Source organism: Pantoea sp. PNA 03-3, assembly GCF_003201175.1.
Taxonomy (GTDB): Bacteria; Pseudomonadota; Gammaproteobacteria; order Enterobacterales; family Enterobacteriaceae; genus Pantoea; species Pantoea stewartii.
Window position 1 is genome coordinate 1 of sequence record NZ_QICO01000006.1, and the last position, 57671, is coordinate 57671.

The 57671-nt window shown below is 56.0% G+C and carries 54 protein-coding genes, 2 tRNA genes and 1 rRNA gene (1 of these 57 running past the window's edge); 32 read left to right on the forward strand and 25 right to left on the reverse strand.

Annotation, left to right across the window (positions count from 1 at the left end; all coding sequences use genetic code 11):
• The first annotated feature begins 259 nt into the window (after positions 1–259).
• Positions 260–375 (forward strand): 5S ribosomal RNA (gene rrf / locus C7433_RS16195).
• A 237-nt stretch (positions 376–612) separates the two neighbouring features.
• Positions 613–689: transfer RNA gene (locus C7433_RS16200), tRNA-Asp, on the forward strand.
• Positions 690–1092: 403 nt separating this feature from the next.
• Here C7433_RS16200 and yafC read toward each other — a convergent pair.
• Complete coding sequence (gene yafC, locus C7433_RS16205; protein WP_110268558.1) at positions 1093–2025, reverse strand: DNA-binding transcriptional regulator YafC; 933 nt, start codon at positions 2023–2025, stop codon at positions 1093–1095.
• Positions 2026–2332: 307 nt separating this feature from the next.
• Here yafC and C7433_RS16210 point away from each other — a divergent pair, with 307 nt between their 5' ends.
• Positions 2333–3124, forward strand: coding sequence for an endonuclease/exonuclease/phosphatase family protein (locus C7433_RS16210; RefSeq protein WP_110268559.1), 792 nt, complete (start codon positions 2333–2335; stop codon positions 3122–3124).
• A gap of 100 nt (positions 3125–3224) precedes the next feature.
• Here the strand turns inward: C7433_RS16210 and mltD are convergent, their stop codons facing one another.
• Both mltD and gloB read right to left on the reverse strand, forming a co-directional pair.
• Complete coding sequence (mltD, locus tag C7433_RS16215) at positions 3225–4601, reverse strand: murein transglycosylase D (protein ID WP_058708229.1); 1377 nt, start codon at positions 4599–4601, stop codon at positions 3225–3227.
• A 71-nt stretch (positions 4602–4672) separates the two neighbouring features.
• Complete coding sequence (gene gloB / locus C7433_RS16220) at positions 4673–5428, reverse strand: hydroxyacylglutathione hydrolase (RefSeq protein ID WP_110268631.1); 756 nt, start codon at positions 5426–5428, stop codon at positions 4673–4675.
• 40 nt (positions 5429–5468) lie between these two features.
• On the opposite strand from gloB, the gene C7433_RS16225 reads away from it, so the two are divergent.
• Positions 5469–6203 (forward strand): class I SAM-dependent methyltransferase, encoded by a 735-nt coding sequence (locus C7433_RS16225; RefSeq protein ID WP_006118002.1) that lies wholly within the window; start codon positions 5469–5471, stop codon positions 6201–6203.
• Here C7433_RS16225 and rnhA read toward each other — a convergent pair.
• Positions 6188–6655, reverse strand: coding sequence for a ribonuclease HI (rnhA, locus tag C7433_RS16230; RefSeq protein ID WP_006118003.1), 468 nt, complete (start codon positions 6653–6655; stop codon positions 6188–6190). The genes C7433_RS16225 and rnhA overlap by 16 nt on opposite strands.
• A 53-nt stretch (positions 6656–6708) precedes the next feature.
• Here rnhA and dnaQ point away from each other — a divergent pair, with 53 nt between their 5' ends.
• A complete protein-coding gene (gene dnaQ, locus C7433_RS16235; RefSeq protein ID WP_006118004.1) occupies positions 6709–7440 on the forward strand; it encodes a DNA polymerase III subunit epsilon in 732 nt (243 codons plus the stop codon).
• Between the two features lie 134 nt (positions 7441–7574).
• Positions 7575–7651, forward strand: a tRNA-Asp gene (locus tag C7433_RS16240).
• A 222-nt stretch (positions 7652–7873) separates the two neighbouring features.
• On the opposite strand, the gene C7433_RS16245 is transcribed toward C7433_RS16240, so the two are convergent.
• Positions 7874–9373, reverse strand: coding sequence for an NCS1 family nucleobase:cation symporter-1 (locus C7433_RS16245; RefSeq protein ID WP_110268560.1), 1500 nt, complete (start codon positions 9371–9373; stop codon positions 7874–7876).
• 142 nt (positions 9374–9515) lie between these two features.
• On the opposite strand from C7433_RS16245, the gene C7433_RS16250 reads away from it, so the two are divergent.
• The 3 genes from C7433_RS16250 to puuE are packed head-to-tail and all read left to right on the forward strand — an operon-like array spanning position 9516 to position 11960.
• Positions 9516–10238 (forward strand): GntR family transcriptional regulator, encoded by a 723-nt coding sequence (locus C7433_RS16250; RefSeq protein ID WP_006118006.1) that lies wholly within the window; start codon positions 9516–9518, stop codon positions 10236–10238.
• Positions 10235–10966: an allantoin racemase gene (hpxA, locus tag C7433_RS16255; protein WP_033738498.1), complete on the forward strand. Its 732-nt coding sequence runs from the start codon at positions 10235–10237 to the stop codon at positions 10964–10966. Before C7433_RS16250 ends, hpxA begins: the two co-directional genes overlap by 4 nt.
• 34 nt (positions 10967–11000) lie before the next feature.
• Positions 11001–11960 carry an allantoinase PuuE gene (gene puuE, locus C7433_RS16260; RefSeq protein ID WP_033738501.1) on the forward strand — a complete coding sequence of 320 codons (960 nt, stop codon included), beginning with the start codon at positions 11001–11003 and terminating at the stop codon, positions 11958–11960.
• 84 nt (positions 11961–12044) lie between these two features.
• Here the strand turns inward: puuE and C7433_RS16265 are convergent, their stop codons facing one another.
• The 4 genes from C7433_RS16265 to C7433_RS16280 are packed head-to-tail and all read right to left on the reverse strand — an operon-like array spanning position 12045 to position 16082.
• The gene (locus tag C7433_RS16265) at positions 12045–12776 is read right to left on the reverse strand and encodes a class II aldolase and adducin N-terminal domain-containing protein (RefSeq protein WP_110268561.1); all 732 of its coding nucleotides are present in this window, start codon (positions 12774–12776) and stop codon (positions 12045–12047) included.
• A 43-nt stretch (positions 12777–12819) separates the two neighbouring features.
• Positions 12820–13635 (reverse strand): ABC transporter substrate-binding protein, encoded by an 816-nt coding sequence (locus C7433_RS16270; RefSeq protein ID WP_033738503.1) that lies wholly within the window; start codon positions 13633–13635, stop codon positions 12820–12822.
• A gap of 23 nt (positions 13636–13658) precedes the next feature.
• On the reverse strand, positions 13659–14531 hold the full coding sequence (locus tag C7433_RS16275; RefSeq protein ID WP_039338604.1) for a phytanoyl-CoA dioxygenase family protein: 873 nt from the start codon (positions 14529–14531) through the stop codon (positions 13659–13661).
• Positions 14532–14558: 27 nt separating this feature from the next.
• Positions 14559–16082, reverse strand: a complete 1524-nt coding sequence (locus C7433_RS16280; protein ID WP_033738506.1) for an amino acid ABC transporter permease/ATP-binding protein — start codon at positions 16080–16082, stop codon at positions 14559–14561.
• A 419-nt stretch (positions 16083–16501) separates the two neighbouring features.
• On the opposite strand from C7433_RS16280, the gene C7433_RS16290 reads away from it, so the two are divergent.
• From C7433_RS16290 to argE, 5 genes are all read left to right on the forward strand, one after another.
• Complete coding sequence (locus C7433_RS16290; protein WP_033738508.1) at positions 16502–17413, forward strand: LysR substrate-binding domain-containing protein; 912 nt, start codon at positions 16502–16504, stop codon at positions 17411–17413.
• A gap of 246 nt (positions 17414–17659) precedes the next feature.
• On the forward strand, positions 17660–18925 hold the full coding sequence (locus tag C7433_RS16295; RefSeq protein WP_110268563.1) for an NAD(P)/FAD-dependent oxidoreductase: 1266 nt from the start codon (positions 17660–17662) through the stop codon (positions 18923–18925).
• 17 nt (positions 18926–18942) lie between these two features.
• Complete coding sequence (locus tag C7433_RS16300; RefSeq protein WP_110268564.1) at positions 18943–19377, forward strand: RidA family protein; 435 nt, start codon at positions 18943–18945, stop codon at positions 19375–19377.
• Positions 19374–20048 carry a DUF1028 domain-containing protein gene (locus C7433_RS16305; RefSeq protein ID WP_110268565.1) on the forward strand — a complete coding sequence of 225 codons (675 nt, stop codon included), beginning with the start codon at positions 19374–19376 and terminating at the stop codon, positions 20046–20048. Before C7433_RS16300 ends, C7433_RS16305 begins: the two co-directional genes overlap by 4 nt.
• Complete coding sequence (gene argE, locus C7433_RS16310; RefSeq protein WP_110268566.1) at positions 20026–21237, forward strand: acetylornithine deacetylase; 1212 nt, start codon at positions 20026–20028, stop codon at positions 21235–21237. The genes C7433_RS16305 and argE overlap by 23 nt, the downstream gene beginning before the upstream one ends.
• 26 nt (positions 21238–21263) lie before the next feature.
• Here argE and C7433_RS16315 read toward each other — a convergent pair whose 3' ends face one another.
• On the reverse strand, positions 21264–22037 hold the full coding sequence (locus C7433_RS16315; protein WP_006118019.1) for a hypothetical protein: 774 nt from the start codon (positions 22035–22037) through the stop codon (positions 21264–21266).
• A gap of 98 nt (positions 22038–22135) precedes the next feature.
• On the opposite strand from C7433_RS16315, the gene C7433_RS16320 reads away from it, so the two are divergent.
• Positions 22136–23038 (forward strand): LysR substrate-binding domain-containing protein, encoded by a 903-nt coding sequence (locus tag C7433_RS16320; RefSeq protein ID WP_033738515.1) that lies wholly within the window; start codon positions 22136–22138, stop codon positions 23036–23038.
• Between the two features lie 90 nt (positions 23039–23128).
• Here C7433_RS16320 and hpxZ read toward each other — a convergent pair whose 3' ends face one another.
• Genes hpxZ through C7433_RS16340 form a run of 4 tightly spaced genes read right to left on the reverse strand, consistent with a single transcriptional unit; the run spans position 23129 to position 26687 of the window.
• Entirely contained in the window at positions 23129–23512 is a 384-nt protein-coding gene (gene hpxZ, locus C7433_RS16325) for an oxalurate catabolism protein HpxZ (RefSeq protein WP_006118021.1), read from the reverse strand.
• On the reverse strand, positions 23509–24909 hold the full coding sequence (locus C7433_RS16330; protein ID WP_110268567.1) for an AtzE family amidohydrolase: 1401 nt from the start codon (positions 24907–24909) through the stop codon (positions 23509–23511). Before C7433_RS16330 ends, hpxZ begins: the two co-directional genes overlap by 4 nt.
• Positions 24906–25088, reverse strand: a complete 183-nt coding sequence (gene hpxX / locus C7433_RS16335) for an oxalurate catabolism protein HpxX (RefSeq protein ID WP_033738521.1) — start codon at positions 25086–25088, stop codon at positions 24906–24908. The genes C7433_RS16330 and hpxX overlap by 4 nt, the downstream gene beginning before the upstream one ends.
• A gap of 12 nt (positions 25089–25100) precedes the next feature.
• Positions 25101–26687 carry a gamma-glutamyltransferase family protein gene (locus C7433_RS16340; protein ID WP_006118024.1) on the reverse strand — a complete coding sequence of 529 codons (1587 nt, stop codon included), beginning with the start codon at positions 26685–26687 and terminating at the stop codon, positions 25101–25103.
• Positions 26688–26844: 157 nt separating this feature from the next.
• Here C7433_RS16340 and hpxU point away from each other — a divergent pair, with 157 nt between their 5' ends.
• The 10 genes from hpxU (at position 26845) to katG (ending at position 36377) form a co-directional block, all read left to right on the forward strand.
• Positions 26845–27684, forward strand: coding sequence for a MurR/RpiR family transcriptional regulator HpxU (gene hpxU / locus C7433_RS16345; protein ID WP_033738523.1), 840 nt, complete (start codon positions 26845–26847; stop codon positions 27682–27684).
• 192 nt (positions 27685–27876) lie between these two features.
• Complete coding sequence (locus tag C7433_RS16350; RefSeq protein ID WP_006118026.1) at positions 27877–28662, forward strand: transporter substrate-binding domain-containing protein; 786 nt, start codon at positions 27877–27879, stop codon at positions 28660–28662.
• A gap of 10 nt (positions 28663–28672) precedes the next feature.
• Positions 28673–29338, forward strand: a complete 666-nt coding sequence (locus tag C7433_RS16355; RefSeq protein WP_006118027.1) for an amino acid ABC transporter permease — start codon at positions 28673–28675, stop codon at positions 29336–29338.
• Positions 29338–29994, forward strand: coding sequence for an amino acid ABC transporter permease (locus C7433_RS16360; RefSeq protein ID WP_033738775.1), 657 nt, complete (start codon positions 29338–29340; stop codon positions 29992–29994). Before C7433_RS16355 ends, C7433_RS16360 begins: the two co-directional genes overlap by 1 nt.
• Positions 29975–30706, forward strand: a complete 732-nt coding sequence (locus C7433_RS16365) for an amino acid ABC transporter ATP-binding protein (RefSeq protein WP_006118029.1) — start codon at positions 29975–29977, stop codon at positions 30704–30706. The genes C7433_RS16360 and C7433_RS16365 overlap by 20 nt, the downstream gene beginning before the upstream one ends.
• A gap of 21 nt (positions 30707–30727) precedes the next feature.
• A complete protein-coding gene (locus C7433_RS16370; RefSeq protein WP_006118030.1) occupies positions 30728–31963 on the forward strand; it encodes an alanine--glyoxylate aminotransferase family protein in 1236 nt (411 codons plus the stop codon).
• Positions 31960–33213, forward strand: a complete 1254-nt coding sequence (gene hpxK / locus C7433_RS16375; RefSeq protein ID WP_054688101.1) for an allantoate amidohydrolase — start codon at positions 31960–31962, stop codon at positions 33211–33213. The genes C7433_RS16370 and hpxK overlap by 4 nt, the downstream gene beginning before the upstream one ends.
• Before the next feature lies 1 nt (position 33214).
• Positions 33215–33709 (forward strand): 2-oxo-4-hydroxy-4-carboxy-5-ureidoimidazoline decarboxylase, encoded by a 495-nt coding sequence (uraD, locus tag C7433_RS16380; RefSeq protein ID WP_110268568.1) that lies wholly within the window; start codon positions 33215–33217, stop codon positions 33707–33709.
• Positions 33706–34041, forward strand: coding sequence for a hydroxyisourate hydrolase (gene uraH, locus C7433_RS16385; RefSeq protein ID WP_006118033.1), 336 nt, complete (start codon positions 33706–33708; stop codon positions 34039–34041). Before uraD ends, uraH begins: the two co-directional genes overlap by 4 nt.
• Before the next feature lie 137 nt (positions 34042–34178).
• Positions 34179–36377, forward strand: a complete 2199-nt coding sequence (gene katG / locus C7433_RS16390) for a catalase/peroxidase HPI (protein WP_033738531.1) — start codon at positions 34179–34181, stop codon at positions 36375–36377.
• A 34-nt stretch (positions 36378–36411) separates the two neighbouring features.
• Here katG and C7433_RS16395 read toward each other — a convergent pair whose 3' ends face one another.
• A complete protein-coding gene (locus C7433_RS16395) occupies positions 36412–37185 on the reverse strand; it encodes an amidohydrolase (RefSeq protein ID WP_033738533.1) in 774 nt (257 codons plus the stop codon).
• Complete coding sequence (locus C7433_RS16400; RefSeq protein WP_054688098.1) at positions 37173–38333, reverse strand: pyridoxal phosphate-dependent aminotransferase; 1161 nt, start codon at positions 38331–38333, stop codon at positions 37173–37175. The genes C7433_RS16395 and C7433_RS16400 overlap by 13 nt, the downstream gene beginning before the upstream one ends.
• Before the next feature lie 115 nt (positions 38334–38448).
• On the opposite strand from C7433_RS16400, the gene C7433_RS16405 reads away from it, so the two are divergent.
• The 3 genes from C7433_RS16405 to C7433_RS16415 are packed head-to-tail and all read left to right on the forward strand — an operon-like array spanning position 38449 to position 40287.
• Positions 38449–39063, forward strand: coding sequence for a methylthioribulose 1-phosphate dehydratase (locus tag C7433_RS16405; protein ID WP_006118037.1), 615 nt, complete (start codon positions 38449–38451; stop codon positions 39061–39063).
• Positions 39060–39743, forward strand: coding sequence for an acireductone synthase (mtnC, locus tag C7433_RS16410; RefSeq protein WP_006118038.1), 684 nt, complete (start codon positions 39060–39062; stop codon positions 39741–39743). The genes C7433_RS16405 and mtnC overlap by 4 nt, the downstream gene beginning before the upstream one ends.
• A gap of 1 nt (position 39744) precedes the next feature.
• Positions 39745–40287 (forward strand): acireductone dioxygenase, encoded by a 543-nt coding sequence (locus tag C7433_RS16415; protein ID WP_039338570.1) that lies wholly within the window; start codon positions 39745–39747, stop codon positions 40285–40287.
• A gap of 47 nt (positions 40288–40334) precedes the next feature.
• Here C7433_RS16415 and mtnA read toward each other — a convergent pair whose 3' ends face one another.
• Entirely contained in the window at positions 40335–41357 is a 1023-nt protein-coding gene (mtnA, locus tag C7433_RS16420; protein ID WP_058702741.1) for an S-methyl-5-thioribose-1-phosphate isomerase, read from the reverse strand.
• A 137-nt stretch (positions 41358–41494) separates the two neighbouring features.
• Between mtnA and mtnK the strand changes: the two genes are divergently transcribed.
• On the forward strand, positions 41495–42694 hold the full coding sequence (gene mtnK, locus C7433_RS16425) for an S-methyl-5-thioribose kinase (RefSeq protein WP_110268569.1): 1200 nt from the start codon (positions 41495–41497) through the stop codon (positions 42692–42694).
• Between the two features lie 30 nt (positions 42695–42724).
• On the opposite strand, the gene fadE is transcribed toward mtnK, so the two are convergent.
• Positions 42725–45172, reverse strand: a complete 2448-nt coding sequence (fadE, locus tag C7433_RS16430) for an acyl-CoA dehydrogenase FadE (protein ID WP_033738544.1) — start codon at positions 45170–45172, stop codon at positions 42725–42727.
• A 252-nt stretch (positions 45173–45424) separates the two neighbouring features.
• Between fadE and lpcA the strand changes: the two genes are divergently transcribed.
• Positions 45425–46003: a D-sedoheptulose 7-phosphate isomerase gene (lpcA, locus tag C7433_RS16435; protein WP_039338565.1), complete on the forward strand. Its 579-nt coding sequence runs from the start codon at positions 45425–45427 to the stop codon at positions 46001–46003.
• Between the two features lie 53 nt (positions 46004–46056).
• A complete protein-coding gene (locus C7433_RS16440; protein ID WP_006118044.1) occupies positions 46057–46830 on the forward strand; it encodes a class II glutamine amidotransferase in 774 nt (257 codons plus the stop codon).
• Here C7433_RS16440 and dpaA read toward each other — a convergent pair.
• The gene (gene dpaA / locus C7433_RS16445; protein ID WP_033738547.1) at positions 46795–47535 is read right to left on the reverse strand and encodes a peptidoglycan meso-diaminopimelic acid protein amidase; all 741 of its coding nucleotides are present in this window, start codon (positions 47533–47535) and stop codon (positions 46795–46797) included. The genes C7433_RS16440 and dpaA overlap by 36 nt on opposite strands.
• 246 nt (positions 47536–47781) lie before the next feature.
• Here dpaA and dinB point away from each other — a divergent pair, with 246 nt between their 5' ends.
• A complete protein-coding gene (gene dinB / locus C7433_RS16450) occupies positions 47782–48837 on the forward strand; it encodes a DNA polymerase IV (protein ID WP_006118046.1) in 1056 nt (351 codons plus the stop codon).
• 1394 nt (positions 48838–50231) lie between these two features.
• Here the strand turns inward: dinB and C7433_RS16460 are convergent.
• From C7433_RS16460 to pepD, 6 genes are all read right to left on the reverse strand, one after another.
• Entirely contained in the window at positions 50232–51299 is a 1068-nt protein-coding gene (locus tag C7433_RS16460; RefSeq protein ID WP_039338561.1) for a sugar ABC transporter substrate-binding protein, read from the reverse strand.
• Positions 51300–51328: 29 nt separating this feature from the next.
• Entirely contained in the window at positions 51329–52330 is a 1002-nt protein-coding gene (locus C7433_RS16465; protein ID WP_054634454.1) for an ABC transporter permease, read from the reverse strand.
• Positions 52327–53832: a sugar ABC transporter ATP-binding protein gene (locus tag C7433_RS16470; RefSeq protein ID WP_110268570.1), complete on the reverse strand. Its 1506-nt coding sequence runs from the start codon at positions 53830–53832 to the stop codon at positions 52327–52329. The genes C7433_RS16465 and C7433_RS16470 overlap by 4 nt, the downstream gene beginning before the upstream one ends.
• A 313-nt stretch (positions 53833–54145) precedes the next feature.
• Positions 54146–55117, reverse strand: coding sequence for a threonine/serine dehydratase (locus tag C7433_RS16475; RefSeq protein ID WP_110268571.1), 972 nt, complete (start codon positions 55115–55117; stop codon positions 54146–54148).
• 27 nt (positions 55118–55144) lie between these two features.
• Positions 55145–56137 carry an ornithine cyclodeaminase family protein gene (locus C7433_RS16480; RefSeq protein ID WP_110268572.1) on the reverse strand — a complete coding sequence of 331 codons (993 nt, stop codon included), beginning with the start codon at positions 56135–56137 and terminating at the stop codon, positions 55145–55147.
• A 264-nt stretch (positions 56138–56401) separates the two neighbouring features.
• Positions 56402–57671: the 3' portion of a beta-Ala-His dipeptidase gene (gene pepD / locus C7433_RS16485; RefSeq protein WP_033738557.1), read on the reverse strand. The gene runs 188 nt beyond the window's last position; the window shows 1270 of its 1458 coding nt (coding positions 189–1458); its start codon lies off the right edge, out of view; the stop codon is at positions 56402–56404.

The window sequence follows — 57671 nt, forward strand, 5'->3', positions numbered from 1 at the left end:
TACCGGTACTAATGACCCGTGAGGCTTAACCTTACAACGCCAGAGGCGTTTTGGGTTGAGAGACAGAAGAATTTTCAGCCTTGTTTACCGGATAAGAATATGGTTCTGTTCTGCGGACGTGAGTCCGAAGGATTTTGCGCTGAGGCAAGGCGGCAACCGAGACGATGTGAAGGAGCATACTGAAGTATGTGACTGAGCAGCGCGAGGGCGCCAACGCGGCATCAGCCCAAAAGACACAGGACAGGGCGGAAAGAATTTGCCTGGCGGCTGTAGCGCGGTGGTCCCACCTGACCCCATGCCGAACTCAGAAGTGAAACGCCGTAGCGCCGATGGTAGTGTGGGGTCTCCCCATGCGAGAGTAGGGAACTGCCAGGCATTAAATTAAAAAACCTGCACGTAACTTCGGGCAGTTCGCTACTCGACAGAGAGTAGGACAAAAGCGAATGCTTTTGAACGCTGCAACGCAGCGGCCCGAAGGGTGAATCACAGCGTGATTCATAAACTGCCAGGCATTAAATTAAGACCAGCACGCTGGTCATGACCTTACCGGTGACGCGGAAGGGCGAAACACCTGACAGCAGAACGTTTTTCTGCGATCAGTACAGAATCGGTGGAGCGGTAGTTCAGTTGGTTAGAATACCTGCCTGTCACGCAGGGGGTCGCGGGTTCGAGCCCCGTCCGTTCCGCCACTTAATTGGAAAGCCCTGACTTAACGGTCAGGGCTTTTTCCATTTCTACGGCAACCAGCCCAGGGCAATCACTTCACTGCTTATTGATCGCGCATTGGCGTGCTACTCAGTCCTTTCCTTAATATAAAAGACTTTACCTCCGCGCACTCTCCCGGCTGCATAATCTTCCTGCTGACATTCCGGTCTGTCCTCGACTAACGCTCAAAACAGGCGTATTGAAGGTCCGGCTTCACCTCACCCTCTTTGCACTACACTATCAGGCGGTCATTCTCACAACGCCGTATTCGCTTACGCCCTCCTGCGCTTTCAGGGACGCAGAACGGCTGCAAACGAGGCTGGATTTGCGCTGTAAACGTCATCAGAAGATGATGTTTAAACAGTCTGGCGAGGGGAATTACTGCTTTCAGGGGTGGGTGTACGGCTGTAACTGAGCCTGTATATGCCAGGGTTGCTCTACTACCCATTCGCTTAAAAAATCAATAAAGGCACGCACGCGCTGGCTTACGCCAAGATCGCTGTAATAGACAGCATTGAACGGCATCTCTACCGGTAAACGTTGATCGGCCAGGATCTCCACCAGACTTCCGTCAGCGATCTCTTTATGCACCATATAATCAGAAAGGCAGGCAATCCCATTACCGTCCAGACAAAGCTGCTTGATGGTTTCTCCGCTGTTAGAATCCAGTTCCGAACGGATGATGTAAAGTTCCCCATCGTCACAGGCGATTGGCCAGCGGTTAAGACGTGGCGCATCAATAAAACCGAGACACTGATGATTATCCAGATCGGCTGCGCACACAGGAATACCATATTTCTCCAGATACCCGGGAGAGGCAATAAAGCGGCGATAGCTGGTGAACAGCAGTCGTGCCCGCAGGCCTGAATCGGTAAGGCTGCCTGCCCGAATCGCCACATCGACTTTACGCTCGATGAGATTAATAAAGTTTTCAGATGAAATCAGTGAAAGGGCAATCTCGGGATAGCGCTCCCGAAAAGCTTTTATCATGGGCATCAGGAGATGCAGTATGACAGGAGTGGCGGCATCAATACGTAACAATCCCTTGGGCGCATGACGGCTCTCTATCAACGCGTCTTCTGCGGCCGTCATCACCTGAAGAAAATGCTGAACCTGCTGGAAATAACGTTCTCCTTCCTGCGTTAACGCAAGATTGCGTGTGGTGCGCGTCAGTAAAGCCAGTCCGAGTTTATTTTCCAGTTTTTTGATCGTGCGGCTGACGGCGGAATTGGCCATCTGCAAGGTGTCCGCCGCGCGGCTGAAGCTCCCGTTTTCAACCACGCTGACAAATACTTTGAGTTCTTCAGAAGATGCCTTCATTGTTTCCTTCACGTGAAATAGCGCCTGAGGCCATATACCGCTAATTAAAGCACAGCCTGCCGTTTACCCCCTTGGCGCGGATGGCTTTTTGGTAAAGCGGGCTAAAGAAGACGAAAGCGCCTTTCCGTCAGGCCGGTTATCTTTTTAGTGGAAGAAACGGTCTGCACAGGCCGGATTACGCCATTCGTGACGACAATAAAGTGGGAGGGCGGTCTCGAACAATCGTCGGCATCGATTGAAACTGCGTACTAAAATCCCTATAACAGATAAGTGACATGAATTTCTGAATGATTAGCCAGGCGGGACAGTGCGCAAAAAAACCTATGCGATGAGATATGTAGCCGGACAGCCAGCGGAAAGGATCTTTCCTCCGGGTGCCATGTTTCATCTCGGCCAGGCACTGCCACCGGGTGAGCCACTCCCCGCCGATCCCACTTTGAAAGTATTAGTATGGAATATCTTTAAGCAGCAGCGCGCTGACTGGATGTCCGTGCTGGAAGGGTTTGGTAAGGATGCCCATCTGGTTCTGCTTCAGGAAGCGCAGACGACGCCCGAGCTAATCCGCTTTGCGACCAGTAACTATCTGGCGGCCGATCAGGTCCCGGCTTTAGTGCTGCCTCAGCACCCCTCTGGCGTCATGACGTTAGCTTCTGCTCACCCTGTTTATTGTTGCCCCCTGCGCGAGCGAGAACCCCTGTTAAGGCTCTCAAAATCCGCCTTAGTCACGGCGTATCCGCTTCCCACGGGCGAGATGCTGATGGTGGTGAACATCCACGCGGTAAATTTTAGCCTGGGCGTGGATGTTTACAGCAAGCAGCTCGGCCCCATTGGCGAACAGATTATCCATCATCGCGGGCCTGTCATTATGGCGGGCGACTTCAACGCCTGGAGCCGCCAGCGCATTAACGCCCTCTATCGCTTTGCGCATCAGATGAAACTGGAAGAGGTGATGTTTACCGCCGACCACCGACGTAAAGCCTTTGGCAGACCTTTAGATTTCGTTTTTTATCGCGATATACACGTCAGTGAAGCCTCGGTTCTGGTGACGCAGGCATCCGACCATAACCCGCTTTTGGTTGAGTTCAGTACCATACGATAAAGGTGACATCAGGCAGGAAAGGGCAGAGAGAACGTGGTCACGGGCAGGATGTAGAATCAAACAAGAAAAAAGGCTGACAAATGTCAGCCTTTTCAACGTATCAGGTATCTGGTGTTGCGTTATTCTTAACGAACAACGTGAGCTCGTCACCAGGCTGAATATCTTTTGCGTTACTCACAACACTGTTCCAGCGCATCACGTCTTTGATGTTAACGCCGTGACGACGGGCGATACTGTCAAGAGAATCACCCTTACGAACGCGATAGGTGATGCTGTTGCTATTATCCGCCAGGCTCGTGCCATTCGAACCCACAGTCAGTAACTGACCGGGACGAATACTGGCACTGCGCAGGTTATTTTGCTGCTTCAGTGTGGCCACGCTGACGCCTAACTTATTCGCAATACCGGATAAGGTATCGCCGCTTCGCACTTTGTAGCCCCCCTCATTGCTGGCTTTCGCCAGTTGTGTGGGCTGCACGGCAGAGATATCACCGGAAGCCAGTGAATCACGCAGCTTTGCGACGTTAGACTTCGGCACCAGAATGTAATGTGGCCCATTAGGTGCTGTTGCGCCGCCTTTATAACCGGTATTGAAGCTCTTTAACTTGGTGAGCGACATCCCCGCCATTTCTGCGGCCTGCGTCAGTTTTATCTGCTGACCCACTTCAACGCGTGCCAGAGCACGGTTTTCGTCAGGCGTCGGCAGTTTGATACCGTAACGCTTGTTGTGCTTAAGCAACTCGCTCAAGGCCAACATTTTTGGTACATAAACCGTGGTTTCACGTGGAAGCGAAAGATGCCAGAAGTCGGTAGGCTTACCGCGCGCCTTGTTCTGTTTAATCGCTTTGAGTACCCGTCCTTCTCCGCTGTTGTAAGCCGCCACTGTCAAAAGCCAGTCACCACCAAACATCGTATTAAGACGCTGCATCATATCCAGTGCTACTTTCGTTGAGGCGACAACATCGCGACGACCATCGTAGTAACGGTTCTGTTTTAAACCATAGTTTCGACCCGTACTCCCAACGATCTGCCAGATGCCAGCGGCATTTGCAGATGACGTTGCGTGAGGATCAAAAGCGCTCTCCACTATGGGTAGCAGTACCAGTTCCATCGGCATATTACGTTTCTTAATCTGCTCGACTATCCAGTACATGTACGGCTCTGCCCGTAATGTTACATCGTGGAGATAGCTCTTATTTTTTAAAAACTTTAATTTCTGTTCGCGGATCCGGGCGTTTTCCGGAATCCCCATCTTCAACTCGTCACTAATGAAACGCCAGAGATCATTATCTTCTGCGAGGCCAGTTCCATCTTCCTGCCATCGCGGCGATAAAAGTCGATCACCGTATTTTCCATTTTCACTTTGACCAGCTGAAGACAGACTCTGGGCATGCTGTTCGGGGATATTGGCGTCATTCCGTGATGCCTGACATCCTACCAGCAAGACCGAGGCGAATAATATCGCTTTAGCCTTCATGTGTGTGTCAATAGTTCGCTTAAAAGACGAGCAACTATACGTGACGGTCCTTCACAACACAACCCGAAAAATCAAAAAGCGTCTTTCTTCTCGCGTAGAACAGCAAATGTTTGCCATACGGGCCCAACCCCAGCATCAACGTTTAAAGCGCGTTGTAAATCAGCATCTTGCGTTCGGAGAAATAAATTTATCACACGCTCATGGGCCAGTTTTGTAGGTAAAGTAATGCGGTTTTCGGCCCGTAAGTCCTTAATTTTATGGTATTCAGCCGTTATTTGCGGATCGTGGGGTAAAATTGCCGCAGCAAACTTCAAATTGGATAAAGTATATTCATGCGCACAGCACACTAATGTGTCTTCCGGGAGCGAATTAAGCTTTTGAAAGGATTGGTACATTTGCTCAGAGGTGCCTTCGAAAAGCCGTCCGCAACCACCTGAGAACATCGTATCTCCACAAAAAAGATAAGGTGCACTGTAATATGAGATATGTCCTAAAGTGTGCCCCGGCGTAGCGATGACCGCGAATGACAGGCCCAAAACTTCAACGTTATCTCCTTCACGCACGCATGTTTTTGCCCCTTTATCTGCCGTTTCCTGCGGACCGTAAACGGCAATCTCGGGAAAATGTTCACAGAGCGTTTTCACGCCACCGACATGATCGTTGTGATGATGCGTCAGCAAAATGGCGACAGGCTGCCAGCCATTGGCCTGAATTTTCTCCAGAACCGGCTGGGCTTCACCCGGGTCAACAATCAGGCATTTTCCTTCGTCATCTGTTAACGTCCAGATGTAGTTATCTTGCAGTGCAGGAATGCTGGTAAGATTCATAAATACCTCTCGCTGGTCGTTAAAAGGAAAATGGTAAAGCATGAAGCCCGCCAAGACACGCCAAATCCTGAACGCCCCACGCTCATGGCACGATATGCCATGGGGCATTTACTTTCGCGATGCCCTGACTCAGCAACTTCAGCCTTACCTCGGAAAGCTTTATGGCTTTCATATGCTTAAGCTTGGCAACCTCAGCGCAGAAATCAATACGGAACAGTGCGCGATTTCCCATCAGGTCAGCGTAGGTGTCGAAGGTGAAGGCTTACAGGTCCTGGCGCATCCCACCCAGCTCCCGTTCGAAGCCAAGTCTGTCGATGCCTGTTTACTGGCCCATACGTTATCCTGGAGTCAGGATCCCCACCGGGTATTGCGGGAAGTGGACCGGGTATTGATCGATGATGGCTGGATGATAATCAGCGGCTTCAATCCGTTCAGTCTGCTGGGTATCAGTAAAATAGTACCCGGAATACAGCGTAAAGCGCCCTGGAGCGGGCGCATGTTCAGCCAGATGCGATTACTGGACTGGCTGGGATTGCTGAATTATGAAGTGGTATTTCGTACGCGTTTTCAGGTGTTGCCCTGGCACCGGCAGGGCGGCAGAATGATCAGCGCTCACTTACCTGCTTTGGGGTGCCTGAATATCGTCGTTGCGCGTAAGCGCAGTTTCCCCCTCACGCCGACCAAGGCAAGGATGAGTCTGAGCAAAAGGCCCCTGCCGCAGCCTGTGAATGCGACACGGCAGTTCAGACACGTCAACGATCAGGATTCTGGTTGATAGCCGATATCATCAAAAGCCGGATGGTTTGCGGCATGGCGTGCCAGTTCATCGCAGCGTTCATTCTCCGGGTGGCCCGCATGGCCTTTAACCCACTCCCATTGAATCTGATGGGTGCTGAGCGCAGTATCAAGCCGTTGCCACAGATCGACGTTCTTAACCGGCTTCTTATCGGCTGTTTTCCAGCCGCGTTTTTTCCAGTTATGAATCCATTGCGTAATGCCCTGGCGCACATACTGACTGTCGGTACTCAATACCACGTCACAGGGTTGTTTCAGGGCTTCCAGCGAGACGATAGCCGCCATCAGTTCCATGCGATTATTGGTCGTCAGGCGGTAACCGGCGCTAAATGTTTTTTCATGTTGCCCATAACGCAAAATTGCGCCATAGCCCCCCGGGCCCGGGTTGCCGAGGCAGGAACCATCGGTATAAATTTCTACCTGTTTGCGCATCTCTGGTAGACTTCCTTCTGACAAAACGCCAAGTCTGACATAAAACGAGCCCTATGAGCACTGCAAATAACCGCCAAATCGTTCTCGATACTGAAACCACCGGTATGAATATGATCGGGGTGCATTATGAAGGTCACCGCATCATTGAGATCGGTGCCGTTGAAGTGGTGAACCGTCGCCTGACAGGGAACAACTTCCACATGTATCTCAAGCCCGATCGGCTGGTCGACCCGGAAGCGTTTGGCGTTCACGGTATTGCCGATGAGTTTCTGCTGGATAAACCGACCTTCAGTGAGATTGCCGATGAGTTTCTTGACTACATCCGTGGTGCAGAACTTGTTATTCATAATGCCTCGTTTGATATCGGCTTTATGGATTATGAGTTCAGCAAGCTTGAGCGCGGCATCGAAAAAACGGAAACCTTCTGCAAGATTACTGACAGCCTGGCGATGGCGCGCCGTATGTTCCCCGGTAAGCGCAACAGCCTCGACGCGCTGTGTTCACGTTATGAGATAGACAACAGTAAGCGTACGTTGCACGGCGCACTGCTCGATGCCGAGATCCTGGCCGAAGTCTTTTTAACCATGACGGGCGGACAAACGTCCTTGTCTTTCTCGTCGGAGGAGGATCGCTCGCGTCAGCAGCAGAGCGAAGGCATTCAGCGCATCGTTCGGCCCACATCAGGATTGCGCGTGGTCACCGCCAGTGATGAGGAAATCAGTCATCACGAATCACGGCTGGATCTGATCATGAAGAAGGGGGGCAGTTGCCTCTGGCGCGCCTGAGTCGCAAAGATTTGTGTGTAAAATCAACACCGGGGCGAAAATAGCAGCAAACGGAAGCGGGCAGGGGGAAAACCGTTGACGGCGAGTAATGATGTGATTAATATGCGCCTCGTTCCCGACGGGGAACAAAGCGCGGAGCGGTAGTTCAGTTGGTTAGAATACCTGCCTGTCACGCAGGGGGTCGCGGGTTCGAGCCCCGTCCGTTCCGCCAAATTTTGACGCCATGCTGGTTATCAGCATGGCGTTTTTGCTTTCTGGCTCTGGACGTTTCTCGTCTTCCTCTCAACAGCCGGTTTGCCCGTCACGTTCAGTGTTATCCCGTATTTTGATCTGATGCCCGTCGCACCCAATAAATGCCCCATAAAGGCAGGGTAAGAACGACGTTCCCGCAGCCAGTCCTCACAGAAACGGACTGACTGACAGTAAGCGTGAATCAGTCTTTCTGCATCGCGACGGCACCCGACGGGATTGTCGTATGTTTTTCTGCAACCTGTTTTTCCCGCGCCACCAGCCAGTAGCAGCTCGCCGCCAGCGCCACGCCGATAAACCAGCTAAAGTTGGCGACCTGATGCAGAGAAGGGATAAAGCTAATCACCAGACAAATAGCGACCGAGGGCAGCAGGGCGACAATGGCTTTCGGGTTAAATCCACCGCGATACCAGTAGCGCCCCTGCGGTGTGGCATCGAACAGATCGTCCACAGAAATACGGCCGCCTTTGATCAGGTAAAAATCGGCTAACAGAATGCCAAACAAAGGCCCGATAAACGAACCCAGTACGTCCAGCGTATAGTGAATCAGTTCAGGCGACTGGAACAAATTCCATGGCGTGAGCAGGACCGAACCCACCGCTGCAATCATCCCCCCGGTACGAAAACTGATTTTCTGAGGCGAGCAGTTAGAAAAATCGAAAGCAGGAGACACGAAGTTCGCCACGATGTTGATGCCAATCGTCGCGGTGATCATGGTCAGTAAGCCAATCGCCACGGCTAAATCGCTGCCAACCATGCTCACGGTTTCGATAGGATCGGTGATCATTTTACCAAACAAGGACTGCGTACCCGATACAATCACAACGGTCACGATGGAGAACAGCAGGAAATTGAACGGCAGTCCCCAGCGGTTACCCCGGCGAACCTCACTCATGCTTTTGCCGTAGCGAGAAAAGTCACCAAAGTTCAGCAGCGGGCCTGAGAAGTAAGACACGACCAGTGCCGTTGCCGTAATCATCTGCCAGGTTTGTTCACCGACGGACAGCGATTTGCTGGCCAGCGTAAACGAAATACCGTCGAATCCGGTTTTGTATACAATCCAGCCCGCCAGTGCCAGCATGACGACGTAAACGGCGGGACCAGCGATATCAATAAAGCGCTTAATCGCACTCATGCCGTGCCAGAACACCATCGCCTGCAGAACCCACATCACGCCAAAGCAGTACCAGCCCAGTTGCGATAAGCCAAGCCAGTGGCTGTGCGTCAGGCTTTCCAGCGACGGATAAAACTTCAGCAGCACCAGCATCAGCGCATTCGCCGCCAGCCAGGTCTGAATACCGTACCAGGCAAACGCAATCAGGCCGCGGATCACCGCCGGAATATTGGCGCCAAAGACACCGAATGCCTGGCGGCAAATGACCGCATAAGGCACGCCGGCCATCTGGCTGGGTTTAGCGACCAGGTTGGCGCAGAGCTGAACAATACAGATCCCTGCCAGCAAACACAGCAGCACCTGCCAGCTGGCCAGCCCTAATGTGAAGAAGCTTGCCGCGACCACGTAGCCGCCCATGCTGTGCACATCCGACATCCAGAAGGAAAAGATGTTGTACCACGACCAGTTTTGATGGCGGGTAGGCGCCAGGTCAGCATTACATAGCTTCGGACTGTATGCTTTTCCGGCTTCAGAGGCCGATGTGTTACCCACCGTTGAATGATTTGGCATGAAACCTGCTCCTCTCAAAGACATGAATAAAATAACCTTGTGAAATCACATTGCAGGATCCAGGCCAGATTTGTTTTTTGTATACAAAATTTATTTTTCACGTATACGATAAGTGATGCAATGATGTTTACCGGAGCGGGTGATGAAGAGTGAAACAGGCCAGAGAACGGCGGCCGAGCTGCATGATAAAGATGAACCTATCTATCAGGCGTTAATGAACGCCATTGTCGAACATCAACTGCCGCCCGGCAGCAAATTGCCGGAAGAAGCGCTTTCAGAGGTCTTTGGCGTGAGCCGCACGGGCATCCGTAAGGTCTTGCAGCGCCTTGCTGCGGTGCAAATGATCACGCTCACGCCCAAACGTGGTGCACATGTCGCCACACCGGGCGTGGAGGAAGCGCGGGATATTTTCCGCACCCGAAGCCTGCTTGAGTGCGGCAATCTTTCTGCGGTGCTGGAACATCTGCAGGCACCGCACCTGGCCGGGCTCACGGCCCTGGTTGAGCAGGAAAAAGAGGCGATTGCCCGGCATGACGGGCCGGCGGCGATTCGTCTGTCCGCGGCCTTTCATATCCAGTTGCAGGCGATTTCGGGCAATCAGGTATTAACGGATTTGGTGACGCAACTGGCCCAGCGATCGTCGCTGGTGATTGCCACCTGGGGCGCGCCCTGGCAGCGCGGTTGTCGCTGTGACGATCACGGCCAGTTACTCCAGCGACTCCGGGAAAAAGACCTGGTGTCACTGACCGCCTCGCTGCAGCACCATTTTGAACACATCGTTGCCAGCCTCCATTTTGAGCGCGGAGGCGAAACACTACCGGATTTTTCCCGACTGTTTGCCGGGCATAAAGGAGCCGTATCATGAGCCTGATTCAGGTTATCAATCCCAATACCAGTCAGGCGATGACCGAAACCATCGGTCAGGCGGCCCGCGCGGTGGCCGCACCTGGAACGGACATTATTGCCGTTTGCCCTTCGCAGGGCGTGCCGTCGATTGAAGGGCATTTTGATGAGGCGATAGCGGCGATCGGCGTGCTGGAACAGGTGAAGCTCGGCAAAGCGCAGGGCGTCAGTGGCCATGTGATTGCCTGTTTTGGCGATCCTGGCTTGCTGGCGGCACGCGAACTGGCCAGCGGGCCGGTCATCGGTATCGCGGAGGCGGCCATGCATACCGCCACATTGGTGGCAACGCGTTTTTCAATTGTCACGACGTTGCCCCGCACGCTGGTCATCGCACGCCATTTACTTCAGCAGTACGGTTTTACGCACCATTGTGCCGCTTTACATGCTATTGATTTACCCGTGCTGGCGCTGGAAGACGGCAGCGGCGTGGCGCAGGAGAAAGTGCGCCAGCGCTGTATCCAGGCAAAGCGGGAAGATGGCTGTGGCGCCATTGTTTTAGGCTGTGGGGGCATGGCAACGCTGGCCGCGTCGCTGACAAAAGAGCTGGAGATGCCGGTGATTGATGGCGTCAGCGCCGCCGTTAAGATGGTGGAATCGCTGGTGGCGCTGGGTTTTGGCACCAGTAAACAAGGCGATTTAGCTTATCCGCTACATAAACCGCTCTCAGGTGTCTTTCAGCACCTAAACTAAGCAGATGTTCCCGTTCAACGACAGGATGCAAGTGATGACTGAAAGCCAGGATAAAAAAACCTACAGCTTCAATAAGAATTACCCGCGTGACCTGATCGGTTACGGTGGAAAGCCTCCACATGCGCGCTGGCCAAAGAAAGCGCGCGTCGCGGTGCAGTTTGTACTCAACTATGAGGAAGGGGCAGAAAACAACGTTTTGCACGGCGACACGGGTTCAGAACAGTTCCTGTCTGACATCATTGGGGCGGCCAGTTATCCGGATCGGCATATGTCGATGGAATCCCTGTACGAGTATGGATCCCGCGCCGGTTTCTGGCGCATTCACAATGAGTTTCAGAAGCGCGGACTGCCCCTGACCGTGTTTGGCGTCGCGATGGCGTTGGCGCGCCACCCGGACATCGTGGACGCCATCAAACAGGCGCAGTATGACGTGGTCAGCCACGGCTGGCGCTGGATCCACTATCAGGGCATTGATGCTAAAACCGAACGTCAGCACATGCAGCAGGCGGTGGATGTGTTAACGGACCTGTTTGGCAAAGCGCCCACAGGCTGGTACACCGGACGCGACAGCCCCAATACGCGGCGGCTGGTGGTGGAACAGGGCGGCTTCAGTTATGACAGCGACTATTATGGGGATGATTTGCCATTCTGGACTCAGGTCACCTGTCAGGACGGTACGGTAAAACCCCATCTGATCATTCCTTACACGCTGGAATGCAACGATATGCGCTTTGCCTCGCCCCAGGGTTTCAATACCGCAGAGCAGTTCTTTACCTATCTGCGCGATACGTTCGACGTGCTGTATGAAGAAGGCGAAACCGCGCCCAAAATGATGTCGGTGGGGATGCACTGCCGCCTGTTAGGTCGCCCGGGAAAATTCCGCGCCTTGCAAAATTTCCTCGACCACATTCAGCAGCATAAAGATGTGTGGATTTGCACCCGGCAGCAGATTGCCGATCACTGGATAAAAACCTACCCCGCGCCAGAGGCGTAATCTCCCGGCGGCAAGCGCGTGACAGCAAAAGGATGTCGCCACGCGCTGCCCCGGTTTCCGGCATTGTCGTCCGCACGGCCCCGCTCAGTCACATAACGTGGGATCGGCCTCAATCATCAACTGCTTCATCTCTTCGAAATGCCGCAGAGAGAAGTCGGGGATGCCTTCCCAGTCACGGGCCGTTTTTTCCGCGACCTCGTCGCTCAGCACCTTCAACGGTTGCCCGGTAGACCAGACGGTGACCAGAATCTGGCAGGCCCGCTCCAGTGTCCAGATATCATCATAGGCCTCGCCCACCGTCTGGGCGGTAACCATAACGCCGTGATTACCCATCAACAGACGACGCTTATCGGTCAGCAGGCTGGCCAGTCGGGCGCCTTCCTCCTGAGTGTCTGCCATGCCCCCGTACAGGGTATCCACCGCGATACGGTTGAAGTAGCGCGCACTGTTTTGATCGACAGGCGGAATGTGTGGCTGCGCCAGACAGGCGACGCTGGTGGTGTAAACCGGATGCAGATGCATCACGACCCGGGTTTCTGGCAGCCGCTGATGAATTTGCCCATGGATCGACCAGGCGGTGGCGTCTACATCGTCCCGCTCTCCACAGGCGGTATCTTCTGCATTAAGCAGCAGCAGGTCGCTGGCGCGAAGCCGTGAAAAGTGTTTCCACTTTGGGTTCATCAGAAACTGCTTACCATCCGGTGAAACGGCGGCACTGAAATGGTTCGCTACCGCCTCATGCATGCCCAGGTGGGCAATAATGCGAAAGGCCGCCGCCAGATCGATACGGGTCTGCTCTTCAAAAGAAAGCGCCATATTCGCTCCTGAAAATGAACGCGTGACGGGCACGCGTTTGAGATTAAGGTTTTGGCATCAGGGTGTTGAGATCGTCGGCTGTTGGCGCTTCAAAATGGTATTTTTTGAGCAGCGCGGCATATTCAGGCGTTTTACTGAAGGTAGCCAGCGCAGCGACCAGGGCTTTTTTCACCTCCGTATTGTCCTTCTTCACGCCAAAACCGTTTAACACCGGATAGATAAGTGTCGTGGAGGAAATCTGAATACGGTCGCCCAGCTTTTGCACCACGCCACGCGCCACGGCGGCATCGGTAATCTGTGCTTCGACCGCATGGGAGAGCATCGCCTGCGTTGTCTGCGGATCGGTCGAATATTCGCTAATCGCGATGGGGGGTTTACCGTTTTTCACACAGTAGTCGTCAGACAGTTTGTGTAACTGCTGCAACCACGACGTGGCGCCCATCGAACCGATTTTATGGCCGCAGAAATCTTCAGGCGTTTTGGGTTGGTAATCGCTTCCCTTCAACGACAGGATAGCTTCGCCGCTTTTCAGATAGGGAATCATGTCGATCACTTTCATGCGATCGGCGGTGATGTACATCGACGAATTAGTCATATCAAACCGGTTACTCTGCAAGCCGGTAATCAGGTTAGGGAAACGGGTATCAATGTTAACGGCCTGACGGCCCATCACTTTGGCCAGACCATCAAGAAATTCAATGTCAAAGCCGGCGGGTTTATTATCCTTCATGTACTCATACGGAAAGAAGGTCATATCCGATCCGGCGATAATTTTGCCGGGTTGTAAAAAGGCTGAGGCGTTAAAGGACGCCAGTACAGCGCCTGCGGCAAGCAGACTTAACACGTAGGTTTTCATCATTATTCTCTCTCTGAAAAATGCCATCAGACGTTGGCAAGATCTTTACCGGCCTGTTGAACAAAAAACGAAGCACCGCGCGGTTTCTGCGGCAGGCGGAAGGCGTTTGCGGTGCTGCGGATCATGCCGCTCTCCTGACCGTAAACCAGCGTGCCCGCATCCGGGCTGGGTAACGGGTTTTCACCGAACGGCAGTGCATCTTCAGCGGCGTACACGGCGATAAACAGTGTGCGCGGCCATTCGGTTTCATTGGGACTGGAGGCGTGCAGCAGTCGGGTATGCATAAAGCACACAGAACCCGAGGGACCAAAACAGGCGGTAGGTTGCTGGCACTGTTCTTTCACCACTGCGGGATCAACGGCACCGGTAAAGCGGCCACCCTGCCAGTGTGAATAAAGCGGCCCCTGATGGCTGCCCGGCACCACGTTCAGCGGACCATTTTCCGGTGTGACCTCACTGACCATCAGCAGCGCGGTCACGATATCGTCGTTGCTGTGCGGGGTGAACAGGAAATCCTGGTGCCACTCCACTTTCGTTGCGGTATGGGGCAGTTTCGAGTTGATCTTACTGTGATGATAGCGTGCACCGCTGCCCCCGATTAACTGTCCGGCAATCTGCGCCATACGTGACTGCAGTGCCGCATGGCGATAGGCGGCAGAGATATCGTTCGGTGAGCTGACGCGGCGCAAAGAAGGATGATCGGCACGGTGATCGCTCTCAATATCGAAACGCGGACGCCCATCCTGCGTATCGCCCCAGGGCGCATTCTGGCTGCGGCTTTCCTCAACCCACTGGTCAAAGTCGTGTTGTAGCGCTGCGATTTCATCGCTTGTCAGGACATTTTCAACTACCAGAAATCCCTGCTGGTGATACTGATCTACCTGCCACTGTTCAATCATGGTCGTGCCCTCGTGATTAATACATCGTTACGCCAGCGAGACATCCTTCAGAAAAGCTTCCACGCGCGGATGCTGGCCATCGCGTAGAGCCTGCGGCGCGTCGTCACAGACCACGCGTCCTTTTTCCATAAAGACAATCCGGTCAGACACCTTGAAGGCAAAGTTCATCTCATGGGTCACGATCACCATGGTGATGCCCTCGCTTGCCAGGGCTTCAATGACCTGAAGCACTTCATTCACTTTTTCGGGATCCAGCGCAGAGGTGGGCTCATCGAACAGCATGATTTGCGGACGCATCATCAAGGCACGTGCGATAGCCACGCGTTGCTGCTGACCGCCGGAGAGCTGATGAGGGTACTTCCACGCATGGTCGAGCATGCCGACTTTAAAAAGCAGCGCAGCAGCCTGCTGTTTTAATACCGCGGCAGGCGCGAGCTTGTGATAGCGAGGCGCCAGCAACAGGTTGTCCATAACGCTGAGATGACTGAACAAATTAAAGCTCTGAAAGACCATCCCGATATTAAGACGATGCTCTGCATGCTCAACGAAGCGTGGCTTGCGTTGCTCTCCCTGCTGACTGAGATGAATAAAGGGTTTTCCGTTAATACGAATTTCACCGTTATCGATCTGCTCCAGACCATTAAGCAGGCGAATCAGCGTAGTTTTTCCTGAACCTGAAGGCCCGATTACGGAAACCACTTCGCCAGGATGGATCTGCAGGTTAACGGCGCCCAGCACTTCAACATTGTTGTAAGCCTTGTGCAGACGCAGGGCCTGCAACGCTGGTCCGCTGGCGTGAAACGCCTGACGGACAGGATTCACCGCTGCGCGTTGTGCGAGTTCGAAAAGATGTGCATCAGGTTTGCCGGACGGTTGGCGTTGTGTCACGTCCAGATAGCGCTCCAGCTGTTTCAGCAGGAAGTCAAAGACGGTAACGATCAGCACGTAATAGAAGGCGACCGCCGCCATGGTTTCCATGACCAGAAAGTTTTGCGAGTAGAGTCGCTGGCCGACCATCAAAATTTCGGTAAGCGAGATAACAGAGACCAGTGACGTCAGCTTCACGATCGCGATGTATTCATTCGCCAGTGCCGGTAAGGCCACACGCAGTGCCTGCGGGATAATGATGCGCCACTGAATGCCTGCATAGCGTAATCCCAGTGCCCGGGCAGCCTCGCTCTGGCCTTTGGGAATCGCCAGCAGCCCGCCACGGTGAATCTCTGCGATATAGGCGCTTTCACACATGGTCAGCGCAATAAATCCTGCCCAGAATGGATCGCTCAGTACCGTCGACGTGGCGGGCAATGCCTGAGGCAGGTTATAAACAAAGATCAGCAGCACCAGCAAAGGCAGGCTGCGAAAGAGCCAGATATAAAACCGGGCCGGCAGCGTCAATAAGGGATGGCGCGACTGCTTGGCCAGCGCCAGGATAAATCCCGCAATAATGCTCGTTCCCCAGGTCAGCAGGCTCAGTTTGATGACAGTCCATGTCGCCAGCCAAAAATTAGCGTCGCTAAACAGACTGAACATATAGTTCCAGTTAAATGTCATGGGCTTGCTCACATTAAACAGAAGGGGTGAATAATTCTGTAATTCACTATGGCGGCAGGACGGGAACGATAGCAATTAGTAATTTGCTGGCTTCTGATTTTAAAAAAACTATCCAACTGTTATATCCCTTTTTAAACGGTGTCTTTTTAACAGTGCAGGGCAATAATTAACGTATTCTTTCCCTGTTTGCGCTTATTTAGGGCAGCACGCTGATCATTGCGACGCAGGGTGAGAGTTATTGGTGCAATTTCTTTTTGATGATTACGTTTCTGCCAGACGTAAAAAAACAGATGGAATGGCGTTAATACATAAACGGCGTTCAGGTTGAACGGGCAGGTAAGTGGCACAGCATTTGCAGTGCTGCTTAGGCCGGAACGAAGCAAGGTGTCTTGCTGACTATAAAAAACAGAGGTAACGCCATGAGTCGCTTTACACTTAAACAGCTCAGATATTTCGTCGCCGTGGTGGAGACGGAAAGCATTGCGGAAGCCTCGCGTCAGTTGCATATCGCCCAGCCCTCCATTTCCGTTTCCATCAAAAACCTGGAGGACGCCTTCGATCAGCAACTGCTCATCCGCCATCACGCACAAGGTGTTTCGCTGACGCCTGGCGGCCGCCGTTTTTACGAAAAGGCGCAGGAGCTGCTACGTCTGACACACGAGTTTGAGCAAAACTCACGTGCAGATAACACCCTGATTTCAGGCACCATTGCGGTGGGATGTTTTGAATCTGCGGCGCCGCTGTATATGCCCAAACTGATAGCCGGGTTTAAAAAACACTATCCGGATATTACCATTGAACTGTACGACGGCGAGCAGCATGAACTGATGCATGGACTCCATCGCGGACGTTTTGATCTGGCTTTTCTCTACGATCTCGAGCTGGATAACACCATTCAAAAAACCACGTTAAACGCCCCGCATAAACCTTACGCACTCCTGCCGGTAAACCATCCACTGGCACAAAAATCCCTGGTCACGCTGCGTGAGCTGAGTCAGGAACCTATGATTTTGCTGGATGCGGTACCCAGCAGGAATTACTTCATCAATATTTTCAAAAGCAAAGGGTACCACCCGCAGGTAGCCTACAGTTCGCCCTCCATTGAAATGGTGCGTTGCATGGTAGGACAGGGGCTGGGGTTTTCAGTTCTGGTCACACGCCCCTGCACTGATGTGACTTATGACGGTGAAAAGCTGGCGCAGATTGATATTGAAGATGATATGGAAGCCTCGACGTTAATCATGGCCTGGTTAAGTCATAATGAACCGACGCGACCGACAAAACTTTTTATGGACTATTGCCAGAATAGTGCGTTGGGGCCCACCGTGTAAAAAGTGCCGCGCAATTACCGTGCTGTTTGGTAAGAAAAAGAAATGTATTTGCGGTAAATCTCATCGGCTAATTTCGCGCTTTATTCGCTGAGTGGCTTTAATAACCGGGCACGTATCTTCTGCTTATTAATTTCTTATTCAGATATTAGCTTTATAATATTTTACCCATTCATCTGCCTCAAATAGTCTTGGCGCTGGCGCGTGTCAGGAACACGTCATTAAAACGTCGGGCTTGAGGATGATGGAATGACAATATCAGAGCAAGAAACAGATACCCTGGTGATTGGGGCAGGGCAGGCCGGCATCGCCATGAGCGAGCATCTGGGGCGGCTCGGCATTCCGCATTGCGTGCTGGAAAAAAATCGTATTGCCGAAGCGTGGCGGACCCGGCGCTGGGACTCGCTGGTCGCCAACGGCCCGGCCTGGCACGATCGGTTTCCCGGCATGACTTTTCCGGGGCAGGATCCTGACAGCTTTGTGCCTAAAGAACAGATTGCTGACTATTTTGAAGCGTATGTGCAGCAGATCGAGGCGCCTGTCAAAACGGGCGTCGAAGTCATCAGCGTGGTACCGCGTGTCGGGCGCAGCGGGTTCGACGTCTCAACCTCCGCTGGTCCGATCGTTGCCCGGCGCGTAGTCGTCGCCACAGGGCCTTTTCAGAAGCCTGTGATTCCCGCCATTGCGCCCACGGATACACGGTTCACCCAGTTACATTCGGCGGACTACCGTAACCCGCAACAACTGCCTGAAGGTGGTGTGCTGGTTATCGGCGCGGGCTCGTCAGGGGTGCAGATTGCCGATGAGCTTAAGCGTGCAGGAAAAGACGTGTGGCTCTCCGTTGGTCCCCACGATCGTCCGCCTCGCCGCTATCGCAACCGGGACTTTTGCTGGTGGTTAGGAGTCCTTGGCCTGTGGGATGCGGCAGCCAGCCAACCGGGGAAAGAACACGTCACCATCGCGGTCAGCGGCGCGCGCGGCGGGCATACCGTCGACTTTCGCAAACTGGCGGAGCAGGGCATCAACCTGGTCGGATTGACGGAGCGCTTTTCCGGCGAGGTCGTGACCTTTAAACCCGATCTGGCGCAAAACATTGCCGCAGGCGATGAAAACTATTTATCCCTGCTGGATGCGGCCGATGCCTGGGTTGAACGCCATGGCCTGAATTTACCTGAGGATCCGGCCGCACGCACCTTTCTGCCCGATCCGGAAAGCGTCTCGCATCCTGTGCAGTCGCTCAATCTGGTCCGCGCAGGGATCACGACGCTCATCTGGGCGACAGGCTATGCCACGGATTATACCTGGCTGAAGGTTAACGCCTTTGACGAGAAAAACAGACCTCTCCATCAACGCGGCGTCTCCCCGGAGTCCGGACTCTATTTCCTCGGGCTGCCCTGGCAGTCGCGCCGCGGCTCCTCGTTTATCTGGGGCGTGTGGCATGACGCAAAGTATGTTGCCGACCATATTGCTATCCAGCGCCAGTATCAGGATTACCGTGCCGCGTCAGAAAACTGAACCAGGAGACTGCTGTTATGCCAACCCATACTCGTATTCGGATGTTTAACACCAAAGAAACGTACCCTAATCAAACGCTGGACAACGATCTCTGCCAGGCCGTACGTGCAGGTAACACAGTGTACCTGCGCGGCCAGGTCGGCACTGACTTCGACGGTAATCTGATTGGCCTGGGCGATCCGGCCGCGCAGGCGGCGCAGGCGATGAAAAATGTGAAGCAACTGCTGGAAGAGGCGGGGAGCGATCTGTCGCATATTGTCAAAACCACCACGTATATAGTCGACCCGCGTTATCGCGAACCGGTCTACCGGGAAGTCGGAAAGTGGCTAAAAGGTGTTTTCCCCGTCTCAACAGGGCTGGTGATTTCGGCTCTGGCACAGCCGCAGTGGCTGATGGAAATTGATGTCATTGCGGTGATTCCGGATGACTGGAAATGTGGAGCAGACCAATGACCTTATCAGTGACAGCACGGTGTGAAGAAACCGGTCAGCTCGGCATCGCTATCAGTTCATCCAGCATTGCGGTAGGCGCGCGCTGTCCCTGGCTCCACGCCGGCGTGGGTGCCGTATCCAGCCAGAATATTACGTTGCCCTCTCTGGGGCAGCAGATTCTGTTGCATCTGGATCAGGGCAGCGATCTGAACGTGGCGCTAAAGCGGGCGCTGGCTGGCGACAGATTCAGTGATTACCGCCAGGTCGCCGCGATTGATATTCAGGGTAACACGGCGTTTTTCAGTGGCAGCAAGACGCTGGGTATCTGGAGCATGGCCGAAGGAAAAAACTGTATCGCCGCAGGCAATATGCTGGCGAACAAAGGCGTAACGGCATCCATGTGCGCAGCCTTTGAAGCGGCCTCCGGTGAACTGGCCAGTCGGCTGCTTGCCGCCCTTCAGGCCGGCGTGGCGGCAGGCGGAGAAGCCGGGCCGTTACATTCAGCTGCGCTCAAACTTGTGGATGATTATCCCTGGCCGCTGGTGGATCTGCGCATCGACTGGACCGGGCACGACCCTGTCGGGCAGTTGACACAACTGTGGCTTGCCTATGAACCCCAGATGGAAGCCTATGTCACGCGCGCGCTGGATCCGCGTGAGGCACCGGCCTATGGTGTGCCCGGCGATGAATGAGACGTTACGGGCGCTTCTGGCCTCTCTGCTGGCCTTTGACACAACCAGTCGGGTGTCAAACCTGGCCCTGATCCAGTTTATTGACGACTACCTGACTGACAGAGGCATAACGACGCAGTGGCTGTATGACGACAGCGGTAAAAAAGCCAATCTGTATGCGCGTCTGGGGCCGGAGGGCGAAGGCGGCGTTATGCTGTCAGGGCATACGGACGTGGTGCCGGTTGAGGGGCAAAACTGGTCCGTGCCGCCTTTCGCCCTGACGGAACGTGACGGACGATATTACGGTCGGGGAAGCGCCGATATGAAAGGCTTTATTGCCTGCGTGCTGGCCATGCTGGATGCGTTTCTTCAGCAGCCCCTGCGCATGCCTTTGCATCTGGCGTTTTCCTGTGACGAAGAGGTGGGGTGCCTGGGCGTGCGCTCGCTGGTGGCGATGCTCAATGCCTCACCGGCAAAACCGGCGATGTGTATTGTGGGTGAGCCGACCGCCATGCAGCCGGTTTACGGACATAAGGGAAAACGGGCGGTGCGCTGTCGGGTGCAGGGCCACGCCTGCCACTCTGCCTATACGCATCAGGGCGTGAATGCGGTTCACTACGCCGCCCGGTTAATTGCGCATCTTTTGCAGCAGGAAGAAGCGTTAAAGCAGCAACGTGACGAACGGTTTGAACCGCCTTACAGCACGCTGCAGATTGGCACGATTCAGGGCGGGACAGCACTGAATATTGTTCCTGAGACCTGCCAGTTTGATATGGAGTGGCGAACGCTGCCTGGTACGGATGCTCAGGCGCTGTATGACAGCGTACGCCACTTCGCCGAAGCAGAACTGGTGCCTGAAATGCAGCGCACTGAACCGTTGTGCAACATTACCTTTCAACCACTGAGCGATTACCCCGGCTTATTGACCGATCCGCAGACCGACTTTGCCCGCTGGCTGGCGCAGTGGAGCGGACATAACGACTTCGCTACGGTCGCCTTTGGCACCGAAGGGGGATTATTTGACGAGATTGGGGTAGCCACGTTGGTCTGCGGGCCGGGAAGCATGGAACAGGGACACAAAGCAGATGAGTTTGTCAGTCTTGAACAGCTTGAACGCTGTATGGCAATGCTACAAAACCTGCGTCAGTGGATGGCGGTAACGTCCACCAATAAAGCCACGCAGGGTAGAGCGCGCCGCGCGGCCAGATGATCGGCAAAAACGTTTGCGGGTGCGGTTTACAACCGGCCGTAAAACGTCAGGCGGGCCGTTTCCGACAGGGCGATGCCGGGCGCGGTATTGTAGGCCAGCACCGCCAGCATGCGCGTGACGTCGCCTTCTGTGGGCGTCACGCGATGCAGTGAATTTCGCCCACGAAACAGTACCAGGTCACCGGCATCCATAGCCAGTTCATCGACGGGGTGCTGTTCATCGAGCACGGCGGCCACGCCCGCGTAATTCATTTCGCCCGCATCAGCATCCCGCAGGTCTTTCACATACTGAAACCGTCCACCGCCCAGCGGTTTCTGCACCAGCAACGTGATGGCAAACGAGGAGTTATCAAAATGCCACCCCAGCTCTTTATCCTGTGGCGCATAGTGCAGGTTAATCGAAGACAACGGGTCGGCGTAGGGATACAGCGCCTCTTCGTCCAGCACTTCGCATAAGAAAGACTGAAACAGCGCATCGTCATACAACTGACGCAGCGGGGAATCCGCTGCAATCATATCGTCCGTAATGCACCCTTTGGTGCTGTTCACTTCGCGGTTGCGTGGATGGCTGTCGCTGAAGCCGGCATCCGTTTTCATCAGGTAAACGTTGTGCTGACTGACAGTGTAATAAGCCCGATCGCGCTGCGCATTGCCTTCTGCGACGATGGCCTGCAGGGCGGCAGGCTGCAAAAAATGACGCAACACCAGCGCGCCGTGTTGATTAAGTTGCCTGCGACAGTCTTGACGCCAGGCGTGGTCGGTCAGAGGATGTAAGTCAGTACGTACCAGGGCTTTGGGCATCGTCGCGGTCTCATAATGAAGGGATGAATTGTCACACTAGCCTGCCCGGCATCAGCTGAATACCAATAAATCGTTAATACCCTGATAAGGAATGCTTAATGCCCAACCCGCCATCGCGCCTGCCTAAAATCAACGTGATTCAGTCATTTAAAGTGGCTGCGGAAACCGGCAGCCTGACCAGGGCCGCGGCACAGCTGGCCTTAACCCCTGCGGCGGTGAGTCAGCAAATTCGCCAGCTTGAAGATCATCTTGGCTGCGTCCTGTTTTTACGTACGCAACAGGGCGTGATGCTGACGGAGACGGGCAAGCAGTATCTTCGCTATGTCACGGAAGCCTTTGCGGTTCTCCAGCTTGGTCAGCGTAACATAGGACGCACTGAGACCGCCGCACAGCTTACGCTTTACACGCTGCCGGCGCTGGCGTCGAAATGGCTGTTGCCACATCTGTGCCGCTGGCGTGAACGCTGTCCGGATGTCAGTCTTTCCTTACATGGCACGCACGCGGAGGTGGATTTTGCTCAAACGCCGGCCGACTTTGTGATGTGTTTCGGCGAGGAGGCGTATCCCAGACTGAATAAAGCGTATCTGTTTCATGATGAGGTGCTCCCGGTCGCCAGCCCGCGGCTGATCGACGCCTTTTCCCGCGAGGATCTGTTACGGCATGCGCCGCTGATTCATCTCGACTGGGGCAAAGAAGGGCGCTTTTTGCCAGACTGGTCGGGCTGGTTTGAGGCGAAAGGAATGGCTGTGCCAGCAGCTCGTCCAGCCATGACCTTTAACCTGACCTCGCTGGCGATTGATGCCGCCGTGGCCGGCGCTGGTGTGCTGCTGGGACAGCGCCGGATGATCGCCCAGGCGCTGGGCCGGGGCGAACTGGTCATTGTTGATGCGCTCGCGTTGCCGCTCAGCAAGCCCTATTATCTGGCCTGGCCGAATCGCACGCTGAACCAGCCTGGCGCAGAGGCAATGATCGCCTGGTTAGGCGAGCTCGCCGCCCTGTAGGGCGGCGTAGGGGTTGCAGTTGAGCGCTTTCGCGGCGTGAAGCGTTAGACTCAGGCCTCCCGGCCTTAACATATGACTGCTCCGCCGGGCTTAGCTCATCAGACTGACCTGCGCTGCTACGATGCGCCAGCCCTGCGGAAACTTCACCCAGGTCTGTTGCTGACGGCCAATTTTCTCCGTGCCCGCCCGGGTAAATTCGGTGCTGCACACCGCATACGCGTCACCAAACGTGGTGATCACCGTATTGCGCAGCGTGCGGTCCAGCCCCGCCGACGGTCTTGCCGCGCGAAACGCGCGGATTTCATCAATGCCGTACAGGTTCTCGCCAGCGCCTAAGCGCACGGTCCGCGGATCGTGCCAGAACAGCTCATCCAGGACGGCAATGTCGTTGCCCGTCAGCGCCTTTTCATAACGGTAGAACGCGGCGGTAACGGCGTTCAGCACCTCGGGAAGATTAATCGCGTCAGTATTCATTGTGCTCCTGCCCTGCGGGTGGGCGAAAATGTCAGTCCTTGTTGTTCAAGGGCACAGGCTGCGCGTAAGACAGCCTGTTCGTTAAAGGGGGCGCCAATTAACTGTACGCCAATCGGTAAACCGCTCGCCGTCGTCATCGGCACAGTACAGACGGGAAGTCCAAGGAAGGAGATCGGCTGCGTCAGCATGCCCATGCTGGCCTTCGTCGGCAGATTCTGCCCGTTAATGGCAATCGTTTCCTGACCAATTAACGGCGCGCTACATGGCGTGGCAGGGGCGATAAGCACATCGTACTGCGCAAACAGCGGGACGACCTGCTGCTGAAAGTGGCGGCGGAAGCGCTGGGCCTGAACATACCATGCCGCGGGCAGCATCGCACCAGCCAGCAGGCGTTCACGCGAATGGGGCTCAAACAGGTCGGGCTGCTGACGCAGCGCAGGCAGGTAATGATTGCCGCCTTCAGAGGCGGTCATAATAAAGGCGGCCGAGCGCGCTAACTCAGCCTCCGCGATTACCACGTCGTCCTGAGCCTGTAACGCCTGCGCCACCTGTAATTGCGCCGCGCGGGCATCATCATTACACCAGGTCGAAAAGAAGCCGCCCAGTACGGCGCAGCGCAAATCCTGTGCACCGTTTTTCAGCTGCGGTAAGGTGGCTGCCAGCGGGCGATCGGCCTGGAAGGCATCCGTGCTGTCGTGCCCTTGCAGCAGATCGTAAACCAGAGCCAGATCGTCCACCCGACGGGCAAAGGGACCGATATGATCCAGACTGGCGACAAACGGATGGCTGCCGCTGCGGGATAAGCGGCCAAAAGTCGGTTTCAGGCCAGAAATCCCACACAGGGAAGCCGGGACGCGGATTGAGCCGTTGGTGTCCGTCCCCAGCGAGAAAGGCACCAGTCCCGCTGCCACGGCGGCGGCCGAACCGCCGGATGAGCCGCCAGCAATGCGCGCCAGATCATGCGGGTTGTGCGTCGCCCCGTAGTGGGTATTTTCGGTGGTAAAACCGTAGGCATAGGCATCCATGTTGACCATGCCGGAAAGCAGGGCACCGGCCTGCTGAAGTTGGGTGATGGCAAAGGCATCCCGGGTTGCGGCCGGACGCTGACGAAACAGTCTGGCCCCCGCCAGGGTAGTGTACCCCTGCACGTCAAACAGGTTTTTTACCGCATAGGGAATGCCCGCCAGCGGCGGCAAGGTCTCGCCGCGCAGGCGTTGCTTGTCTATCGCATCCGCTTCCTGCACCATCCGCGTTGCGGTGATATCCGTCCAGGCATTAAGCTGCGGATTCTGTTTCTCAATCGCGGTCAGTGTCTGCTCCGCCACTTCACGGGCGCTGATATCACCGTGCTGAATCGCCTGCTGAAGTGCCTGAATGGAAACCTCGTCTGGTCTCATGCTTTGTACACTCCTGCGACTTCGAGCCGGTCGTCCAGCGGATAAGCCATCAACGGGGCCGCCATATCGGCAATGCGCGTCATCTGTTGTAGCAGGGCGACACGGCGATCTTCGTCCAGTTCCACGTTCAGGATTTGCTCCATTTGGGCAATATAGGCTGCCCAGTCACTCTGATTCATGATTTACTCCTGTCAGAAACCGGCGGCGCTGCCGTTGCTGCGCGGATCGCTTGCGCCTTCAAACATACCGTTGTTGTGACGAACAATGGCACCTGCATGGCCGACGGCCTCACTGTAGGCCGGCAGCGACTCCACGTCATGTCCTAACGCACGTAGCGCCTCCAGGGTGTCGGGCGCGAAGCGACTTTCCAGTTTGAGCGAGTCCGACAGCTGGCCCCAGGTCCGCCCCAGCAGCCAGCGAGGTGCGCTAACGGCCTGCTGCAGCGGCAGGCGCTGAATAACATGGCGGGTAAAAATGGCTGCCTGAGTTTGCGGCTGGCCATCGCCGCCCATGGAGCCGTATACCATGGTGCGACCATCCTTCAGGCGTGCGGCGGCAGGATTCAGCGTATGGAAGGGTTGTTTACCGGGCGCCAGCGCCAGCATATGGTCGGGATCGAGGCTAAAAGCCGCGCCCCGGTTTTGCCAGACAAGTCCGGTGCCGGGCACCACTACACCGCTGCCAAACTCATGATAAATACTTTGGATAAAGGAAACGGAAAGCCCGCTGCTGTCCATCACGCCCATCCAGACGGTATCGCCAGGCCCGCGACCGGTTCCCCAGGGCGCGGCGCGATCATCCTGAATCTGGCTGGCGAGGGTGGCGAGGGTTTCGCCGTCAAGCAGTGCCTGCAGATCCTCAACCACATGGCGGGGATCGGTAATATGCTGATCCCGAAGGGCAAACGCTTTTTTGGTGGCTTCGACGATACGGTGGATCGTTTGCACCTCATCTGCGTTCGCCATGTCCAGATGATCCGTGATGCCCAGTATGGCCAGCGACACCATACCTTGTGTCGGTGGCGTGATATTCCAGATATCGCCTTCGCTGTGGCGAATATGGAGCGGCGTGACGCGGCGAGCCCGTTGCTGCTGTAAATCCGCCAGGGTGATGGGAATGCCCAGATTGACCATTTCTTCCGCAAGGTGCTGTGCCAGCGTGCCGCGATAAAAACTGTCCAGACCTTCTTCGCTCAGCAGGCTCAATGTACGTGCTAAATCAGGCTGGGTGAAACGGCTGCCTTCCGCTGGCACATCGCCGTCCGGTAAAAACGTGGCGGCAAAGCCAGGCAGATGCTGTAGCTCGTCGCGCTTCGTCCGCGTCGCTGCGGCTTGTGAGGCGGTGACGGGAATGCCATCGGCAGCATAGCGAACAGCATCGCGGAGTAAGCGCGGTAAAGGCAGGGTGGTTCCCCCCAGTTCTGCGGACAGGTCCAGTGCCGCCTGCCAGCCGCTCACCGTGCCCGCCACCGTCAGGGCCGCTTTAGGTCCACGATGAGGGATATGGGTTTCCCCCTTATAGAAGTCAAAATTCGCCAGCGAACCCGCTCTGCCACTGCCATCAATGCCAACCGGATCGCCTTTGCCTGGCATGATCAGCCAGAATCCGTCACCGCCCAGCCCATTCATGTGCGGATAGACTACCGCAATCGTCGCCGCGGCGGCCACCATGGCCTCAATCGCGTTCCCCCCTTCCCGCAGTACCGCCAGCGCACTTTCACTGGCCAGATGATGCGGCGTCACGGCCATGCCTAACGGGGCCAAATTGCTCTGAATCATGCTCTTCTCATTCTGTTTTTCAGGGTACAAAGCAAAAGGTTAAGCAAGAGCCGTTCCAGTTTTTAAGAAGACAACGTCTCTGGACAGGTTTATCTGGCCCAAATTATGCTAGCTTCTGTGGCAATCCCGCGATTGAAACAAAAGTTACAGGACCTGAATGAAACAGCTTGATGAGCGACTCAGAACGCATTACCCCCAGCTTTCGCCGCAGGAGCAGCGTATAGCCGACTTTATTTTTGACCACTTTGATGACCTGATTAGCTATAACAGTGCCGAGCTGGCACGCCTGAGCGGTGTCTCAAAAGCCACGGTGAGCCGACTGTTTAAGCGCCTGGGCTATGACAAATATAAAGACATGCGCGATGAGCTCCGTACCCTGCGCCAGAGCGGTATGCCGTTAACGGATAACCGGGATGCGGTACAGGGAAATACCCTGCTGTCGCGGCATTACAAGCAGGAAATGGCCAATCTGACACAATGGGTTAACAGCATTGATCCCCAGCAATTCGCCGATGTCATCGCCCAGCTGGCGCAGGCAAAACGTATCTATATTGTTGGCATGCGCAATGCCTATCCGGTGGCGCTGCATCTGCGTCAGCAGCTCATTCAGACGCGTGCTCAGGTGCATATTCTGCCCCAGCCGGGCCAGACGCTGGCAGAGGATTTGGTGGACATCACGCCGGAGGACATGGTGGTCGTGATTGCGTTTCGCCGCCGCACCCGCATTATTCAGCCGTTAATGCAGCAGCTGCAAAGCGCAAGGATTCCGGTACTGGCGCTGTGTGAGCCCCAGGCGCAGAGCGTGATTTCACTGGCGCGCTGGCAGTTTTGCGCCCCGCTGGACAGCGTCTCCGCCTTCGACAGCTACGCCTCGGCCATGAGCCTGGTGAACCTGCTCGCCAACGCCCTGCTGCATGAATTACTGGCGCTGGGGCGGCCGCGTATTCATCAGATTGCCGATCTTTATCAGCACCTTGATGAGCTGGAGCACCGTTAGCAGGCACCATTTTGGTGCTTTGCCCCTTTTTGGACCGTCTCCCGGGGTGACTCAGGAATCGCATCACGCTTAGTAAAAGCCGCCATTTCAGCGTTAATCCGCATTTATCCCCCACCCGTTGCGTTGGCACATTAGTTGCAGAATGCCAATCATAAGAATCTTTTGTTTCACATAATCTCACCGGGGTGCATAATGAAAAAAGTATTAATGGCCGTTGTCGCGGCAGCCGTACTGATGGCACAGGCAGGCAGCGTGCTGGCGGATCAACTGCAGGACATCCAGAAACGCGGCGTGCTGCGGGTGGCAGTGCCACAGGATTTCCCACCGTTTGGCTCCGTGGGGACCGATCTGCAACCGCAGGGCTATGACATCGACATGGCAAAGTATCTGGCCAAACAGATGAAACTTAAGTTGCAACTGGTGCCGGTCAGCAGTGCCAACCGTGTGCCTTATCTGCAGACGGACAAGGTGGATCTGGTGATCTCCAGCATGGGGAAAAATCCTGAGCGTGAAAAGGTGATTGATTTCAGCCGGGCTTACGCGCCGTTCTTTCTGGGCGTTTTTGGACCTAAAGGCGATCATCTGAAAGATCCCGCGGCGCTGAGCGGCAAGTCGGTGGGTGTCACCCGTGGTGCGGTGGAAGATATGGTGCTGAGCGAGGTGGCGCCGAAAGACGCGCAGGTGAAACGTTATGAAGATAACAACACCACGTTATCAGCCTACCTCTCCGGACAGGTGCAGTATGTCGCTACCGGCAACCTGGTCGTCGCAGCCATTACGCGTCAGAACCCGGCTAAAGCCCCTGTTGCGCAGTTCATGCTGAAAGACTCGCCGTGCTATATCGGACTGAAAAAAGACGAGCCGGCACTGAAAGAGAAAGTGAATGCGCTGATCGACCAGGGCATTAAAGACGGCACGCTGAACAAAATGTCCGAAGAGTGGCTGAAAGCGCCGCTGCCAGCCAACCTGGGCGCATAAGGACGGGGCAATGACCGGGCAACTTAATTTCCCTGCATTGTTGCCGTACTGGCCGGAGTTGCTCTCCGGCCTGTGGGTAACGATCCAGTTAACGGTGCTGGCGACGGTCGGCGGCGTCAGTATCGGCATTATCGGCGCGGCGCTGCGCAGCGGTAAACCCAGTTGGTTAAGCCGCCTGTGGGGCATCTATGTCGAACTGATTCGTAATACGCCGTTTGTGGTGCAGCTGTTCTTTATTGTGTTCGGTTTACCCAACCTGGGGCTGAAACTCACCGCAGGGGAAGCCGCACTGCTGGCGATGCTGGTTAACCTGGGTGCCTATAGCACGGAAATTATCCGGGCGGGCATTCAGGTCACGCCAAAAGGGCAGTGGGAAGCCGGTCGGGTGCTGGGATTAACGCGCAGCCAGACCTTTCTGCGCGTGGTGTTGCCACCGTCGCTGCAACGGATTTATCCGGCGCTGGTGAGTCAGTGCATCATTGTGATGCTGGGATCGTCGGTCGTCTCGCAGGTCTCCTACGAGGAGCTGACCTTTGCCGCCAACCTGATTCAGTCACGTACGTTTTTGAGTTTCGAAGTCTACTCGGTGACCACGTTGATCTACCTGGCGTTGTCGATAGTAATGCGTCAGCTGCTGCTGGCGATTGGCCGCAAGTGGCTGGGGGTGCAGGCATGATGACAACCTTTACCGACTGGGACATCGTGCGCAACCTGCTGCTGGCCGCGCGCTGGACGATTGCCCTGTCGCTGGTGGCCTTTTTAGGCGGTACGCTCGTGACGTTACCTCTGCTGTTTTTACGTCTGTTAAAGCGTAAATGGCTGACGCGAATCATTCGCGCGTACACCGAGCTGTTCCAGGGCACACCGCTGCTGATGCAGCTGTTTCTGGCTTTCTTTGGCGTCGGGCTGTTTGGCATCGACGTTGCGCCCTGGACCGCTGCGTCGCTGGCGCTGACCTTTTATACCAGTGCCTATTTGCTGGATATCTGGCACGGCAGTATTCAGGCGCTGCCAAAAGGGCAGTGGGAAGCGTCACGCTGCCTCGGCCTGAACTTTGGTCAGACGCTCACGCGGGTGATTGCGCCTCAGGCGATCCGCATTGCGATTGCCCCGACAGTGGGGTTTGCTGTGCAGGTGATTAAAGGCACCGCGCTGGCCTCCATTATCGGATTTGTCGAGCTGACCAAAGCCGGCACCATTTTGAATAACGTGACCTACCAGCCGTTTAAAGTCTTTGGGCTGGTGGCACTGGGCTACTTCCTGATGTGTTATCCGCTGTCGCGTTACAGCCAGTATCTGGAGAAAAAATTCAATGCCGCTCATCACCATTAATCAGGTCCAGAAGTATTACGGCACCAACCATGTTTTGAAAGGCGTGGATCTGGATATCGATATGGGAGAAGTGATCTCGATTATCGGTCGCAGCGGTTCCGGCAAAAGTACACTGCTGCGCTGCATGAACGGGCTGGAAGGCTATCAGGATGGCAGCATTAAACTCGGCGGCATGACCATCACCGACCGCGACTCACAGGCGCGCGAAATCAGCCGCTCCGTAGGGATGGTATTTCAGAACTTCAACCTGTTCCCACATATGACGGCGCTGGAAAACGTCATGCTGGCACCGCGTCGGGTTCTGAAAAAAAGTCAGGCCGAGTGCCGCGAACTGGCAGCCCGTATGCTGGAAAAAGTGGGGCTGGGCGAGCGGCTGGATTATTACCCGTCCAGCCTGTCAGGCGGACAGCAACAGCGCGTAGCCATTGCCCGCGCACTGGCCATGGAACCCCGGGTATTATTGTGTGATGAGATCACCTCAGCCCTGGACCCGGAGCTGGTCGGCGAAGTGCTGAAAGTGCTGGAGCAACTTGCCGCCGAAGGCATGACGTTAATTCTCGTCACCCATGAAATGAACTTCGCCCGCGATGTGGGCGATCGTGTGGTCTTTATGCATCAGGGGCGCGTCTGGGAACAGGGGGACAGCAAAACACTGTTTGCCCATCCGCAGACGGCGGAGCTAAAGCAGTTTATTTCCTCTGTGCGTCTGTGAGTGCTTAACAAGGAATTCACTATGGATATCTCTCAATTTTCGCAAATTAATCCGCCTCAGCGCCTGTTAATGGGCCCCGGTCCGATCAACGCCGATCCGCGTGTGCTGCGCGCGATGTCGAGCCAGTTGCTCGGACAATATGATCCGGCGATGACCCATTACATGAATGAAGTGATGGCGCTCTATCGCGGCGTGTTCCGCACCGAAAACCGCTGGACGCTGCTGATCGACGGTACCTCACGCGCCGGTATTGAAGCGATCCTGCTGTCGGCGATTCGCCCCGGCGATAAGGTGCTGGTGCCGGTCTATGGCCGTTTTGGTCATCTGCTGTGTGAAATTGCCCGTCGCTGCCGGGCCGATGTGCACACCATTGCGGTGCCGTGGGGAGAGGTGTTTACGCCCGATCAGATCGAAGATGCGATTAAAAAAGTAAAACCGCGTTTGCTGTTGACCGTACAGGGCGATACCTCAACCACTATGCTGCAGCCGCTGGCGGAGCTGGGGGCGATCTGCAAAAAATATGGTGTGCTGTTTTACACCGATGCCACGGCGTCGCTGGCGGGCAATGCGCTGGAAACCGATGCATGGGGCCTGGACGCGGTGTCCGCCGGCATGCAGAAATGCCTGGGTGGTCCGTCAGGAACTTCGCCGATCACGCTGAGCGATGAGATGGCAGCGGTGATCCGCCAGCGTAAATGCGTAGAGCAGGGGATCCGCACGGATGCGCACCAGGATGGCGATGACGAGATGATCTACTCCAACTATTTCGATCTCGGGATGATCATGGATTACTGGGGCCCGGAACGCCTCAATCATCACACTGAAGCGACCAGCGCCCTGTTCGGCGCGCGTGAATGCGCGCGTCTGATTCTGCAGGAAGGGCTGGATAACGGGATTGCGCGCCACAAGCTGCACGGCGAAGCGATGTTAAAAGGCATTCAGGGAATGGGGCTGGAAACCTTTGGCGATCTCAGCAACAAAATGAGTAACGTGCTGGGCGTAGTGATCCCTCAGGGCGTCAATGGCGATGAGGTCCGTAAGCTGATGCTGGAAGATTTCGGCATTGAAATCGGCACGTCGTTTGGTCCGCTGCACGGCAAAGTCTGGCGCATCGGCACGATGGGTTACAACGCGCGCAAAGACTGCGTGATGCAAACCCTGGCCGCGCTGGAAATGGTGTTGTCGCATGTCGGTTACCGTACGCCACAGGGCGCGGGCTCGCAGGCGGCATGGAACCACTACGGGAGCCATGCATGATGATGAATGCCAGCGAGGCTCAGGTTGCCGCCCGGCGCGTGATGGCGCGCTGTGATGCGCTGGCTGAGATCAGTGAAAGCGAACAAGGGCTGACACGGGTTTATCTGTCGCCGGAACACCTGCGTGCCAACGCGCGCGTCGGTGAGTGGATGCAGGCCGCCGGTATGACGGTCTGGCAGGATGAAGTCGGCAATATCTGCGGCCGCTACGACGCCGCCCAGCCTGGCGCACCTGCGCTGCTGCTGGGCTCGCATCTGGACACGGTTCGTAATGCGGGCCGCTATGACGGCATGCTGGGCGTGCTGAGCGCGATTGAAACCGTGCAGTGGCTCCACGATCGCCAGCGTCGCCTGCCCCTGGCCATTGAAATCATCGGCTTTGGTGATGAAGAAGGCACGCGTTTTGGCATTACCCTGCTGGGCAGTCGCGGCATTACCGGCACCTGGCCTGACAGCTGGCCGACCCATCCTGACGGCAATGGCATTACGGTGGCACAGGCGATGCAGGATGTCGGCCTGGACGCCAGCCAGATCTCACGTGCCGCGCGTAACGTCAGCGACATCGTGGCCTATCTTGAACTGCACATAGAGCAGGGGCCTTGCCTGGAGCAGGAAGATCTCGCGTTGGGTGTGGTTACCGCGATCAACGGTGCCCGTCGCCTCAATTGCTGTTTCACCGGTGAGGCCGGTCATGCCGGAACCGTACCCATGGCGCATCGTAAAGACGCGCTGGCCGCTGCCGCAGAGTGGATGGTATTCATCGAGCATACCACGCGCGAGCAGACTTCACCGCTGGTCGCCACGGTGGGCACGCTGAACTGCGCGCCGGGCGCGGTGAACGTCATTCCGGGGGAGGTGCATCTGTCGCTGGATGTGCGTGGACCCGAGGACGCGCCACTTGAATCGTTGCTGTCCTCGTTGCTGACCCAGGCGGAAGCCATTGCACTACGTCGCGGTTTAACCTTTAGCGCGCAGGAGTATTACCGTATCGCGGCAACGGCCTGCGATGCCGGATTGCAACAGGCGCTGAGCCACGCGGTAGAAACCGTTCAGGGACGCTGCCTGGCGCTGCCCAGCGGGGCGGGTCATGATGCTATTGCCATTGCAGAGCGCTGGCCGGTGGGGATGCTGTTCGTGCGTAACCACCGCGGCATCAGCCACCATCCGGCAGAATCGGTGAATGAAGCCGATGTCGCGCCAGCGGTTCAGGCCTATTTGCAGACGATTTGCCACCTTGCGGAGCAGCATTAATATGGATCTGGATACCTTTAACCAGTTACCGGAAGCCGCTGCACAGCTTGCCCTGTCCCACTGCGTTGCGCTGCCGCACTGGCAGCTGGCGCTGGTGGCGGCCCGCCCGTTTCACAGCCTTGATGCCCTGCTGGCTGAAGCACAACGGCTGACACAGGACTGGCAGGAGGACGATCTGAATCAGGCGCTCTCCGCTCATCCACGTATCGGGGAAAAGGCGCAGGGCAACGAGAAGGAAAAACAGTTGTCGCGTAGCGAACAGGCGGCCATGCAACACGCAGACGACGCGTTACATCAGGCCATGGTGCGGGGCAATCAGGCATATGAGGCGCGCTTTAACCGGGTATTTTTGATTCGGGCCAAAGGACGCAGCGCACAGACGCTGCTTGATGAACTCACGCGGCGGCTGGACAACAGCCCGGAAACCGAGCAACAGGAAGCCCTGGCACAGTTGCGGGAAATCACCCTGCTGCGCTTAAAGGAGAGTTTTTCATGAGCACCATCAGCACTCACATCCTGGATACGGCGCTGGGAAAACCCGCGCCGGGCGTTGCCATGTTGCTGGAACAGCACACGGCACAAGGCTGGACTCCCTGTGCACAAGGCGTCACAGATAACGATGGTCGTCTGAAGGATCTGACGCCTGAGCCACTTGCGCCGGGGCAGTACCGCCTCACGGCAGATATTGGCGCCTACTTTCGCGCGGACGGACGGGAAACCTTATACGTCAGCGCACAAATTGATTTTGTCCTTACGGAAAGCGGCAGCCATTACCACTTGCCCTTTTTGATATCCCCCTGGAGCTGGTCCACCTATCGCGGCAGCTGACGGGTCCATCGGGCGCAGCTTTTTTTTCGCTGCGCTTGAAAGCTAATGGCTATCAATACCTTCGGCCCATCCGACTATATTCCTGCTAACGCCAGGGTTATCTTAGCGATGACAATGTGAAGGCAACGGAGCCGATAATGAGCACGCCAAAAGATAATGATGTAGCCGCTTCAGGTAAATGTCCCTTTCATCACGGTAAATCGGAAGAAGAAAGCGTTCTGGCTCGTGGAGCCGGTAGTGGTACCAGCAATCGCGACTGGTGGCCAAATATGCTGCGCGTGGATCTGCTGAACCAGCACTCCAACCGCTCTAATCCCCTCGGCGAGAACTTCAACTACCGCGAAGAGTTCAGCAAACTGGACTATTCCGCACTGAAAGCCGATATCCGGGCGTTGCTCACCGACTCCCAGTCATGGTGGCCTGCCGACTGGGGCAGCTACATTGGTCTGTTCATCCGCATGGCGTGGCACAGTGCCGGCACATACCGCACTATCGATGGCCGTGGCGGCTCCGGTCGTGGTCAGCAGCGTTTCGCGCCGCTGAACTCCTGGCCTGACAACGTCAGCCTGGACAAAGCCCGTCGCCTGCTGTGGCCGGTCAAACAGAAATACGGCCAGAAAATTTCCTGGGCCGACCTCTATATTCTCGCGGGTAACGTTTCGCTGGAAAACTCAGGTTTCCGTACCTTTGGTTTTGGTGCCGGTCGTGAAGACGTCTGGGAACCGGATATGGACGTGGACTGGGGTAACGAAACCGAGTGGCTGGCCCACCGTCATCCCGAAAGTCTGGCTAACGCCCCGCTGGGCGCAACCGAAATGGGGCTGATCTACGTGAACCCAGAGGGGCCTGAAGCCAGCGGCGATCCGGCATCTGCCGCGCCAGCGATTCGCGCCACCTTTGGCAACATGGGCATGAACGATGAAGAGATCGTCGCGTTGATCGCAGGCGGGCATACGCTGGGTAAAACCCACGGTGCGGCGGCGGCCAGCCATGTTGGCGTCGATCCGGAAGCGTCACCCATCGAAGCTCAGGGCTTTGGCTGGAACAACAGCTACGGCAGCGGTGTCGGTGCCGATGCGATTACGTCGGGTCTGGAAGTCGTCTGGACGCAGACGCCAACTCAGTGGAGTAACTACTTCTTTGAGAACCTGTTTAAATATGAGTGGGTGAAAACCCATAGCCCGGCAGGGGCCATTCAGTATGAAGCCGTTAACGCAGAAGCCATTATTCCGGACCCGTTCGATCCTGAGAAAAAGCGTAAACCCACCATGCTGGTTACGGACCTGACGCTGCGTTTTGATCCGGAGTTCGAGAAAATCTCTCGCCGTTTCCTTAACGATCCGCAGGCCTTTAACGAAGCCTTCGCCCGCGCCTGGTTTAAACTGACGCACCGCGATATGGGGCCAAAAGCACGTTACATCGGGCCAGAAGTGCCGAAAGAAGATTTACTGTGGCAGGATCCGTTACCGCAGCCGACTCATCAGCCCACGCCAGCGGATATCAGTGAGCTGAAGGCGAAAATCGCGGCGTCAGGTCTGAGCGTGAGCCAGCTGGTTTCAGCGGCCTGGGCGTCGGCATCAACCTTCCGGGGTGGCGACAAACGTGGCGGAGCGAACGGTGCCCGTCTGGCCCTGGCACCGCAGAATAGCTGGGCTGTGAACGCCAGCGTGATTAACGACGTGTTACCGAAACTGCAGCAGATTCAGCAGGAATCCGGCAAGGCCTCGCTGGCTGACGTCATCGTCCTTGCGGGCAGCGTCGGTATCGAAATGGCCGCCGCCGCTGCGGGCGTGGCCGCGCAGGTCCCCTTTACGCCAGGTCGTGTGGATGCTCGTCAGGATCAAACCGATGTCGAATCCTTTAACGTGCTTCAGCCGCTGGCGGACGGGTTCCGTAACTACCGTCGCGTGAAAGGCGGCTCGTCAACCGAAACCCTGCTGCTGGACAAAGCACAGCAGCTGACGCTGAGCGCGCCGGAACTGACGGTGTTACTGGGTGGTCTGCGTGTGCTGGGGACCAACTTTGACGGCAGCCATCATGGCGTCTTTACTGACCGCGTCGGCGTCCTGAGTAACGACTTCTTCGTAAACTTGCTGGATATGCGCACCGCCTGGCGTGCGACCGACAGCAGTGAAGAGATCTTTGAAGGCCGTGACCGTCAGAGTGGCGAAGTCAGGTTCAGCGCCACGCGTGCCGATCTGGTGTTCGGTTCCAACGCCATCCTGCGCGCCCTGGCGGAAGTCTATGCCAGCAGCGATGCGAAACAGAAGTTTGTTACTGACTTCGTGGCGGCCTGGACAAAAGTAATGAATCTGGACCGTTTCGACCTGCAATAACTGACTGAAGCGCCCCGGCCTGGCCGGGGCGCTTTTATTCTGCCAGCGTAAAGCCATCCGCATCCCGCCACGCCGGAAACCGCTCGCGATAAGCCTGCAGATCGGCAAGCGACAGCGACGTCTCAACCTTACCTGCCGTAAAGGGCTCACCTGCAGCCAGCACCTCGCCTTGCGGTGAAATAATTCGGCTGTCCCCACTGTACTGATGTTGGTTGCCATCGCTGCCCACGCGATTGCAGCCCGCGACAAACGCCTGATTCTCAATCGCCCGGGCCAGCAGTAGCGCCTGCCAGTGCAGCGCGCGCGCCGCAGGCCAGTTGGCCACATACAACGCCAGATCGTAGTCATTTTGGTTGCGCGAAAAGACCGGAAAGCGCAGGTCGTAACAGATTTGCGGCAAAATGCGCCAGCCGCGCCACTGAATCACCGTGCGCGCCGTGCCCGCGACGTAATGCTGCTGCTCATCCGCCATGCGAAACAGGTGTCGCTTGTCATAGTGATGCAGCGTGCCATTCGGCTCAACCAGCAAAAAACGGTTCACGGCACCCGCTGGCGTTTGTATCGCGGCACTGCCGCCCACCAGCGCATTCGTGCGCTTCGCATGACGGTGTAGCCATGTCACGACCTGCTGTTGCGGCAGGGCCTGCTGTGCAGCCTCCATCGCAAAACCGGTGGTGAACATCTCCGGCAGAATAATCACATCCCGGTCTGTCATGTCAGCCAGCAGATTATCGAAATGGCGCAGGTTAGCCTCGCCATCCATCCACGTCAGCGGCGCTTGCAACAACGTAATGGCTAAAGACGACATAAACGCTCCGCTGCGGCGTCGAGCGTCGCTTCCTGTTTTGCAAAGCACAGCCGGATCAGTTTGTGTGGGAAAGGCGCTTCACAGAAGACCGACAGCGGGATCGCGGCCACGCCCACTTCGCGCGTCAGCCACTGGCAAAACTGTACGTCATCCAGCGCCGATATAGCGCTGTAGTCCGCCAGCAGGAAGTAGGTGCCTTCGCACGGTAAAATGCGGAAACGGCTACGGCTCAGTGCCTGTATCAGCCGGTCACGGCGCGCGCGATAGAAGTCGGGCAGCTCACGATAATGTTCAGGATGCTGGCGCAGCATATCGGCAATCGCCAGCTGAGCGGGTGTGTTGACGGAAAAAGTGAGGTACTGATGGATTTTGCGGATTTCTGCGCTGATCGCCGCGGGGGCGACGCAGTAACCCACTTTCCAGCCGGTCATGTGAAAGGTTTTGCCAAACGAGGAAACCGCCACTGCACGTTGACGCAGTTCGGGGTGCGCCAGCACGCTGGCATGACCGTCCTGGGCAAAACAGATGTGCTCATAAACCTCATCGCTCAGCACATAAATTTCCCGGTCAGCAATCGCCTGCCATAAGGCCGCATAGTCCGCCTGATGCCAGACGCTGGCCGAGGGATTATGTGGCGTATTTAAGATAACCAGTCGGGTTTTATCGCTTAACAGCGCGGAGAACGCCGGCCAGTCAACTGCAAACGTGGGCGGCTGCAGGGTGAGGCGTTTCAGTACGCCGCCCGCCAGTTGCACCGCGGGCGCATAGCTGTCGTAACTGGGATCGAAGCAGATCACCTCGTCACCCGGGCGAACCAGGGCAGTGATCGCGGCATACAGCGCTTCGGTTGCGCCTGCGGTCACGGTGATATCGCTGTTCACATCGGGACGATAGTCGTACAACGCAGCGGTCTTTTCGGCAATGGCTTCGCGTAACGGTTGTGCGCCGGTCATGGGGGCATACTGATTGGCACCCTGACTGACATGATAAGCCAGCCTGTCCTGCAGGTAGCGCGGACCATCAAAATCCGGAAAACCCTGGGAAAGATTGATGGCGTTATGCTGCTGTGCCAGCGCGCTCATCTGCGTGAATATCGTGGTGCCGAGGGCGGGTAACTTGCTCTCAGGCGTGAGGATGGATTGCGTCATGATTAGGTTGCCTTACGCGCAAAAACGGTTACGGAGAAACGCTGAGTTGCTGCCACTATAAACAGGATGCTAGTATTTGGCAATCAAGACGCTTAGACGGCTAAAAGGAAGAGTAATGTCCGATTCTCATGCTTTAGATCAGCTGGTTGCCGCCTGTCACTGGATAGGTGCGAAGGGCTGGGCGCCCGCCACCGGCGGCAATATGTCGGTGCGCCAGGATGCGCATTTCTGCCTGCTCAGCGAGTCGGGCAAAGATAAAGGCAGCCTGACGCGTGATGACTTTATTCAGGTCGACATTGCCACCAGCCAGGCACCCTCGGGTCGCAGGCCTTCTGCCGAGACCGCACTGCACACGCTGATCTACCGCCTGTTTCCGGAGGCGGGCGCAGTACTGCATACGCACACGGTCAATTCCACCGTGCTGTCGCGCGTAGAGCAGGGCGCGGCGCTACTGCTGTACGGCTATGAGATGCAAAAGTCGCTGAGCGGTCAGTCCACGCATGAGGATACCGTGGCGATTCCGGTGTTTGATAACCGCCAGGATGTTGCCGCGCTGGCGTCAGAAATTGAAGATTATGCAGCCCGTTTTCCGCTGCGTTACGGCTTTCTGCTGCGTGGCCATGGCCTGACCTGCTGGGGCAACGATGTGGCAGAAGCGCGCCGCCATCTGGAAGGGCTGGAGTTTTTATTTGAATGCGAACGTCAACGTCGCTTGCTGGAGAAGGCATGATTAAGGCCATTGTTACCGATATTGAAGGCACCACCAGCGATATCCGTTTTGTACATAACGTCCTGTTTCCCTATGCCCGTGCCCATCTGGCCGACTATGTGCGCCAGCATCAGGCGCAGCCCGCCGTTCAGGACGCGCTCAATGCCGTGCGTACGGAAGCCGGACAGCCCGATGCCGACGTCGACAGCGTGATCGCCATCCTGTTTTCTTATATGGATGAGGACCGCAAATCGACCGGCCTGAAAGCGCTGCAGGGGATGATTTGGCGCGAGGGCTATCTGAGCGGGCGTTTTACAGGGCACCTTTATCCGGATGTCCTGCCTGCGCTCACGGCCTGGCACGCGCAAGGCATTAAACTTTATATATATTCCTCTGGCTCGGTCGCCGCGCAGAAATTGTTATTTGGCTACAGCGACGAAGGTGATATTACTGGTTTGTTTAGCGGTTACTTTGATACCCACGTGGGCGCCAAGCGCGAGGTAACGTCGTATCAAAACATCGCGGCGCAAACGGGCTTGCCGGCCGGACAATTGCTGTTCCTCTCTGATATTCATCAGGAGCTGGACGCCGCCAGACAGGCTGGCTGGCACACGTTGCAGCTGATTCGTGACGCGGCGGATGATGACAGCCATCATCGTCAGGTCGCTGATTTTTCCCAGATTAACCCGGAGTCGATTTGAAATGAGTGCACTGACCATTTTTAGCGATAGCGATCCGAGCCAGCCGTTGTGGCACAGCACCGATCCCGAGGCGATCCGTGAGCGTCTGAACGCCAAAGACGTTCGCTTCGAGCGCTGGCAGGCAGACCGCGATCTGGGCGAGAATCCCGATGCGGAAACGGTGATCAACGCCTATCAGCACGCCATTGACCGCCTGGTCGCCGAAAAAGGCTATCAGAGCTGGGACGTCATCAGTATGCGGGCAGACAATCCGCAAAAAGACGTGCTGCGCCAGAAATTCCTCTCAGAACATACGCACGGTGAAGACGAAGTGCGGTTCTTTGTCGAAGGCGCCGGGCTGTTCTGCCTGCATCTGGACGGTGAAATCCTGCAGATCCTGTGCGAAAAGAACGATCTGATTTCGGTGCCCGCAGGCACGCCGCACTGGTTTGATATGGGCTCATCCCCGCATTTCACGGCGATTCGTATTTTTGATAATCAGGAAGGCTGGATCGCCAACTTCACAGGCGACAGGATCGCCGATGCCTACCCGCGCCTGGCGTAGTCATGACGGTGCGTTCTGCGGGCGGCTGACTCAGCCGCCCGTTTTGTTTACTGTGGCTGAAAAACGCCAGCAGCCACCTGCGCCGGTGTGATCACGCCGGTATCCAGTACCCAACCACTGATGAGCGCCGCAGGCGTGACATCAAAGGCCGGATTAGAAACCTGCGCATCCGCGGGCGCCCACTGCACGCTGCCGAAGCTTCCCGACACACCGGTAACTTCACTGGCGGCACGCTGCTCAATCGGGATGGCATCCCCCGTCGGGCATTGACGATCCAGCGTGGTATGCGGCGCGGCAACATAAAACGGAATACCATGATAGTGCGCCAGTACCGCCAGGCTGTAGGTGCCGATTTTATTCGCCACGTCACCATTGGCGGCAATGCGATCCGCGCCGACCCAGACAGCATCAACCTTGCCCGCCGCCATCAGGCTGGCGGCCATCGAATCCGTGATCAACTGGTAAGGCACACCCAGCTCGCCCAGTTCCCAGGCGGTTAAGCGTCCTCCCTGCAACAGCGGGCGCGTTTCATCAACCCAGACATTGTGAACGTGGCCTTGTTGATGCGCACGCGCGATAACGCCCAGTGCCGTACCCACACCCGCAGTCGCCAGACCGCCGGTGTTGCAGTGGGTTAACAACTGACTGCCGGGTTTGACCAGCGCACTGCCGGCATCGGCGATGCGATCGCACAGCTGTTTATCCTCATGCACCAGACGCAACGCTTCTTCCGCCAGGCTCGTTGCCATTTCTGGCTGCGCCAGCGCCTGTTTCATACGATCAAGGTTATTCATCAGGTTTACGGCAGTAGGGCGGGCGGCCCGCAGGGTGTCCAGCGATTGCGCCAGTTGCTCGCGTGATTCCCCCTGTTCTGCCAGCAGGGCCAGCAGCAGTGATGCAGATAAACCAATTAACGGCGCGCCGCGCACCCGCAGGGCATGAATATGGTCAACCAACTGCGCCACAGTATGGGCGGGCAGCCAGTTCTTTTGCTGAGGCAGGGCCTGCTGATCCAGTATCCAGAGCTGGTTGTTGCGAACCTGTAAGCTTGTGGTTTGGAATGTCTGCATTGTCGGTGAAATCCATGTTGCGTTAATGACGGATATTGTGCCAACATGCGTAACGGATGTATAGACGTCTGAACGGCTTGTTACGAAAGATTAATCAGCTCCGGCGCACACCGGCGTTTGTTGATGAGGAAAGGTCAATGTCGCAATACCGTACGTTCAACGCTGCTGATGCGGTTGAATATGCCAAACAGTTTGGTGGGCTGGAAGATCCCTCGGTTTTACGCAGTGCGGAAGAGATTGGTGATGGTAACCTCAACCTGGTGTTCAAAATTTACGACGACCAGGGCAACAGCCGCATTGTGGTCAAGCAGGCGTTGCCCTATGTGCGCTGTGTGGGCGAATCCTGGCCGTTAACTCTTGATCGTGCGCGTATTGAAGCGCAGACGCTGGTCGAGCATTACAAATATTGCCCGCAGCACACGGTCAACGTCACGCATTACGATGCAGACCTGGCGGTGATGATCATGGAAGATCTGTCCAGTCACCGTATCTGGCGCAGTGAGCTGGTGAAGGGCGCTTACTATCCGGAGGCGCCGCGTCAGCTTGGCGAATATCTGGCCCAGACGTTGTTCCATACCTCAGACTTCATTCTGCATCCGCATGTGAAAAAAGCCGAAGTGGCGCGCTTTATCAATCCCGAACTGTGTGAAATCACAGAAGATCTTTTTTTCAACGATCCCTATACCGACCATGTGCGTAACAGCTACCCCGAGGCGCTGGAACCCCTGGTGGCATCGCTTCGTACCGATGAGGCGCTGCGCATTGCTGTCGCCGGGCTGAAGCACCGTTTCTTCAGTCATGCAGAAGCCTTACTGCATGGCGATATCCACAGCGGCTCCATTTTTGTGGCTGACGGTAGCTTAAAAGCGATCGACGCAGAGTTTGGCTATTTTGGACCGATGGGATTTGATGTCGGTACGGCACTGGGCAATCTGCTGATTAACTACTGTGGCTTACCAGGCCTGCTGCCGCCCCGTGAAGCCGCGGATGCGCGCGAGCAGCGCCTGAGCGACGTACATGATGTCTGGCAGACCTTTGAAACGCGTTTTCTGGCGCTAGCGGAGAGCAAGACGCAGGATGTGGCCATGGCTTATCCCGGCTATGCGCAGGCGTTTCTGCGTAAAGTGTGGGCAGATACCATTGGCTATTGTGGCACCGAACTGATTCGCAGAACCGTTGGCATGTCGCATGTGGCGGACATGAAACTGATTCGGGATGAGGAGATGCGGACTGACTGCATTCGCAATGCGATTACCCTGGGCCGCACCCTGATTCTGGCGGCCGGGCACGTGGACGATGTGGATGCACTGATTGCCCGCATCCGCCAGGCGGGATAAAAAAGGCCGACGTGATGTCGGCCTGATGGGTTATGCCGCCTCGCTGGGGCGCGCGGGCTTAGTCACATCCTGTCTGACCGGCACGGCCAGCGCATCGGCCTCAAACTCGTCCACGTTGATTGAACGCAGACGGCTCTCTTCGGCACGCTTCAGCACCTCTGCCTCTTTCTGATCGATCCAGCCCTGTTCCAGCGCCTGTTTAGCCAGCGCATCCAGGCGCGTAAACGAGAGGTGTTTTTTCTGCTGTTTGCACAGGCGATCGTGAATCACCTCAGCCGCCATCACATCCTGTAGCGCCTGCTCTAACTGGCCCGCCGGATTATGCTGGCTGGGAGCCAGATACTGACCACGACCTAAGCGCGTACGCGTCGCCGACGGCACCTGCAGCATTTTTGCCAGCTTGTGATCCAGGCGATCGGACGGTGCCGGGCAGTGCTGACCGCCGGCAAAGACCACCAGGCGCATGACGCCAGCGACCAGACGGTTCGGGAAGTTGCTCAGCAGATCGTCCATAGCTTTCTCGGCTTTGTGCAAGGCATCCTGCACGCCCCAGTGCACCAGCGGCAGATCGGCTTCATGACGGCCTTCATCCTCATAACGTTTCAGCGTCGCCGAGGCCAGATACAGCTGGCTCAGCACATCGCCCAGGCGGGCTGACATACGTTCGCGACGTTTCAGGCTGCCGCCTAACACCGCCATGGACACGTCCGACAGTAACGCCAGATTGGCACTGATACGGTTCAGGTGCTGATAATAGCGACGGGTGGCATCACGCGTTGGCGCGGCGCTGGTGCGTCCGCCCAGAAGGCCCAGCCACAGGCTGCGCATCGCATTGCTGCCAACGTGGCCAATATGGCTAAACAGCGCCTTATCAAAGCCCGCCACATCATTGCTGGCGGCGGCCGCCATTTCCTGCAACACATACGGATGGCAGCGGATAGCACCCTGGCCAAAGATGATCATACTGCGGGTCAGGATATTCGCGCCTTCCACGGTAATGGCGATAGGGGCACCCTGATAAGCCCGGGCCAGGAAGTTGCTGTCGCCCAGCATGATACCTTTACCCCCGGCAATATCCATTGCATCGATAATTGACTGTTGGGCGCGGTGGGTACAGTGATATTTCACAATCGCAGACAGCACCGCAGGTTTCTCGCCCTGCATAATGCCGGTGGTAATCAGCGTCGCGGCAGCGTCCATCACGTAGGCATTACCGGCAATGCGCGCCAGAGGTTCTTCAATCCCTTCCATTTTACCGATAGACAGTTTGAACTGACGGCGGATATGCGCATAGGCGCCTGTGGCCAGCGCTACGCTTTTCAGGCTGCCGGTTGAGTTAGACGGCAGGGTGATTCCACGGCCCACCGACAGACATTCCACCAGCATCCGCCAGCCCTGTCCGGCCATTTCCGGGCCACCGATAATGAAATCGATCGGCACGAAAATATCTTTACCGCGGGTTGGGCCATTCTGGAACGGTACGTTAAGCGGGAAATGGCGATGGCCGATTTCCACGCCCGGTGTGCTGGTGGGGATCAGGGCGCAGGTAATGCCCAGTTCGTCTTTGTCGCCCAGCAGATGGTCGGGATCGGAAAGTTTAAACGCCAGGCCCAGCACAGTGGCAATCGGGGCCAGCGTAATATAGCGCTTGTTCCAGGTAAGGCGCATGCCCAGCACCTGCTGGCCCTGCCACTCGCCCATGCACACAACGCCCGTATCCGGAATCGCACCCGCATCTGAACCGGCTTCCGGGCTCGTCAGGGCGAAACAGGGGATTTCATCGCCACGTGCCAGACGCGGCAGATAGTGGTCTTTCTGTTTTTCCGTTCCGTAATGTTGCAGCAGTTCGCCAGGGCCCAGTGAGTTAGGCACGCCCACGGTAATCGCCAGAATGCCTGAGACGCCGGCCAGTTTCTGCAACACGCGCGCCTGTGCATAGGCAGAGAACTCCAGGCCGCCGTACTCTTTCTTGATGATCATGGCAAAGAAGCGATGGGCTTTCAGATGCGCCCACAGTTCTGGCGGCATATCGGCCAGTTCATGGGTAATCTGGAAATCATTTGCCAGACGACAGGCTTCTTCTACCGGCCCGTCAAGAAACGCCTGTTCTTCCGGCGTCAGTCGCGGTTGCGGGTAGTTATGCAGTTTCTGCCAGTCGGGTTTGCCCTGAAACAGGTCGCCTTCCCACCAGGTAGTGCCCGCATCGATCGCCTCTTTTTCCGTACGAGACATTGGCGGCATCACCTGCTGAAAGCGGTGCAGCATTGGTTTGGAAAACAGGCTGCGGCGCAGGCTGGTGAGATTCAGCGGTAACAGGATAATCGCCAGCGGCACAAGCAGCCACGGCGTCCAGAGATGGACCACCGCCATTGCTGCGGTCCACAGCAACAGGATGACGCTGCTGAGCAGCAGCGAGATGCGGTGATAGAACAGTGCGCCAGTCAGCAGCACTGTCGCAAGAATCGAGACAACCATCATAATGAAGTGCTCCGTAAGTAGTAAGAGGTCTGACCTGTTATGATGAAGGTGTAATTCAGATGAGGGCATTTATCAATTTGTTTACATCGCAATTACAACCTGACTCACAAAATCAGCGAAAGCGCGAGCAACGCCCAGGCTGTGGTCGCGAAAAAGCGCGGCGCGAAAAGGATCCGGCGGCGTGATGCTATGCGTGCGTCAGCCATTCCGTTAAACTTGCTGCGATTACCCTCTCCTACAAAGGACAAGTCTATGTATCAGGACATTATTCGTTCAGAGCTCAACGAAGCTGCAGAAACGTTGAATAACTTTCTGAGTGACGACGCGAACATTCATACCATCCAGCGTGCTGCGGTGATGTTGGCGGACAGCTTCAAAGCGGGCGGCAAAGTGCTCTCCTGTGGCAACGGCGGATCACACTGTGATGCGATGCATTTTGCGGAGGAACTGACGGGCCGTTACCGTGAAAATCGTCCGGGCTACCCGGCGATTGCCATTTCAGACGTCAGCCACCTTTCCTGTGTGAGTAATGATTTTGGTTATGACCATGTCTTTTCCCGTTATGTAGAAGCGGTAGGGCGCCCGGGCGACGTGTTGCTGGGGATTTCAACCTCAGGTAACTCGGCTAATATCATCAAAGCCGTTGAAGCGGCGCGCGCCCAGGGGATGAAAGTGATCACGCTGACCGGTAAAGATGGCGGTAAAATGGCCGGCAGCGCGGACATTGAAATTCGTGTGCCCCATTTCGGTTATGCTGACCGTATTCAGGAGATCCACATCAAAGTGATTCATATCCTGATGCTGCTGATTGAAAAAGAGATGGTCAGGTAACAGCGTGTGTCGCCTCCTGACCGACAGGAGGCTTTTACTCTAAGGCGGTTGCTATGTGCGAATTGCTCGGGATGAGCGCTAACGTCCCCACCGATATTTGTTTTAGTTTCACCGGACTGGTGCAGCGCGGCGGCGGAACAGGGCCGCATAAAGACGGCTGGGGCATTACGTTTTATGAAGATAAAGGGTGCCGCACCTTTAAAGATCCCTTGCCGAGTTTTAATTCCCCCATTGCGCGCCTGGTGCAGGAATATCCCATCAAATCCCATTCCGTCGTGGCGCACATTCGCCAGGCGAATCGCGGCCCGGTTTCGCTGGAAAATACGCACCCGTTTACCCGGGAGTTATGGGGACGCAACTGGACCTATGCCCACAACGGACAACTGAAAGGTTACCGGCAACTGGAAACCGGCACGTTTCGGCCAGTGGGCGAAACCGACAGCGAAAAGGCCTTTTGCTGGATTCTGCATAAGCTGGCCACGCGCTATCCGCGCACGCCGGGAAACTGGCCTGCGGTTTTCCGCTACATCGGCGAGCTGGCGAGCGAGCTGCGGCAAAAGGGCGTGTTCAACATGTTGCTGTCGGACGGGCGCTATCTGATGGCCTTCTGCTCGACCAATCTGTTCTGGATCACCCGCCGTGCCCCTTTTGGCCGGGCACAGTTGCTCGATCAGGATGTGGAAATTGATTTCCAGAAACATACCGGGGCGAACGACGTGGTCACGGTCATTGCCACACAGCCGCTGACGGGGAATGAAACCTGGCACCGGATCGTGCCAGGCGAGTGGGCCTTATTTTACCTTGGAGAGCGCCAGGAACGACTGTGATGCCGCTTCGGGTTGGGTGATGACCGGGCTGCTGTTCATCACATATCTGCCGCTGGCGACATTGACTGTCGGCGGTTGATGATACTTCGCAAAGTAGACATAACCCGGCTGAAGCTGCTTCCAGAAATCCGCGTAGGTCGAATAACGATGGCGCTGCATGTTGCTGTCCGTCATGCGGAACGGATAAATTGCAATGTTCACTTCCTGCTGACCATTACGCAATGCCGCGTTCACATACGTGAAAATCTGATCCATATAGGCATTGGTCATGGCGTAGCAGCCAATCGACTTACAGTCGCCGTGAATCATCAGGTAGTTGCCGCTGTAGCCCTGGTCACGGTCGTATTGATTCGGAAAGCCAATATTAATCGCGCGATAGAAACGGCTGTCCGGTTTAAGCTGATTCAGTTTTACGCTGTAGAAACCTTCCGGGCTTTTAAAATCGCCTTCACGGCGTTTTGGACCCAGACCGCCCGAAAAATTGCAGATGCGGTAAGTATCCAGCAAGCGGTATTCGTTACCAATCTTGCCGTACAGCTCAAGTGTCCGCTCTTCCTTAAAGATCTGAATATAAACCGGCGTGCCGATTAGCTGTTTCTTTAACTCTTTACTCACAGGGGCCAGTTGCTGAACCGGCTCGGGAGTCATTGCCATGCTGAGGGCTGGCAGTAAAAGCATCGCAAACAGAAGTGCGATTTTGCCCATGCTGTGTATACCTTGAAGTGAAGAAGAACAATGGCGCGTTATGTGCGCCTCTGTTTGCATTATCGGAACTTTCCGCTACCGCAGCGCAACATTAAACATTGTCTGTTTTTTTAGCAATACAGCACCGCGCAAAATGTCCATTTCTTTGGCGGAATGACGCCAAAAATTTGTAAACTTTGTTTGTTATTGCAAGAAATATTGCACAAGCCTTTCCGAACTGTATACTTATCCAGTACTGGAGGGGCGATGCGTAAGATCATTCATGTTGATATGGACTGCTTTTTTGCGGCGGTGGAAATGCGTGACGATCCCTCATTACGCGATATTCCCATGGCCATCGGCGGCAGCCGCGATCGACGTGGCGTTATCAGTACCGCTAATTATCCGGCCCGCAAATATGGCGTACGCAGCGCGATGCCGACCGGTATGGCCTTAAAGCTTTGTCCGCATCTGCGTCTACTGCCCGGACGGTATGACGTCTATAAAGAAGCCTCCAGTCAGATCCGTGCCATCTTTTCGCGTTATACCTCGCTCATTGAGCCACTCTCACTGGACGAAGCCTATCTGGATGTTACCGACAGCCAGCACTGTCAGGGATCGGCCACGCTTATCGCGCAGGACATCCGCGCCACCATTTTTCGCGAAACGCAGCTCACTGCCTCTGCGGGCATCGCGCCCATAAAATTCCTTGCCAAGATCGCCTCCGATTTAAACAAGCCTGATGGCCAGTATGTGATTACACCGGCCCAGATGTCCGATTTCTTGCTGGCCTTACCGCTGGCAAAAATTCCCGGTGTAGGAAAAGTTTCAGCAAAAAAGCTCGAAGAGCTGGGTCTGCACACCTGCGCGGATGTGCAAAAAGCCGATTTGGCGCTGCTGCTTAAGCGTTTTGGCAAGTTCGGCAGAGTGTTATGGGAGCGCAGTCACGGCATTGATGAACGGGGCGTGGTGGTTGAACGCGAACGAAAATCGCTGGGTGTGGAGCGGACGCTGGCTGACGATATCGACAGTTGGGAGCGCTGTCTGGAAATTATTGATTACCTCTATGCCGAGCTTGATCGTCGCCTGACGCAGATTCGACCTGATAAGCACATTGCGCGCCAGGGCGTGAAGCTGAAGTTTAGTGATTTTCAGCAGACCACTCAGGAACATGTCTGGCCCGTGCTCAATAAAGAGGACATGATTGCCGTGGCCCGTAAGACCTGGGACGAGCGCCGCGCCGGACGTGGCGTCCGGCTGGTGGGGCTGCATGTGACGCTGGTGGATCCGCAGCTGGAGAGACAGTTGCTGCTGGGATTATAGAGGGGGCGCTTTCGCGTTGAGTGGGGGGATTACGGTTGTGCTCCGGCTCCATGAAACCTCTGCCTGTGGGATCGTGTTACTGATGTGGTGTTGTCTGAGGATTTGTCTGTTTGCCCAAGGGGCGGGGGTGATTACGGTCGTACACCGGGAGTTTTCCGCCCGCCAGGCGACAGGGAGTTTCAGCCTGTCCGTGCAGGCGGCCGGGTTAAGGGGCTCGCGTCAGCCCCTTAACAATCCCGGCGGCCGCTCTTTCTTTAGCGCGCCGGATGCCGCCAGGAAACCCCTGCCTGTGTGATCGTGTTACTGATGTGGTTTGGTGTTATCTGAGGATTTTTCTTTTTGCCCGCGGGGCGGGGGAGATTACGGTCGTGCACCGGGAGTTTTCCGCCCGCCAGGCGATGGCAGTTTCAGCCAGTCCGTGCAGGCGGCCGGGTTAAGGGGCTCGCGCCAGCCCCTTAACAATCCCGGCGGCCATCAGCCGTCGCTGTGCCTTCGTCACTCACTGTGGCCTGACGGACCGTCCGGATGCGCCGTCCCTGGCGCAGCCGTCCTCTGCGCGGCATCCCTGCCGCTCCGTCCTGGCCTCCGTTCCCTCCTCAGCGCGCCGGATGCCGGCAGAAAAACCCCCGCCTGTCAGTCCTGGTTTCTTTTAAAAGCGGGTGTTGTCTGTAGTGAATGTGTACAGTGGGATTCAAAAAAAGTTTTTATAAACAGGCATTGACTCAAAATCAGCAGACTGTAGGACTTTCCGGTTACCTACAGCGACACCGGAAGTGGCTTTAACACAGAGATAGTGAAGCGGGAGTTTGGGGCGGCCTTCCCACCCGCTGAGCGGATGAGGGATTTCCGGATGAGCCGACAGGACGTCGGCGAGAGCCGGGCCGCGCCACGGATGGCGCGTCCTGGCGGTCCGCAGAAATCCTGAAGGAGTGAAGGCACCGCGAAGCGGCGGGCGGGCAGGACGGGAGCCCGGGGTCAAGGGGCCGCGGCGGCTGGCGGCCCCTTGTCGGTCGCCCGCACCGGGCAGGCTGAAACTCCAGGCCGCCTGGCGAGCGAAACCCTCTCAGCGCTTCATAAGCTGTCAGCGACTCAAACCTTCTCAACGCCTGCTCGCGCAAGCATCACTGCAACTCATTATCTGTATCCAAAGCAATAAAAACGGCTGAACAGACGCAAATCTCAAAGCGGGGGAGTTGGGCAGGACGGGAGCCCTTGTTAGTCGCCCGCACAGGGCAGACTGAAACTCCCGGCCGCCTGGCGAGCGAAACCCTCTCAGCGTTTCATAAGCCGTCAGCGACTCAAACCCTCTCAGCGCTTCACAAGCCGTCAGCGACGCAAACCAGCCACCTCGCGCAGCGAATTAACCGTCCCGCGTAAGCGCCACCAACACCCCATTACTTCTTATATTTTGCTTCCAGCGTCGCAAACCACGGCTGGACAAAATCGTTATTGCTGCCCCAGCCCGGAATGATCTTGTTAAGCGACGCGACATTCACAGCGCCAGGATGGCTGTCGAGCGCCTGTTGTGAAATCGACGACGCTTTAAATTCATACGTCGCAGGCGTGGTTTCCCCGGCGATCTTGTTCGCCACCAGGCGCATATTCACGGCACCGATAGTTTTCGGATCGACCGCGACGGTCTGCACCCACGGGCTGCCTTTCTGGCGCATAAGCTGCAAATCCTGATTGGAAACATCAATGCTGTACAGCTTGATCTCGGTACGGCCATTTTCCTGCAACGCTTTATACGCGCCCTGGCTGAAGGCATCCCATGCGCCCCAGATGGCGTCAATCTTGCCTTTCGGGTATTTCGCCAGAATCGCGCCCACTTTGTTGGCCGTGTCGCCCTGGACATCCGTTGATACGGCACCAATGGACTCCAGTTGATGAATGCCTGGGTTTTCTTTTAATAATTTTTCATACACCACCTGACGACGTTCCATCGGCGGGAAACCGGCGACCCATAACTTCACGATGTTCGCTTTGCCGTTGAAGTCTTTGATCAACTGCCCCAGGGAGAGCTGCGCCAGCGAGGCGTCATCCTGGGCGGTCACCGTCACGCCGGGAATCGGGTTGTCTACCGGTGTGTCAAATACCGACACTTTAATGCCCGCGTCAGCGATGCGTTTTACCAGTGCGCTGGCATAGGGCGCTTTGCCGTGTGACAGAACAATACCGTCGTATTTTTGGCTGATCGCCTGATTAACAAAATCCTGAAAACGCGCGTCATCACCGTTGCTGAGGAAGGTGCTGACTTTGAAGCCCAACTGGCGACCCTGCTGAATCGCGCCTGCCACAAACTGGGTCGTGTTGTCGTCGGAACCGAGGTTACGGATGACGGCAATACGAATCGGCCCTTCATGATTGGCGATGGCGGCAGGGACAGGTGTTATGGTGTCGGCAAACGCGGCACTGGCGTTTAACAGGCTCAGGGCCAGCAGCGAGAGTGTTATCTTTTTCATTATTCTTAACTCCAGTAGAAGAACGCGTCTTAACGACGCTGTACATAAGTGATGGCCAGCGCTAAGGCCAGCACTAATCCTTTGATAATGTCCATGGCGTAATAGGGCACGGATAACATTACCAGGCCGTTTTGCAGAACCCCTAAAATGACGGCCCCGACCAGCGTACCCAGCGCATTTGGCTTACCGGAGCCGGCCAGTGAAAAGCCGATCCAGGCGGCAGCCACGGCGTCCATCAGATAACCGCTACCGGCGTTAACCTGGGACGATCCAATGCGTGAGGCCAGCAGAATACCGCCCAGTCCGGCCAGTAGTGAGGCAATCACATAGGCCAGAACGCGATAACGCGTGGTGCGAATACCGGAAAGCCGGGCGGCTTCGGGGTTTCCGCCCAGCGCATACATGCGGCGGCCATGTTTGGTCAGCGACAGCGCCAGCTGCGCCACCACGGTCACCACCAGCATGATAATCACGATCGTGGGTACCTGACCCAACAGGTTAAAGGCAGCAGGAATGGTGCCTTCCGCCATATCGCCGCTGGGCAGCACCATGTTTTCCGTAATCGAGCCGCCAAAGCTGTAGGTCATGGCGACGCCCTGAATCACAAACAGGGTGGCCAGCGTGGCCAGCATGTCGGGAATGCGCAGCACGACGATCAGAAAGGCGTTAAACAGTCCCACAAGCGTGCACAGCGCCAGAGTGATGGCGATCGCCGCCGTGGTATCGAAGCCGTACCAGACAAACAGCGAAATGACCAGGGCGTTTGCCAGTGACGCGGTAGAGCCCACCGAAAGGTCGAAGCCGCCAACGGTGAGGGATACAGAAACGCCCACGGCAATCACGGTTACGATGGCGATAGACCGCAAAATATTGACGATATTGTTCGGTTCCAGAAAGCTGTCGGAAGCCAGGCCAAAGGCAGCGATCAATATCACCACCGTCAGCAACATGCCCCACTTATAGAGGAAATCGAACAGCTGATGGCGCAGCGATGGCGATGCGGAATTCAGGGCTAACTCTTTACTGCTCACGCAGGGGTTCCTCCGGTGGAATAGAGCAAAAGTGTCTCCTCCGTGGCGCGTTGTCCGTCTAATTCCGCCACAATACGTCCGTCCCAGAGCACACAAATACGGTCGCATAAGCCGACCAGTTCAGAAAATTCGCCAGAGGCGTAAATAATCCCTTTGCCTTCATGGGCAAGGTTGCTGATTAGCGTGAACAGTTCCGTTTTGGCTTTTACGTCCACGCCTTTGGTCGGTTCGTCGAAAATAAGGACATCGGCGTTATTGCGTAACCATTTGCCAATCGCCACCTTTTGTTGATTGCCGCCGGAAAGCCGACGTAACGGTTGGGCGGGGCCAGTCGTACGCACGTTAAGACGACGGATCACCGCTTCCGCCCAGCGCCAGGCCTGACGATGGCCGAACAGGCTCCAGCGGGAAAAACTGTCGTCTGCGCTGATACTGAGGTTCATCGCCACCGATTCATCAATGAAAATGCCCTCTTTGCGGCGCTCTTCCGGCACCAGTGCCATGCGCTGACTCACGGAATCGTGTGGCGATCGCGGTTTCCAGCGTTTACCGTGCAGTTCACCGCGGGCAACCCGGCTTTTACTGGCACCAAATAACGCTTTGCAGAGTTCGGTTTTGCCAGCCCCGGCCAGTCCGGCAATGCCCAGAATCTCGCCCTTGTGTAAACGCAGTGAGATATCCTGAAGCAGGTGTTCATCATGTAATCCTTCCACCGCCATGAGTACGGATGAGGACTGCAATGGCCGGCGCGGAGGATAGATATCGGTCAGCGGATGACCCAGCATTTTTTCAACGATTTGCTCACCGCTCAGGGAAGCCATTGGGCTGCTTTCCACCAGGCGGCCATCGCGCAGTACCGTCAGGCGATCGCAGATGGCTTTCAGTTCGTTAATACGGTGAGAGATAAATATCACGCCAATACCGCTGGTCTGCAGGCGACGAACTACGGCGAACAGGCGCTCGCTTTCGTGTTGGTCGAGTGGGGCTGTGGGTTCATCGAGAATCAGAAAGCGGCAGTGGTGCGACAGGGCTCTGGCCAGCAGGATTTGCTGCTTTTCCGCCAGCGAACAACGTTCGACCGGGCGTCTGACATCAATCGTGGCATCCAGCTGCGCCAGCAGGTCTCGCGCCTGACGACGCATATCGCCCCAGCGAAAGCCATGGCCCGGTTCGGCCAACTGATCCAGCAGAATGTTCTCGGCCACGCTTAACTGGGGCACCAGCGCAACATCCACTTCCTGCTGCACCAGGTGAATGCCGAGCTTTTTGGCGTCACGCGGGCTGCGAATCGACACGGGCTGGCCGTCCAGCAGAATCTCACCGTGATAGTGGCTGTGGGCACCGGAGAGTACCGCCATCAGGGTGGATTTACCCGCGCCATTGGCCCCGGTCAGGGCATGAACCGAGTGACCTTCCGTCAGAAAATCCACTGAGGTTAACGCGGCAAATCCGCCGAAATCGATAGAGATGTTACGCATCTCAAGGCGATTGACTGCACGCATCACGGAGCTCTCCATTAAAGTCACTGATCGCATTTTTTCCCGAAGCTACCGGTGCGGCAACTAACGAAAGCGCATAAGTTAGCACAGAAATTTATTAGCCATCCAGACATCTGGACATAATGGCGGCTAAAGCTGACTAAGCGCAGCAAGTTGGTGATTTAACGGTAAGAAGTCGCCTTAACCCAGCGGATTATGCTGCGCGCCTGGGCGTCAGTCTTTTTTAAACGGATGCGCTTTTATCTCAGGATCGGAAAATGCGACGTGGTTTTGTCGCAGACTTCACCACGTGAAGAACGCATCGCATCCGTCGCGGTTACTTCACGGCATAGATTTCGGCGAGGTCGGCCAGATCCCAGTTACCGCCTGTTAACAGTACGCAGACTTTCTCAGCGGGCTTCAGGCTGACCGATCCCGCCAGCAACGCGCCAAGGCCGATGGAGGCCGCGGGCTCGGCAATCAATTTTGCCTCACTGGCCAGCACCCGCATGCCCTGAGCAATATGCTCGTCGTCAACCAGCACAATCTCATCTACGTACTTTTCAATAATCGGGTAGGGATTGCGGCCCGGCACGCTGAGTCTTAAGCCATCCGCAATAGTATTGAGCAGCGGCAGTGACGTTGGCTGTTTGTTGATCCGACTTTGGTAATATTTCGGGGTCAGAGCGGGTTCCGCGCCAATCACTCTGATGGCAGGGCGGGTTTCTTTGATTGCGGTGGCCACACCGGAGAGAAGTCCGCCACCGCCCAGCGGCACAATCACGGTATCCACATCTGGCAAATCATGCAGGATTTCGCAGCCGATCGTTCCCTGGCCCGCCATGACCATCGGATCTTCAAAGCCATGCACCACCGCATAATTGTTGAGCTCGGCAATTTCATACACCTTCTTCCAGCGGGACGCATTGTCGCCATCGAAGAGAATCACCTCTGCGCCCAGGGCGCGCGTATTGTCGATTTTGATTTGCGGCGTTGTGACCGGCAGCACCAGAATGACCTTTACGCCCAGCATTCTGCCTGCATAAGACAGGCCCTGGGCATGATTGCCTGATGAACTGGAAATCATGCCGTTGGCAAACGCCTCAACGGGCAGAGAAAGGACCTTATTCAGTGCGCCCCGTATTTTAAACGCGCCGGTAATCTGCAACGTCTCCGGCTTGAGGTAAAGCTCACAGCCGACCCGTTTTTCAATTTTTTCAGCGCGGAGTAACGGCGTATGGCGAATATGGGCAGCGATGCGCTGCTGCGCGTCATGAATGTCCTGCAGGGTGGGGTACGAACGCGTCATATACATTACCTTCGTCTGAACGAAACGTTATTCAAAAAATGCAAATCCGGTTCCGTAGCCTTTTTCAAGGGCCTTGCGGTAAATGCGCCCGGCTGTCGTGTTGTCCTGAATGGCAAGCCCGGTGGAGTCAAAGAAGGTAATTTCCCGATCGTTTTCCCGGCCCGGTTTCGTCCCGGACAAAACTTCCCCGATTTCGGCATGAATCGCGTTTTCACTGATGATATTTCTGTCCAGCGCATGCCAGGTTTCTCCTTTCTGCGTGCACTGGGGCAGGGAATCCACGATCACTTTTGCCCGACTAAAAATCTGCGGGTCAAACTCCTGTTTACCGCGCTGATCGGTGCCAATGGCGATGATATGCGTGCCGGGCGGAATCCAGTCGGCCTCAATCAGCGGTCCTTTGCCCCGGGTGGTGGTGATAAGAATATCGGCTTGCCCGACCGCCGCCTGACAGCTGTCCGCGATAATGACCGGAATACCTGTGGTGCTTTCAATGTCCGCTTTGAAAGCCTGACGGGTGGCTGGCGTTCGGCTCCAGGCATGGATTTCCTCAATATCCATTACCCGGGCGATCGTCTGGATTTGCATTCTCGCCTGATTGCCAGTGCCAATCGCGGCGATTTTTTTGGCATTTTTACGTGCCAGTGCTCTGACGGAAACAGCGCCCGACGCACCGGTTCGCAGACCGGTAATCAGGCTACCGTCCATCACACAGCACAGGGCGCCGCTTTGGGCATCAAACAGGATGATCGTGCCCATACCGCCCGGCAGACCAGGACGGGACGGGTTTTCTGAAAAACCGCCGGAGGAGGCTTTCATCGAAATCAGTTCGTTGGTGCGGTAATAGCAGGTTTTAAAATCAATCTCGCCACGGGGGGCGGGCAGGTGCAGGCCGATATAGTCAGGCTGTTCCACCAGGCCGCCGTTAAAGGCCCTGTAGGCTTCGTCGACGGCTTCAATGACATCATCAATGCTGATGAGCTGTCGGACATCTTCTTTGGTGAGTAATAAGGTCTTCATGCGTCCTCGGGTCGTGTCAGACGAACGATTCCCGACTATCGCAATGGTGTTAAAACGCGGTCGGGAAAAGAGGGATTCCCGACATTATTACACTGGTGTTGCAACAGAAAATGCCAATCTGCACCCCGGAGAAACGCTTTAAACTGTTTTAGCGACGGGTGACGAAAGCTAATGCTCGGGTAAGTGTGACGGCGGAAAGGCGAGCGAGGCGCAAAAAAAGGGCTTATGCAGAACATAAGCCCTTAATCTTATGGTGTACGGATTTTATTTCTCCGGCACCACATTCAGCAGTGTAGTCAGCAGCTTCCAGTACAGGCCAACGCTTTCGATATGGACCTGCTCATCGGGGGAGTGCGGACCTGTGATGGTTGGGCCGATCGAAACCATATCCATGTTGGGATAGGGCTTTTTAAACAAGCCACATTCCAGACCCGCGTGGATCACCTGAATATTGGGTGTTTTGCCAAACAGGGCGACATAGGTTTCACGCGTCAGGGCCATGATGGGCGAGTCGGCATCGGGCTGCCAGCCAGGATAGCCGCCTTTTGGTTTGGTCTGCGCGCCCGCCAGCTGGCCGAGTGAGGTCAGCATCTGCACCACATAATCACGTCCCGTGTCGATCAGCGAACGAATCAGACAGTTAATTTCCGCTTTGTCGGCATCCATCGTCACAACGCCCACATTAAGTGAGGTTTCCACAACGCCTTTGGCGACATCAGAGTTGCGGATCACGCCGTTCGGGGTGCTGTTTAACAAATTCAGGAAGCGATCGCGGCTTTCACGGCTCAGCGCCTCGCCCTGATGGGCAACCGGCTCGCTGACGAAAGCAATATTCTTCTCTTTCACGCCGTGCTCATTTTGTACCGCAGCCAGGAAGCTGGCGGCGGCCGATTTGAGGTTATCCACTTTGCTGCTGTCGACAGAAACGGTTGCAAAGGCTTCGCGAGGAATCGCGTTGCGCAGTGTACCGCCGGTGAACGCAATCAGGCGAAGATCCAGCTCTGCCGCATGCGCGGTCAGGAAACGGGCCAGCAACTTATTGGCATTCCCCAGGCCCATATGAATATCCGCACCTGAGTGACCGCCACGCAGTCCTTTCAGGGTGAACTTCAGGGTTTCAAAACCGGCAGGAACCGCTTCGCGCGTCAGGGGCAGGGTTGTGATGAAATCGATGCCGCCTGCGCAACCCATGTAGATCTCACCTTCTTCTTCCGAATCGGTGTTGATCAAAATGTCAGCCTGCAGCCAGCCTGGCTGTAAACCAAAAGCACCGTCCATACCGGTTTCTTCGGTCATGGTGAGCAGGACTTCCAGCGGGCCATGGGTCAGGCTGTTGTCCGCCAGTACCGCAAGGGCCGAGGCCATACCAATCCCGTTGTCGGCGCCCAGCGTCGTCCCGCGCGCTTTCACCCATTCGCCATCGACATACGGCTGAATAGGATCTTTGGTGAAGTCGTGAACGGTATCGTTATTTTTCTGCGGCACCATATCAAGGTGTGCCTGCAGGGCCACGGGCGTGCGTTTTTCCATACCG

Coding starts and splice junctions, on each gene's coding strand:
- yafC (WP_110268558.1), bottom strand. CDS start 2,025: ATGAAGGCATCTTCTGAAGAACTCAAAGTATTTGTCAGCGTGGTTGAA.
- mltD (WP_058708229.1), bottom strand. CDS start 4,601: ATGAAGGCTAAAGCGATATTATTCGCCTCGGTCTTGCTGGTAGGATGT.
- gloB (WP_110268631.1), bottom strand. CDS start 5,428: ATGAATCTTACCAGCATTCCTGCACTGCAAGATAACTACATCTGGACG.
- C7433_RS16225 (WP_006118002.1), top strand. CDS start 5,469: ATGAAGCCCGCCAAGACACGCCAAATCCTGAACGCCCCACGCTCATGG.
- rnhA (WP_006118003.1), bottom strand. CDS start 6,655: ATGCGCAAACAGGTAGAAATTTATACCGATGGTTCCTGCCTCGGCAAC.
- dnaQ (WP_006118004.1), top strand. CDS start 6,709: ATGAGCACTGCAAATAACCGCCAAATCGTTCTCGATACTGAAACCACC.
- C7433_RS16245 (WP_110268560.1), bottom strand. CDS start 9,373: ATGCCAAATCATTCAACGGTGGGTAACACATCGGCCTCTGAAGCCGGA.
- C7433_RS16250 (WP_006118006.1), top strand. CDS start 9,516: ATGAAGAGTGAAACAGGCCAGAGAACGGCGGCCGAGCTGCATGATAAA.
- hpxA (WP_033738498.1), top strand. CDS start 10,235: ATGAGCCTGATTCAGGTTATCAATCCCAATACCAGTCAGGCGATGACC.
- puuE (WP_033738501.1), top strand. CDS start 11,001: ATGACTGAAAGCCAGGATAAAAAAACCTACAGCTTCAATAAGAATTAC.
- C7433_RS16265 (WP_110268561.1), bottom strand. CDS start 12,776: ATGGCGCTTTCTTTTGAAGAGCAGACCCGTATCGATCTGGCGGCGGCC.
- C7433_RS16270 (WP_033738503.1), bottom strand. CDS start 13,635: ATGATGAAAACCTACGTGTTAAGTCTGCTTGCCGCAGGCGCTGTACTG.
- C7433_RS16275 (WP_039338604.1), bottom strand. CDS start 14,531: ATGATTGAACAGTGGCAGGTAGATCAGTATCACCAGCAGGGATTTCTG.
- C7433_RS16280 (WP_033738506.1), bottom strand. CDS start 16,082: ATGACATTTAACTGGAACTATATGTTCAGTCTGTTTAGCGACGCTAAT.
- C7433_RS16290 (WP_033738508.1), top strand. CDS start 16,502: ATGAGTCGCTTTACACTTAAACAGCTCAGATATTTCGTCGCCGTGGTG.
- C7433_RS16295 (WP_110268563.1), top strand. CDS start 17,660: ATGACAATATCAGAGCAAGAAACAGATACCCTGGTGATTGGGGCAGGG.
- C7433_RS16300 (WP_110268564.1), top strand. CDS start 18,943: ATGCCAACCCATACTCGTATTCGGATGTTTAACACCAAAGAAACGTAC.
- C7433_RS16305 (WP_110268565.1), top strand. CDS start 19,374: ATGACCTTATCAGTGACAGCACGGTGTGAAGAAACCGGTCAGCTCGGC.
- argE (WP_110268566.1), top strand. CDS start 20,026: ATGGTGTGCCCGGCGATGAATGAGACGTTACGGGCGCTTCTGGCCTCT.
- C7433_RS16315 (WP_006118019.1), bottom strand. CDS start 22,037: ATGCCCAAAGCCCTGGTACGTACTGACTTACATCCTCTGACCGACCAC.
- C7433_RS16320 (WP_033738515.1), top strand. CDS start 22,136: ATGCCCAACCCGCCATCGCGCCTGCCTAAAATCAACGTGATTCAGTCA.
- hpxZ (WP_006118021.1), bottom strand. CDS start 23,512: ATGAATACTGACGCGATTAATCTTCCCGAGGTGCTGAACGCCGTTACC.
- C7433_RS16330 (WP_110268567.1), bottom strand. CDS start 24,909: ATGAGACCAGACGAGGTTTCCATTCAGGCACTTCAGCAGGCGATTCAG.
- hpxX (WP_033738521.1), bottom strand. CDS start 25,088: ATGAATCAGAGTGACTGGGCAGCCTATATTGCCCAAATGGAGCAAATC.
- C7433_RS16340 (WP_006118024.1), bottom strand. CDS start 26,687: ATGATTCAGAGCAATTTGGCCCCGTTAGGCATGGCCGTGACGCCGCAT.
- hpxU (WP_033738523.1), top strand. CDS start 26,845: ATGAAACAGCTTGATGAGCGACTCAGAACGCATTACCCCCAGCTTTCG.
- C7433_RS16350 (WP_006118026.1), top strand. CDS start 27,877: ATGAAAAAAGTATTAATGGCCGTTGTCGCGGCAGCCGTACTGATGGCA.
- C7433_RS16355 (WP_006118027.1), top strand. CDS start 28,673: ATGACCGGGCAACTTAATTTCCCTGCATTGTTGCCGTACTGGCCGGAG.
- C7433_RS16360 (WP_033738775.1), top strand. CDS start 29,338: ATGACAACCTTTACCGACTGGGACATCGTGCGCAACCTGCTGCTGGCC.
- C7433_RS16365 (WP_006118029.1), top strand. CDS start 29,975: ATGCCGCTCATCACCATTAATCAGGTCCAGAAGTATTACGGCACCAAC.
- C7433_RS16370 (WP_006118030.1), top strand. CDS start 30,728: ATGGATATCTCTCAATTTTCGCAAATTAATCCGCCTCAGCGCCTGTTA.
- hpxK (WP_054688101.1), top strand. CDS start 31,960: ATGATGATGAATGCCAGCGAGGCTCAGGTTGCCGCCCGGCGCGTGATG.
- uraD (WP_110268568.1), top strand. CDS start 33,215: ATGGATCTGGATACCTTTAACCAGTTACCGGAAGCCGCTGCACAGCTT.
- uraH (WP_006118033.1), top strand. CDS start 33,706: ATGAGCACCATCAGCACTCACATCCTGGATACGGCGCTGGGAAAACCC.
- katG (WP_033738531.1), top strand. CDS start 34,179: ATGAGCACGCCAAAAGATAATGATGTAGCCGCTTCAGGTAAATGTCCC.
- C7433_RS16395 (WP_033738533.1), bottom strand. CDS start 37,185: ATGTCGTCTTTAGCCATTACGTTGTTGCAAGCGCCGCTGACGTGGATG.
- C7433_RS16400 (WP_054688098.1), bottom strand. CDS start 38,333: ATGACGCAATCCATCCTCACGCCTGAGAGCAAGTTACCCGCCCTCGGC.
- C7433_RS16405 (WP_006118037.1), top strand. CDS start 38,449: ATGTCCGATTCTCATGCTTTAGATCAGCTGGTTGCCGCCTGTCACTGG.
- mtnC (WP_006118038.1), top strand. CDS start 39,060: ATGATTAAGGCCATTGTTACCGATATTGAAGGCACCACCAGCGATATC.
- C7433_RS16415 (WP_039338570.1), top strand. CDS start 39,745: ATGAGTGCACTGACCATTTTTAGCGATAGCGATCCGAGCCAGCCGTTG.
- mtnA (WP_058702741.1), bottom strand. CDS start 41,357: ATGCAGACATTCCAAACCACAAGCTTACAGGTTCGCAACAACCAGCTC.
- mtnK (WP_110268569.1), top strand. CDS start 41,495: ATGTCGCAATACCGTACGTTCAACGCTGCTGATGCGGTTGAATATGCC.
- fadE (WP_033738544.1), bottom strand. CDS start 45,172: ATGATGGTTGTCTCGATTCTTGCGACAGTGCTGCTGACTGGCGCACTG.
- lpcA (WP_039338565.1), top strand. CDS start 45,425: ATGTATCAGGACATTATTCGTTCAGAGCTCAACGAAGCTGCAGAAACG.
- C7433_RS16440 (WP_006118044.1), top strand. CDS start 46,057: ATGTGCGAATTGCTCGGGATGAGCGCTAACGTCCCCACCGATATTTGT.
- dpaA (WP_033738547.1), bottom strand. CDS start 47,535: ATGGGCAAAATCGCACTTCTGTTTGCGATGCTTTTACTGCCAGCCCTC.
- dinB (WP_006118046.1), top strand. CDS start 47,782: ATGCGTAAGATCATTCATGTTGATATGGACTGCTTTTTTGCGGCGGTG.
- C7433_RS16460 (WP_039338561.1), bottom strand. CDS start 51,299: ATGAAAAAGATAACACTCTCGCTGCTGGCCCTGAGCCTGTTAAACGCC.
- C7433_RS16470 (WP_110268570.1), bottom strand. CDS start 53,832: ATGCGTGCAGTCAATCGCCTTGAGATGCGTAACATCTCTATCGATTTC.
- C7433_RS16475 (WP_110268571.1), bottom strand. CDS start 55,117: ATGACGCGTTCGTACCCCACCCTGCAGGACATTCATGACGCGCAGCAG.
- C7433_RS16480 (WP_110268572.1), bottom strand. CDS start 56,137: ATGAAGACCTTATTACTCACCAAAGAAGATGTCCGACAGCTCATCAGC.